Source organism: Streptomyces kurssanovii, assembly GCF_040677245.1.
GTDB lineage: Bacteria > Actinomycetota > Actinomycetes > Streptomycetales > Streptomycetaceae > Streptomyces > Streptomyces kurssanovii.
The window spans coordinates 1-57671 of record NZ_JBFAQK010000046.1; the positions used below are offsets into that span (position 1 = coordinate 1).

Below are 57671 nucleotides of genomic sequence, written 5' to 3' on the forward strand. Positions count from 1 at the left end.
GGTCCCGGGTCCCGGGTCCCGGGTTTCGGGTCCCGGGTCCCGGGTCCCGGGTTTCCGGGTCCCGGGCGTCCGTGGTTGCCGTCCGGGCCCCGGGGTCCGTGGTTGCGGTCCGGGCCCCGGATTCGGGCCAGGGGTTCGCAGTTGGGCTCGCGGTCCGGGTCCGGGCTCGGGTTCGGGTTCGGGTTCGGGTTCGGGTTCGGTCCGGGTTCGGGTGGGCTCAGACGGTGGCGGCCTCCGGGAACGCCTCGTCGGCGAGTGCCCCGAGGTCGGCCGCGGTGAACAGGGTCTCCAGGGCGACCTCGCGCCCGCCGTCGGCGGTGATCCGCGCGGCGATCCGCAGCAGTTGCCTGCTGGTCGCGCCGAGCGCGAACAGGTCCTGGCCCGGCTCGAGTTGCGCGGCGTCCACGCCGGTCTCCGCGGCGACGACCCGGGCGAGCCGCGCGAACGCGGCGTCCGCGCCGGGAGCGGAGGCGTCCCGGGCCGGGACCGAGGCCGCGGGGGCGAGAGGGCCGGGGTCGGGGTCGGGGTCGGCCGGGGTGTCGGCGCCGATGCCCCACAGGGCCCCCATCCGTGCGGACAGCGCGCGCCCGCCCACGGGCTGCGTCTGCGAGACGGCTGCCGCGGGCACGGGTGCCTCGGCGCTGTCCCCCGCCGGTGCCGCCGGTGCCGCCGCGGCGGATGGGCCGGCCGGCTCCTGTCCGGGCGTCGCGGGGGCGGCCGGGACGGGGAGGGGGAAGGTCACGCGGGTCAGGGGCGTCGCGGGGAGGGACGCCTTGGGGGTGGTGAGGGCGGGCCAGGTCACCGGTTCGCCGGCCAGCCATGCCGTGAGCGCCTTCGTCTCCTCCCCCGCCGCTACGGCGCGGTGTTCGACGGCGCCGGCCCCTTCGCTGCGGACGCGGCGGGCGAGGTCGCGCAGCGCGGCGGGGGCCTGGGCGCGGCCGGTGACGACGCCGGCGCGGGCGGGCCGGTCGGTGCGGCCCTCGCGCAGGGCGCGGGCCGCCGCGGCGGTGGTGAGGGCGGGGTCGTTGTCGAAGGCGGTGGCGAGACGGTCGGCGAGGTCGGCCAGGTTGCCGGGGGTGTCCGCGGACAGCGGCAGCGCCAGGGCCGTGTCGCCGCCGGTCCCCGGAGCCGCGGCGGGGGCGGGGGGTTCCTCGACGACGAGGCTGCCGTAGGAGCCGCCGCCGGCGAAGCCGTTGACGAGCGCCCGGCGCGGAGTGTCGGGGGCGGTGCGCCAGCGGTCGGCGCCCGGTGCGGCCAGGGTCACCGCGCCGGGCGTGCGGGCGAGGGCGGGGTTGACGGCGGACGTCAGCCGGGTCGGGTACACGTGGGTGCGGCGGAACTGGGCGATGAGCTTGCCGAGCTGCGCGAACACGGACGCGGCCTCCAGGTGCCCGGTGTTGGGCTTGACCGTGCCGACCGGTACGGGCGCGGGGTCCGGGCCGGGTGCGCCGAGGAGCCGCTGCAGGGCGGTGAACTCGAGCGCGTCGGCGAGGGCGGCGCCGGCCGCGGCGGCCTCCACGTAGCCGATGTCGGCGGGCCCGAGGCCGGCGTCGTCGAGCGCGGCGCGCATGGTCTCCTCCTGCCGCTGCGGGTCGGGGATGCCGAACTGCCGTGTCGTGCCGGAGTGCTGGAGCGCCCCGCCGCGCAGGACGGCGTGCACCGGGTCGCCGTCGGCCAGGGCCTGTTCGAGCGGTTTGAGGAGTACGGCGCCGACGCCTTCGCCGACCTGCCAGCCGCCGGCCCGGTCGGTGAAGGCGCACGAGTCGGCGTCCTTCGCGAGCAGGCCCATCTCGGACAGGACGTCGAGGTGGTCGGGGTGGAGGACCAGGTTGGACGCGGCGGCGAGCGCCGCGTCGCAGCGGCCGCTCGCCACGGCGCGGAACGCGGCCTCGACGGCGGCGAGTCCGGACACGCACCCGGTGTCGAGGACCACGCTCGGTCCGGTCAGGCCGAAGGCGTGGGAGGTGCGGTGGGCGAGTCCGCCGCGGGTGGCGTGGGTGCTGCCGGGGCGCTGTGCGGCGCGGGCGGCGACCCCGTACAGGGCGTGGTCGTGCCACATGGTGCCGACGAACACGCCGACCTGTCCGGCGGCCGCCAGCCGGCCGGGGGTGAGTGCGGCGTCCTCGAGGCAGCGGCGGGCCACCGACAGCAGCAGTCGCTCCTGCGGGTCGATCGCGGCGCCTTCCGCGGTGCTGATGCCGAACTCCTCGGCCTCCACGGACAGGACGTCGTCCAGGTATCCGCCGACATGGGCTCCGGCGTGCCGGGCGTGCGGGTGCAGCGGCGCCCACCGGTCGTGGAGGGCCGGCCCGGTGGCGGTGGCGCCGGCGGCCAGGAGGGTGTCGAGTTCGTCCAGGGTGCGGGCGCCGGGCAGGTCGGCGGCGAAGCCGACGACGGCGACGGCGCGCTGCGCGCCGCCCCCGCGGGCCGCCGGGTGGGCGGCGGGGCCGGTCCCGGTGGCGGGGGCCGGGTCCGCGGCGGGCTGCTCGGCGGTGGCGGGCGCGAGGGCGGCGCGGGCGGCGCGGCTGTGCGGGGTGAGGGCCCCGCCCCACAGGGACAGCAGCAGTTCCTGGTCGGCGTCGAGGGCGAAGTCGCCGCGGACGGCGTCGAAGTCCATCTCCCCCACCGCGCACAGGCCAAGGCCCCGTTCCGGTGCGCCGGTCAGCAGCAGCTGGGCGATGTGCCCGGCCTCGATGGTGGAGAAGCGGGCGGCGTTGCGTTCGCCGTAGGCGGGGGCGATGGCGGCCGGGGTGGAGACGAGGAAGACGCCGAACGCCGACCCTTCCACGAGGGCCCGGTTGTGCAGGACGTGGAGGTCGGTGCCGTAGCGGGCGCCGGGCGCGACGGCGATCAGGGCCCGCTCCGCGGGGTGCAGGTAGTACAGGCCCGGTTCGGCCGCCTCGACGGCGCCGGGGGCGATGTAGACGTACACCTGGACGGGGTAGAACCCGCCGCCCGACGGGTAGCGGCGTTTGGCGCGGCCCTCGAGTTCGCCCCAGGTCACGGTGGACAGCAGGGACAGCAGGTCGTGGGCGGGCAGCGGGCCGTCGGCGAACTCGCGGAAGGAGGAGGCGTCGAACAGGGCGCGGGCCTCCGCGGGGCCGGCGTCCGGCACCGGCAGCCGGCGCATCGTCCCCGGCAGCCGGCGCTCGGCGACGCGGGCGTCCTTGAACGCGGCCTTGGCCTTCGGGTCGAGCGCGATCCGCACATCGGCCGCCCGGCCGGCGGGAACGGCGGCGGAGGCGGCGGGGGCGGGTGTCGTGGGGGCGGCCGGGGTGGCGCAGGCGGCGATGCTGCGGGGGGTGGGGCTCTGGATCAGCACCTCGACGGGGACCTGCGCACCGCCCGACACGGTCTCGATCTCCTGGGCGAGGCGGATCATGGTGAACGAGGTCGCGCCGAGGTCGAACAGGTCGTCGTCCGGGCCGACTTGGTCCACGCCCAGGATGCCGGCGGCCGTGCGCGCGACCGTCTCCGCGGTGACCGGCCCGCCGGCCGCCCCGTCCTTCTGTGCGGGAGCGGGGGCGGGGGCGGGTGCGGGGGCCGTGAGGGCGGTCAGGGCGTTGAGTGTCGGCTTGCTGATGAGCGCCTCGACGGGCAGGGCGGTGCCGGTGAGCCGCTCGATCTCCTGGGCGATGCGGATCATGGTGAAGGAGGTGGCGCCGAGGTCGAACAGGTCGGCGTCGCCGTCGAGTTCCTCGACGCCCAGGACGTCGGCGACGGCGCGGCGCACCTCCGCGTCCACGTCCGGGACCGCAGCCGAGGCCGGTGCCGGCGCCTGTTCCGGTGCGGCTGCGGCTGCGGGTCCGCCTGCGGCGGTGGCTGCGGGCGGGGTGTCGAAGAGGCGGGCGGCGGCCTGCCGGTCCAGTTTGCCGTTGGTCGTCAGCGGCAGCTGGGCCACGAAGCGGTAGCGGCTCGGCACCAGGTAGGCGGGCAGCGTCTCGCCCAGCGCCCGGCGCAGGGCCGAGACGTCCGGTGCGCCCTCCGGGCCGGCCGCCACGCACACGGCTGCCAGGGCCTGTTCGCCGGAGCTCTCGTCGTGGACGGGGAGGACGCGGGCCTCCGCGACGCCGGGCACGTCGGTGAGCGCCGCCTCGATCTCCTCCGGTTCGATGCGCAGCCCGCGCAGCTTGAACTGGTTGTCGATCCGGCCGAGGTAGCGGATCTGCCCGTCCTCGGCGAGCAGTCCGAGGTCGCCGGTGCGGTACAGGCGTGGCGAGGGGTCGTCGTCGGGGAAGGGCGAGGCGATGAAGCGTTCGGCGTTCAGTTCGGGCCGCCGGTGGTAGCCGAGGGCGACCTGCCGGCCGCCGATGACGATCTCCCCGGGGGTGCCGGCGGGCACCGGGCGCAGGTCCTCGTCGAGGAGGTGGATACGGGTGTGGGCGACGGGACGGCCGATCGGGACGGTGGGCTCGTCCCAGTCGGGCCGGCAGGCCCAGTGGGTGACGTCGACGGCCGCCTCGGTGGGCCCGTACAGGTTGTGCAGTTCGGTGCCGGTGCCGAGCACCTCGTAGAAGTGCCGCATGGTGGCGACGGGCAGTGCCTCGCCGCTGGCGAACACGTACCGCAGGGCGGTGCACCGGGCGGCGGCCGGGTGGCGCAGGAACATGCCGAGGACGGACGGGACGAAGTGGGTGACGGTGACCTGCTCGTCGTGCAGCAGCCGGGCCAGGTAGGCGGGATCCGCGTGGCCGCCGGGGCGGGCGACGACGACGGAGGCGCCGGCGATCAGCGGCCAGAAGAACTCCCAGACCGAGACGTCGAATCCGTAGGGGGTCTTCTGGGCGACGCGGTCGGCGGGCCCGAGGGGGAAGCGTTCCTGCATCCACAGCAGGCGGTTGGCGACGCCCTGCTGGGAGTTGCGGCAGCCCTTGGGCTTTCCGGTGGTCCCGGAGGTGTAGATGGTGTAGACGGGGTCGTCGCCGACGACGGTGACGGCGGGCGCGGTGGTGGGCCGGCCGTCCAGGGCGGCCCGGTCGGCCGCCCGGTCGGGGCAGACGACGAGCGCGCCCGCCGCGGTGGGGACCGCGGCGTGCGCCTGGTCGGCGACGACGACGCGGGCGCCGCTGTCGGCGAGGAGGTAGCGCACGCGCTCGGGCGGGTTGGCCGGGTCGACGGGCACGTAGACGGCGCCGGCCCGTACGACGGCGACGAGCGCGGTGACCAGGTCGGGCGAGCGGTCCATGTGCACGGCGACGTGGTCGCCGGGGCGCACGCCGAGGGCGTGCAGGTGGTGGGCCAGGCGGGCGGTGCGCTCGGCAAGTTGCCGGTAGGTGACCGTGCTGCCCTCGTACCGGACGGCGACACGGTCGGCCCGGCCGGCGAGGGCGGACTCGAGGAGGCCGGCGAGGGTCAGGGGGGTGCGGTCGTCGACGGGGCCGACGACGCGCAGGTCGGTGCCGGGTGCGACATGGCCGTCGGCGAGGACGACGGTGTCGGGGCGGACGTGGCGGGACCCGGCGTGCTCGCCGGTGCCGTCCGCGGCGTACGGGGCGGCCTGCCGGCCGGCGCCGGCCTCGGGGGCGGCGTAGGCGTCGGGGTCGACGTAGGCGTCGGCGACCGCGTGCAGGTCCTCGGCCCCGGCCGCCACGGGCGCGGCGGCCGGGGCGGGCGCGGTCGTAGTGGTGGCGGTCGTAGTGGTGGCGGTGGTGAACTGCCGTACGCGGTCGGCGTAGCGGTCGAACATGGCGTCCAGCACGGCGGGTTCCAAGGTGCCGTCGGCGGCGTCCCACTGGCCGGCCAGTTCGTCGCCGACCAGGAGCGGCACATGGTCGAGGGCGACCTGCGCGGTCTGCGACTGGCTGGTGCGCAGGGTGACGCCGCTGGGGTGCAGTGCCGGGTCGATCTCGGGGACGCGGGTGAAGACGACGGGCAGCCGCAGCGCGCCGCCGGAGCGGAACACGCGGGTGCGCAGTTCGCCCAGGCCGGGCCGGACGTCGGAGCGTTCGAGGTCGGCGCGGACGCGGGCCCACAGTGCGCGGGCGCGGTCGGCGAAGTCGTCGGGCAGGGTGTCGTCGACGGTGACCCAGGCGAGCTGGGTGAAGTCGGCGACCATGGCGTCGGCGCCGGGCAGTGAGGCGGGCCGGTCCCAGGAGACGACGGTGACGGTGAAGGGCCCGGCGTCGGCGAAGTGGGCGCGCAGTTCGTCGGTGTAGGCGGTGAGCAGCACCATGTCGGCGGGGACGCCGATGGCGGCGGCGCGTTCGCTCAGGGTCCGCCAGGAGCCGAGCGGGGCCCTGCGGTGGGCGCGGGTGGCGCCGGGTGCGGGGTCGGGCAGCGGCGGGCCGGGCGGCAGGGCGGCGAACTTCTCGCGCCAGGCGGCGCGGGCGGCCAGGTCCTCGGGGCTGCCCGGCCGTGCGGCGAGGGCCCGCAGATGTGGGACGGGGTCGGCGGGGCCGGTGAGGACCGACTCGTCGCCGTCGTGGAGGGCGAACAGCTGCCCGAACAGCAGGGCGAAGCTGCGGGCGTCGGCGATCAGGGCGTCGAGGAGGACGTGCAGCACGGTGGTGCCGTCGGGCAGGGCGCTGGCCTCCAGGGCGTACATGGGGCGGCTGCCGAGCGGGAAGGCGCCGGCGCGCAGCCGTTCCCCGGTGGCGGCGAGCGCGGCGTCGGTGCCGGCCGATCCGGTCAGGTCGTGGCGCCTGATGCGGTACACGTCGTCGGGGTCGTGCGGGGCCACGGTGAGGGTGCCGTCGTCGTGGACGGCGGCGCGCAGCATGGGGTGGTGGGCCACGAGCCGGTTCCAGGCCAGCTCCAGCCGGTCCGTGTCGTGCCGTTCGAGGAGGAATTCCTGGTAGACGCGGGTCTGTGCGCCGCCGTCGAGGCCGCCGATCCGGCCGACGAGGTAGGCGGACTGGACGTCGGTGAGGGGCACCGGCCGGCCGTCGTCGCCGTGCCCGGCCACGGCCGCCGCGGGGGCGGGCGTGGTGGTGAGGGCGGCGGGGGTGGTGAGGGCGGCGGTGCCGTCGTCCGCGAGGCGTTCCAGGAGGCCGCGCAGGGTCTCGAACGCGGCCCGGGTGCGGGCGGTGTCGAGGGCGGTGGGGGCGAAGTCCCAGGACAGCAGCAGGGCGCCGTCGCGTTCTTGGACGCAGCTTTCCAGCTGTACGCCGGAGGTGAGGGTCGCGGAGGCGTCCTGGTCGATCCGGGTCGCCCAGTGGGCCGGGTCGCCGGGTTCCGTGAGGGTGCTGAGGCTGCCGAGGAGGCTGGTGAAGACCATCGGGACGGCAAGGCCCCGGCGGCCCGGCTCGGTCCTCGCGCGTTCGCGCAGGGCGCGGATGCCGCTGACCGCCGCGTGTTCCAGGTCCTGCCACAGCCGGCCGCGGACGAGATCGACGCGCTCTGCGAGCGTTCCGGCCGGTGGTGGTGCCACGAACACGGACGTGGACAGGAACGGGCCCACCACCCGTGCCACGTCCCGGTGCACGGGGCGGCGGTTGTAGGTGGTGAGCACCACCGGCAGCGGGCCGGGCGCATCGCCCTGCACGGCGGCGGTGCACAGGGCCAGCAGCAGGGCGGTGGGGGTGGCCCGTATCTGCTGGGCCGCCTCCTTCACCCGCTGCCAGCGCCCCGGTTCCAGGCGCAGGGCGAGCCTGCTGTGCGCCGGCGCCTGCGGGTCGGCGGCGCCGGCCAGCGGCAGGGGGCGGTCGAAGTCGACGCCGGTGAGCTGTTCGCGCCAGTACTCCAGCGAGGCGGCCGGCACGGGGCGGCCGTGGGCGGCGGTGACGTAGTCGCGGAAGGAGATCCCCGGCGGCGTGGGGGCGGCGGCGCCGGTGTAGCGGGCGTACCACTGCTGAAGGAGCAGCGAGACGCTGGGCCCGTCGGCGATCAGCTCGTCCACGGTGAACAGCACCCGGGAGCGGTGGCCGGGCAGGTGGGCGACGCGGAGCGCGAACAGCGGCCAGCTGTGGGCGTCGAAGCCCTCACGGGCCCGGTGGCGCAGCCGTTCGAGTGCCGTGGCCGCCTGTGCGGGGGCGGTGTCGGTCAGGTCGGTGCGCTCGATGCGGTAGGGGGGCACCTGCGCGAGGACCTGCTGGCGGCCGTCGGGCAGGATCCGGGCGCGCAGCATGTCGGTTGCGGCCACGAGGTCGTTCCAGGCGGCTTCCATGCGGTCGGTGTCGAGGTGTTCGGCCTCGAACTCCAGGTGGATCTGGGTGCCCGCGCCGGTGCCGCCGCCCAGGGTGCGTCCCGCGAGGAAGGATTCCTGGACTTCTGTGAGCGCGAACGGCTCGTACCGGGTGTCGGGGTCGTTCTGCGGCATGGCGGGGCTCCGGTTCCCTCTGCGGTCAGGCCTGGTCGGGGGCGTGAAGGGCGGACAGGTGGGCGAGGAGTTCGTCGACGCTGAACTCGCTGAGCAGCTGGAGCGCGAGTGTGTGGCCGAACCGCTCGGTGATCTCGAAGCGGAGGTTCATCAGGCCCAGGGAGTCCACGCCGAGTTCGACGAGGGTGCGGGCGGGGTCGATGGGGCCCTCCGCCCCGGGGCCGGCGGCGAGTTCACCGACGAGCGCGGCGACGGCGGCCAGGCGCGGGTCGCCGGACACGGCGGCGGCCGGGGACACGTCCGGGGCGGCGGGACGCCCGTCGCCGTCCGCCGCGGACGGGCCGGCCGGGGCCGGGGCCACGTCCGGGACGGGTGCGGGCGCGGGGACGGCCAAGGCGGGCGCGGCGGCCAGGGTGGACGTGCCCAGGACGGGCGTGGGCGCGACGGGGGCGGGCGTCGGAACGGCGACGGCCGTCGGGGTCACGTCCAACGCGGGCGCGGGCAGGGCGGGAGCGGTCGGCGTCGGCGCGGCGGGGGCGGTCGCGGTGGCGGTGGTGGTGCCGGACGGGGGCAGCCAGCGGCGGGTGCGCAGGAACGCGGACGGCGGCAGGGGCACCACGCCCGTCGTCCCGGTGCCGGCGGCGGGGGTCCCGAGGTCGATCTCCCAGCCGGTCACCCACAGTTCGGCGAGCTGCTCCAGGCGTCCTGACCGCCACAGGGTGGCGACGAGCGCGTCGGTCTCCGGCGCCTGGGCGGCCCGGTCGCGGGCGACCGTGCCGGTGCGGACGATCCCCGTGCCGGGGGCGCCGTCCGCGAACCGGGCGAGGGCGGTGGCGAGTTCGGCGGTGCTCGTGGCGACGATCGCGAGCCGGTGTTCGCGGGCGGCGCGGCCGGTGCGCAGGGTGCGGGCGATCGCGGCCAGGCTCGTGGAGCCCGCGGGGCCGGCCAGGTGACCGGCCAGGCGCCGGGCCGTGGCGGTCAGATGCTCGCCGCTCGGGGCGGACAGGAGCACCAGCTGCGGTGCGCCGTCGGCGGCGGCGGCGGACGGGGCGGCCGGCTCGTACTCCTCCACGATCACGTGCGCGTTGACACCGCCCGCGCCGAAGGAGCTGATGCCCGCCCGCCTCGGTAGTTCGCGGCCGGCCGCGTCGCGCAGCCTGGGCCAGGGGCCCGCCTCGTGCTGGAGCGTGAAGCGGGTGTCCTCCAGGCGCAGTTGGGGGTTGACGGGCTGGGCGTGCAGGGTGGGGGCGAGAGTCTTGTGCCGCAGCTGGAGCAGCACTTTGGTCAGGGCGGTGATCCCGGCGGCCGACTCGCCGTGCCCGACGGCGGACTTGACCGAGCCGAGCGAGCACGGCACACCGGCCGCGGCGCCCTGGCCGTAGGTGTCGTTCAGGGCGGTGAGTTCGACGGGGTCGCCGAGTTCGGTGCCGGTGCCGTGGGCCTCGATCACGTTCACGGTCGCCGGGTCGGTGCTCGAGCGCCGCAGCGCCTCGCGCAGCACGCGGGCCTGGGCGCGCGGGCTGGGCGCGGTGAAACCGTTGGTGCGGCCGCCGTGCGCGACGGCGGTGCCGCGGACGAGGGCGTACACGGTGTCACCGTCGGCCAGTGCCCTTGAGAGTCGCTTGAGGACGACGGCCCCGGCGCCCTCGCCGGGCCCGAATCCGGCGCCGCCGGCGCCGAAGCTGCGGCACAGGCCGTCCTCGGCGAGGAACCCGGAGCGGGCCAGCATCCGGAACCGGGAGGGGTGCAGGTAGAGGTTGACGCCGCCGACCAGCGCGGCCTCGCACTCGCCCTGCCGCAGGGCTTCGACGGCCTGGTGCAGGGCGACGAGGGAGGAGGAGCAGGCGGTGTCGACGGGCTGGCTGGGGCCGCGCAGGTCCAGGAGGTAGGACAGCCGGTTGGGCAGCGACCAGTAGTGCCCGGAGGGCATGTCGCGTTCGCCGGCCGCCCACCGCTCGGCGCCCAGCAGCGGATAGTCGGCGCTGGTGATCCCGGCGAAGACGCCGACGCTGCGCGGTTCGCCGTCCGGTGCGGTGAGCGCCTCGAGCCTGGCGCCGGTGAGACCGGCGTCCTCCATCGCCTCCCAGGCGACCTCGAGGAAGAGCCGCTCCTGCGGGTCGGTGAACGCGGCCTCGTGGGCGGACAGGCCGAAGAACGCCGCGTCGAAGGCGTCGACACGGTCGAGGAAGTGGCCCTTGGCGTGGACGCCGCCGCTGTCCGCCCACCGGTCGGTGGGCAGGTCGCCGACGGTGTCCTTGCCGACGAGGAGGTTCTCCCAGAACGCGTCGGGGCCGTCCGCGCCCGGGTAGCGGCCGGCGAGGCCGACGACGGCGAACGCCTCCTGCGCGGCGGCCTGTCCGGCGGGACCGTCCGACGGTTCGCGGGCCGGTTCACGACCGGGCCGGGTGGCCGAGGCCGCCGGGGCGGCGAGGGCCGGAGCGGCGAGGGCGGGGGTGGGCGCGGGGGCGGGGGCGGGCGCGGAGGCGGGGGTGGAGGCGGGGGTGGGGGTGGGCGCGGGCAGGCTGCGGGCCAGGTGGCCGGCCAGCTCGTGCACGTCGCGCACGCCGAACAGCGCGTCCGGGCCGATCGGTGCGATGCGGGCGCTGAGCTTGGAGGCGAGGGTGCGGATCATCACCGAGTCCAGGCCCAGCGCCTCCAGGGAGGTCCGCGGCCCGATCGTCCCCGGTGCGTGGCCCAGGGTCTCGGCGACGGTACGGGTGACCATGTCGACCAGGTCCCCGTCCGGAGCGGCCCCTCCCCCGGGCCCGGCGGCGGGCTCCGGCACGGCGGCCGGCTCGGCCACGGCCGCGGGTGCGGCCGCCGGTTCGGGTGCGGCTTCGGTTGGGGTGGGCAGCAGGTGGAGTTCTGCGAGGTGGCGGTGCCAGGCGTCGGCCCTGCCGTGGAAGAGGGAGACGACCTGGGGGCCCTGCGGGGAGAGCAGCCGTTCGAGGGCGCGGGCGCCGAGGGCGGCCGGCAGCGGCACCATGCCGACGTGTTCCTCGACCACGTGGCGGACCGGTTCGGGGATCGTCATGCCGGGCACGTCCCACAGCGGCCACTGCACGGACAGGGTGCGTCCGTGGCGCTGTCCGGCCGCGACGAGGGCGGCGCGGTGTTCGGCGAAGGCGTCCAGGCGGCCGTTGGCGTAGGCGTAGTCGCTCTGGCCGATGTTGCCGCTGACGGCCGCCACCGAGGAGAACAGGACGAACACGTCCAGCGCCAGGGCGGCGGTGGCCTCGTCGAGGGCTGCGGTGCCGGTGGTCTTGGGGGCCAGGACGGCGGCCACGTCGTCGCTGCTCTTACGCAGCAGGTAGGCGTCGCGTACGACGCCGGCGGCGTGGAAGACGCCGGTCAGGGTGCCCTCGTGGGCGAGGATGTCGCTCACCAGGGCGGCCGCGCCGCCGGGTGCGGTGATGTCCGCCTGCACATAGCGCACGGGGCCGCCGGGGGCGGGGCGGTGGGCCGGGTCGAGGTCCGCGAGGGGGGTGCGGCCGCACACGACGACGCGGGTGCCGGGGTGGGCGGTGAGCCGGGCGGCGAGGTCGCGTCCGATGCCGCCGGCGCCGCCGGTGATCAGGTGGACGCCGCCGGGGCGGAGGCTGAAGCCGTCGCGGGGCAGGGTGGCCGGATGCAGGACGCGGCGTGCCCTGCGGTGGCCGCGCAGATCGGCGAGGTGGCCGAACTCCGGCTCCGGGCAGGCGAGTTCGGCACGTATCAGGGGTACGGCGGCGGGGCCGTCGTCCACGACGAGCAGGGCGCGGCCCATCAGGCGGGGGTTCTCCTGACGCAGGCTCTGGACCAGGGCGCGGGCCGCGTCGGCGCGCAGTTCGTCGGCGGTGACGGCGAGGAGGGTGATGCGCTGGGTGCGGAAGGCGGCCAGCGTCCGGCGTACGGCGTCGAAGGCGGCCGTCTCGTCGCCGGTGAGCCGCAGCACGAGGGCGACGGTGTCGGGTGCGGTGTCCTGCGCGGTGGGCAGGGCGTCCAGGCTGCTCGCGCCGAGCGCGGCGGCGAGGTCGCCGGCCGGGTCGTGGGCGAACAGGGGCAGGGCGGGGGGCTGCCGGTGGGGCAGCGGGGTGTCCTGCCAGCCGGGTGTGTAGAGGACCAGCTCGTCCAGGAGCCGCTCGTCGACGGCCGGCCCGGCGGGCGCAGAGGCGGGCGTCGGGGCGGGCGCCGGGGCGGGGACGGCGTAGTGGCGGTCGGGGGCGAAGGCGTATCCGGGGGCGGGGATCCGGCGGTGGTCGGCGGGCGGGCAGACGCGGGACCAGTCGACCTGCTGGCCGGCCACGTAGCGGCGGGCGTTGTCGTGGCGGGCGTCGTCGCCGTAGTGGCCGGGGCCGGTCGCGGGGTCGATGCGGCGGGGGTCGGGTTCGCCGGCGGCGAGCTTGTCGAGGGAGTCGAGGAGTTCGGCGCGGTCGGCGACCAGCAGCGCCACCCGGTGGGGGTGGTGGTCGCGGGCGCAGGCGAGGGTGTGGGCGAGGTCGGTGAGGGCGGCGTCGGCGCCGGCGGGTGAGCGCAGCCAGCGGGCGAGTTCGGCGGCGCGGTCGGCCGGGGCGGTGGGCCGGCGGCCGGACAGGGGCACGGTCACGGGCCGGTCGGCGGGGGCGGAGGTGGGGCGGTGGGGGGCTTGTTCGACGACGACGTAGGCGTTGGTACCGCTGAAGCCGAAGGAGCTGACGGAGGCGCGGCGGGGCCGTCCGCCCGGTACGGCGGGCAGGGTGCGGCGTTCGGTGGTGACGGTGAAGGGTCCTTCGCCGAAGGGGATGGCCGGGTTGAGGGTGTGGGGGGTGCAGTGCAGGGAGGGCGGGATGTCACCGGTGCGTACGACGCCGATGGCCTTGAGGAGGCCGGCGAGGCCGGCCGCGGCGGAGGTGTGGCCGACGTTGCCCTTGACGGAGCCGATCGGGACGCTGCCCGCGGGGCGGGCGGCGGGAGCGAACACCTTGTTGAGGGCGGTGACTTCGATGGGGTCGCCGAGCGGGGTGCCGGTGCCGTGGGCCTCGACGAAGTCGATGCCGGACGCGTCGAGGCCGAACCGGCCGAGGGTGTCGCCGATGAGGCGGGCCTGGGAGGCGGCGCTGGGGGCGGTGATGCCGTTGGTGCGGCCGTCCTGGTTGAGTCCGCTGGCGCGGACGACGGCGTGGACGGGGTCGCCGTCGGCCAGTGCCCGTGACAGGGGTTTGAGGACGACGACGGCGCAGCCCTCGCCGGGGACGATGCCGTCGGCGGCGGCGGCGAAGGGCCGGCAGCGGCCGGTGGGCGAGAGCATCCCGGCGCGGCTCATGAACACGTGCGGCAGTTCGGTGAGGTAGAGGGTGACGCCGCCGACGAGCATCATGTCCGCGTCGCCGAGCCACAGCGCCTGGCAGGCCTGGTGGAGGGCGACGAGCGAGGACGAGCAGGCCGTGTCGACGGTGACGGCGGGGCCTTTGAGGTCGAGGTGGTAGGCGATGCGGGCGGCGAGGAGGGAGTTGGAGTTGCCCTGCATGACCTGGGCGAGGCGGGCGTGCTCGCTGTGCCGTTCGATGAGGTCCTGGTAGTCGTTCATCATGACGCCGGCGTGCACGCCGCAGCGGGTGCCGGCGAGGTCGGCGGTGCGCTGCCCGGCGTGTTCGAGGGCGCGCCAGGCCTCCTGGAGGAAGAGGCGGGCCTGCGGGTCGGTGAGTTCGGCCTCGCGGGGCGGCATCTTGAAGAACGCGGCGTCGAACCGGTCGGCGCCGTCGACGAACGCCCCCCATTTGGACACCGATTTGCCCTCGGCCTCGGGGCGCGGGTCGTAGTGCTCCTCGATCCGCCACCGCTCGGCGGGCACCTCGGTGACGAGGTCGTCGCCGGCGAGCAGCCGCTGCCAGAACGTGTCGGCGTCCGCGGCTCCGGGGAAGCGGGCGCTGTACCCGATGACGGCGACGGGCTCCGGCGCCCGGCCCCCGGCCGGGCCCGGCCGGGCCTGTCCGCCTGCCGCGGGCCCGGTCCGCGACGGTGCCCCCGCCGGGCCGTCCCCGCGGGGCTCCTCTGCGGCCGCCCGCAGCAACGCGGCCGCACGGTCACCGGGCACCGCCGGCCCGGGACGTGCCGGAGTCCCGGCCCCATCGGGCGCCGGGCCGCTCTCCCCCGCTGCCGCCCGCAGCAACGCGGCGGCGCGGTCACCGGGCACCGCGGGCACGGGACGCGACGGGGCCTCGCCCGCACCGGGCGCCGCAGGTGCGGGACGCGCCGGGTCCCCGGTCGCACCCGACCCGCCGCCGGCCGCAGCCACCGAGCTGCTCTCCCCCGCTGCCGCCCGCAGCAACGCGGCCGCGCGGTCGCGGTCCACGCCGTCGGCCGCAGGTGCGGGACGCGCCGTAGCCTCACCCGCCGCCGGTCCGCCCTGCCCTCCGGCCGCCCGCAGCAACGCGGCCGCACGGTCACGATCCACCGCGTCAGGTGCCGCAGGCGCCGGGCCGCCTCCGCCGGGGTGCCCCTCTCCCGCTGCCGCCCACAGCAGCGCGGCGGCATCGGCCCGGCCCACGGCAACGGGGCGGGCAGGGCCGAAATGTGACGGGGCGTCTGACGAACCGGCCGCTGGGCCGCCATCAGGGTGCCGCTCCCCCGCTGCCGCCCGCAGCAACGCGGCGGCGCGGTCACGGTCCACGCCGCCGGGCGCCGCGGGCGCGGGACGCGACGGGGCCTCGCCCGCACCGGGCGCCGCAGGCGCAGGCGCGGCAGGCGCCGGGGTGGTGGTGGGGTGGAGGAGGGCGGTGGCGGACGCGGTGTCCAGGGTGCCGTTCTTGTATCGGGTCAGGATCTCTTTCGCGTCCATCGGTTCCCTCGGGTCCTCGCGTGGCAGGGGGCGGGCGGTCGTGCGGTCAGCGGCCGGTGTCGCCGTATGCGGCTTCGATGCGGTCGAGCACCTCGGGCAGCCGGAAGCTGGTGCGGTGCAGGTCGGCCTCGCGGGCTATCGCCTCGGTGGTGGCGGCCAGCAGCGGCGCGGCCAGTTCCTGTTTGAGGAGTTCGACCGAGGTGCGCGGCGGCCCGCACACCGACCGGGCCAGCTCCCGTGCGGTGCGGGGGACGTCGGCGTGGGGCACGACGCGGACGGGGGCGCCGCGTTCGCGGAGTTCGGCGCCGCGGTAGTTGCGGGCGGTGTAGAGCATCTCGGTGCCCAGTTCGCGGCCGAAGCGGGCCGGGAAGAGGTGGGTGGCGCCCATGCCGGGGGTGAATCCGTAGCGCATGAAGTTGCCCGCGTACAGGGAGCGTTCGCTGAAGACGGCGAAGTCGGCGTAGAGGGCGAGGACGAGGCCGCCGCCGATGGCGTGGCCCTGGAGGGAGGCGATCACCGGCAGGGGGCAGCGGGCGAAGACGCGGAAGAAGTCGTCGGTGTCGAAGGTGGCGTTGCCGCGGGCGAAGTTGGCCAGTTCGCGCTGGGTGCCGCCGGCGCAGAACAGTTCGGGGCGGCCTTCGATCAGGACGGCGCGGGTCTCGGGGTCGGCGGCGGCGCGTTCGACGCGGTCGACGAGTTGTGCGGTCAGGGCGGGCGAGAAGGTGTTGCGGCCCTCGGCGTCGTCGAGGGTGACGACGGCCACGGGTCCTTCCCTGCTCAGCCGTACGACGGGCGCGGCGGCGCTGGTCGTGGTCATGCGGCACGCTCCGGGGTGGTGACGCGGCCGAGGAGCCGGTGGACGTGGGGGTCGGTGAGGCGGGTGAGGAAGGTGTGTGCGGCGTCGGCGCCGAGGTGTTCGTCGCGGGGGAAGAGCCGTGTCCGCCAGGTCTTGAGCGCGCCGGTGGTGGACCGGTCGACGCGGCTGAGGTGGACCAGGGTGCGGCGCAGTGTGCCTTCGGCGTCGTCGGTGGCCTCGTCGGCCAGGCCGCAGGCGTGGGCGGCGGCCGCGTCCAGGTCCTCGGCGAGCAGGGTCGCGGTGAAGGCGCGCTGCTCGCCGGTGCGGCGGGCCACGAACGGCCATGCCATGGCGGGCACGAGGCCGACCAGGGCCTCGGTGAGCCGGAAGCGGGCGCGGGGGCCGGCGATGACCAGGTCGCAGGCGGCTGCCAGTCCCACGCCGCCGGCGTGGGCGTGGCCGTCGACGAGGGCGACGGTGACGACGGGGGTGGCGGTGAGACGTTCCAGCAGCCGCCAGTACGGGAGTTCGCCGGTGTCGCCGGGGGCGGGCAGGGTGTCGGGCACGCCGCCCGACAGGTCGGTCCCGGCGCAGAAGTCGTCGCCGCTCGCGGACAGGACCAGGACGCGGCAGCCGGTGTCGGCCTCCGCGGCGTCGAGGGCGGCGTGGAGGTTGTCCAGGAGCAGGGGGGTGATGGCGTTGCGGCGTTCGGGTGCGTCGAGGCGGGCGCGGATGACGCCGCGGGCGCGGGTGAGGGTGACGGCGGTCATCGGGTGCCTCCGTCGAGCCACACGTACTCGCGGTGGTAGTCGCGTACCGCGGCGAGCACGAGGCGGCGTCCGCCGGTGAAGCGTTCCTTGGTGATCTGCGGGAAGCGGTCGAGGTCGAAGGTGAAGTCCCGCATGCCGAACTTGAGTTCCGCGGTGGCGGTGAGCAGCGCGTCGTACTCGTCCATGCTCAGCTCGTAGCGGGCGTCGAGTGCTTCGCGGATGCCCATGGCGCGTACGGCGGCCTGGGACCGGGGGGTGATGGTGACGCTGTAGAACTCGGAGGCGCAGCCGGAGCCGTAGGAGAAGACACCGACGCGGTGTTCGCGGTCGATGACCGCGTTGTCGATGGTGGAGGCGAGGGCGAGGTGGACGGTGCCGGCGTAGATGTTGCCGACCTGCTGCGGGTACTGGATCGCCGGGCCGAGGCGGGTGGTGAAGTCGTCCTCGACGGCCTGGGGTGCCAGGCCTTTCTTCAGTTTCCGCAGGGCGGCCCGGTGGGCGCCCTTGACCATGCCGGGGAAGGGGGTGTGCATGGCGAGCAGGTCGAAGGTGTCGAGGAAGTCGGCGCCCTCGACCTTGCGGGCGTAGTCGGTGAAGGAGCCCTTGAGGCAGTCGATGTAGGTGAGCAGGGACAGGTCGGTGTCGCCGGCCTCGGCCTCGGGGTCGGGGCGGCAGGTGTCCATGACCTCGTAGGAGTGGAAGCCGTTGGCGCCGGGGTCGAAGGCGGCGACGACGGGACGGTCGCCGACGAGCATGGCCACCGCGCCGGCGCCCTGGCTGGGTTCGACATAGGTGTGCGGGACGGGGCGGGCCACGTCGCTGCTGATGACCAGGGCCTTGGTGCCTTCGAAGGGGCTGGCGGCGACGGTGGCGGCGGCCATCTGCAGGGCGGCGGTGCCGCTGTAGCAGGCCTGTTTGGTTTCGAACAGGCGGCAGCTGCGGGGCAGTCCGAGGTGGTCGTGGACGTAGGTGGCCAGTGACTTGCCGAAGTCGACGCCCGACTCGGTGCCGACGATGAGCAGTTCGATGGCGTCGCGTTCGCTGTCGGTGAGGGCGTCGATGATGGGTTTGGCGGCGTTGACGGCGAAGGACACGGCGTCCTCGCAGTGCAGTGCGACGCTCTTGCGGGCCATCATCAGGTTGCCGATCCGGCTGTCGTCGAGGCCGCGGGCCGCGAACAGGGTCGGCACGTCGATGTAGGTCTCACCGCAGTAGGCGTTGATGGCTTCGATGCCGACCTGCTTCATGTCTTCTCCGTAACTACAGGTTCTGGTTGTTTCAGGGCCGGGGGGCGGGGAGGCGGATCACCACGGAGGCGTTGATGCCGCCGAAGGCGAAGCTGTTGCTGAGCGCGGTGCGCAGCGGCAGGTGTTCGGCGGTGCGGCCGGCCAGCGGCACGGCGGTGTCGGGCTGTTCCAGGTTCACGTTGGGGTGGACGGTGCCCGCCCGCAGTTGCGCGACGGTGGCGGCGGCCTCGATCAGGCCGGCCGCCGACAGGCAGTGGCCGGTGAGCGGTTTGGTGGAGTTGACGCGCAGCGAGGCGCGGGGGCCGAACACCGCGGTGAGGGAGGCCGCTTCCGTGGTGTCGCCCAGGACGGAGCCGGTGCCGTGCGCGTTGACGTAGTCGATGTCGGCGGGCTCGAGGCCGGCGGTGGCCAGGGCCGCGCGCATCGCGGCGGCCTGGCCGTCGGCGTCGGGTTCGGTGCCGCGCCGGGCGTCCAGGCGCTGGCCGTGCCCGGTGATCTCGGCCAGGACCGGGGCGCCGCGGCGGCGGGCGGCGTGCGGGTGCTCCAGGACGAGCGCGGCGGCGCCCTCGCCGCGGACGAAGCCCTGGCGGGCGGCGTCGAAGGGCCGGCACATCCGGGCGGGTTCGTCACGGAAGTGCTCGTGGGCCATCGCGCCGGTGCGGCGCAGCGCCTCGGTCTCCACGGGGGACAGTTCGGCGGCCGGGGCGACGACCAGGACGCGTTCGGCCCAGCCGGCGGCGACGGTGCGGGCGGCCTGGATCAGGGCGAGGGTGCCGCTGGCCGACGCGCCGCCCAGCGCCCAGCCCTCGCCGCGGATGCCGGTGAGCTCGCTGACCGCGCCGACCGTGTCCACGTCGAGGTGGGTCAGCGCGTAGGAGGCGCGCAGCCGGCCGGGCGCCCGGTCGTGGCCCAGGACGGTTGCCGCCTGGTGGGCGAGGGCGAGGTTGCTGCCGGCGACGATCAGCGCGGTGCCGTCGGCGAGTTGCTCCCCGGTCAGCCGCGCGTCGCGCACGGCGCGCAGCGCGACGCAGGCGGCGGTGCGGGCGGGCAGCGCGGCCCGGCCGGCGACCTTGCGCAGCCGGGCCGCGGTGGCGTCCTCGCCCGGCAGGTGCCGCTCGGCCCAGGCGGCCAGGTCGAAGCCGTCGAGGGCGGCGACGGGCAGGGCGCCGGTGTCCTCGCCGCCGAGGGTCACCGCGCTGCGGCCGGCGAGCAGGGCGGCGGTGAAGCCGTCCATGTCCTCGGCGAGCGGGGTGAGGACCGCGGCGGCGGTGACGGCCACGGGGCCGGGCAGCGCGCTCACGCGTGGGTGCTCAGGTGCGAGCGGAAGACGGCGACCAGCGAGCGCAGGTCCTCGGCCCGGGTGAGGGCCGCGCCCGGCACGGTGATGCCGAGCTCGTCCTGGGCCGCGATCACCACGTCCATGCGGTCGATGGAGTTGGCGCCCAGGTCGCGCATGCTGTGGTCGAGGGTGATGTCGATGCCGGCCGTCTCGGGCAGTACGTCGACGATCTGGGCGCGGATGACGGCGAAGATCTCTTCCTCTGTCATGGTCTCGGTTCGTCCTCTCAGGTGTGCTGGGGCAGCAGGGCGAGGGCCTGCTCGACGGTGAGCCGGTTGTCGCGTACGGCGGCCAGCAGCGCGTCGAGGTCGGCCGCGCTCACGCTGCCGGCCGGGACGGCGCCGGCCGTCTGCGTGGTGGTGCGGGAGGTGATGTGGGCGGCGAGGGCGGCCAGGCTCGGGTGGTCGTAGAGGACGCCGGCCTTCTCGTCGAGGCCGTAGGCGTTGTTGAGGAACGCGACGAACTCGACGCCGAGGATCGAGTCCAGGCCCAGGCTGTTGAACGTGGCGTCGGTGTCGATGTCCCACACGTCGCAGTACAGGGTCTGGGCCAGCTGCTCACGCAGGGTCTCCAGGACGGCCGCCGTCCGCTCCCCCGCCGGGGCCGGCGCCGCCGGGGCAGCCGCAGCGGGGGTGGCCGCGTGGGGTGCCGGGGCCGGGGCGGGGGGTGGTGTGCCGCCCAGCGTCGCGGCGACATGGCGGGCGAACGCGGCGGGCGTCGGGTGGTCGTACAGCTCGGTGGCCTTGATGTCGGTGGCGTACTTGGCGTTGACCAGGGCGATGAACTCGACGCTGAGGATCGAGTCGACGCCGAGCATCTGGAAGCTCTGCTCCGGGTCGAGATCGGCGGGCTCCATGTAGAGCACCCCGGCGAGCACGTCGCCGACCTCCTCGGCGACCCGGTCCGCCGTCGCCGGGTCGACCGCGACAGCGACAGCGACCGGGGCCGGTGCCGGGGCAGCGGGTGCGGCGGGGGCCGAGGGCGCCGGGGCCGGGACGGGGGCCGGGGTGGGCGCCGTGCCCAGCGGCCGGAGGGAGATCTTGCGGTCACGGGTCATGGGTGGAATCTCCTGTGGGTCGGGCCGGTCGGTCGCGGGCAGCGGCACGGGGCCCGGCGCCGCCGGCGGGGACGCCGGGGCCGGGCGGGACACGAGGGCGAGGGCGGGGGCCGGACGGATCGCGGGCTCCGGTGCACGGCCCGGCGCGGGCGCGGTCACCGGTGCCGGTGCGGGCGCGGTCGCCGGTCCACGGCGCGGCACAGGCGCGGCGTCCGGTGCCGGTGCCGGTGCGGTCACCGGGGCCGGTGCGGGTGCGGTTGCCGGTGCGGGCGCGGTCGCCGGTCCACGGCGCGGCACAGGCGCGGTCGCGGTCACCGGTGCCGGTGTGGTCGTCGGTGCCGGTGCGGTCACGGGTGCGGGGTCCGGTGTGTGGGGGCGGCCGAAGTCGCGCAAGTGGGGGCGGGAGAGGGCCGGTTCGCCCGTGACGGTGCCCAGGCCCTTGTGGTGCAGGTGCTCGATCTGCAGGTCGTACCAGCAGCGGATGCGTTCGAAGGGGTAGTGCGGCAGCGGGACACGGCGGGCGCCGGGCCCGGCGCCGCTGACCGTGGCCCGGTCGATGCGGCCCCCGTCGAGCCACACCCGTACCGGGTCGTCCGCGGCGGCCTCGGTGCGCCGCCAGGGGCGGGGCCGGCCCGCGGCGAGGGCTTCGAGGGAGGCGAGCAGCGCGTCGAGGGAGTCGGCGGCGAGGGCGGCCCGGCGTTCCAGGGCGGGACGTCCGACGGCGTAGGTGTGGGCGATGTCGGCCAGGCGCGGCTCCCGGCCGGAGGCGCGGGCCCCGGTGAGGTGGCTGTGCAGACGGCGTGCGGTGTCGGCCAGGGCCTGGTCGGTGCGGGCGGACAGGAACACCACGACCTGCTGCGGCCCGCTCGGCGGGCGGGGCGCGGTGGGGGGCGGGGACTCGACGACGATGTGCGCGTTGGCGCCGCCGGCGCCGAAGGAGCTGATGCCCGCCCGCAGCGGGCGCGGTGACCCGTCGCGGGTGTGCCACGGTGCGGTGCTCTGCTGCACGGTGAAGGGGACCCGGCCGAAGTCGATCTCGGGGTTGGCGGGGGTGGCGTGCAGGGAGGGCACCAGGGTGCGGTGCCGCATCTGCAGCAGGACCTTCGCCAGCGCCACCGCGCCGGCCGCCGACTCCAGGTGGCCGACGTTCGACTTCACGGACCCGATCGGCAGGTCGCCGGGGCCCTTGACGCCGTCGCGGGCGAACGCGGAGACCAGGCCGCGGATCTCGATGGGGTCGCCGAGCGCGGTGCCGGTGCCGTGCGCCTCGACGTAGTCGAGATCGCCGGCCGAAAGGCCCGCGTCGCGCAGCGCCTTGGTGACCAGGTCGGCCTGGGCGCGCGGGTTGGGCACGGTGTAGCCGTTGGTGCGGCCGCCGTGGTTGGCGGCGGTGCCGCGGATGACGGCGTGGATGTGGTCGCCGTCGCGCAGCGCGTCGCCGAGCGGTTTGAGCACGAACGCGCCGACGCCCTCGCCGGGGACGTAGCCGTCGCCGCCCGCGCCGAAGCTGCGGCAGCGTCCGTCACCGGCGGCGAACCGGCCCTGGCCGAGCATGAAGTACTTGTTGGGGTGGATCAGGACGTTGACGCCGCCGGCGACGGCGACCTTCGAACTGCCGGCGCGCAGCGACTCCACCGCGAGGTGGATCGCGGTGAGCGCGGAGGAGCAGGCGGTGTCGACGGCCGTGCTGGGGCCCTGGAAGTCGAAGAAGTACGAGACACGGTTGGCGATGGACCAGTAGGCGCTGTTGGCCAGGACCGGGTTGCCGCGCAGCCGCTCCTCCGCCTCGTGCAGCTGGTACTCGCCGTACATGGCGCCGACGAACACGCCGACGTCCTTGCGGTGCACGGGGTCGCCGGTGTTCACGAGGGTGTCGGGGGTGTATCCGGCATCGTCCAGCGCGGCCCAGCAGGCCTCCAGGAAGAGCCGGGCCTGCGGGTCGACGGTGCCGGCCTCGCGGGGCGAGATGCTGAACAGCGGTGCGTCGAAGTTCTCCACGCCCTGAAGGAAGCCGCCCCACTTGGTGTAGGTGCGGTCCACGCGTGAGCGGTCGGGGTCGTACAGGGCCTCGGCGTCCCACCGTTCGCGCGGCACCTCGGTGATGCTGTCGCGTCCGGCGAGGAGGTTGGCCCACAGTTCGTCCAGGCCCTCCGCCTCGGGGAAACGTCCGGCGACGCCGATGATCGCGACGGCCCGCGGGTCGATGTCCCCGCCCTCGCCGGGCGGTTCGGCCCGTCCGGTGGCCGGTGAGGGGGGCGCGGGTGTGGTGTCCAGCGGGGCGGTGGAGGAGGCGGGCGGCTCCGCTGCCGGCGGCGGGCCGGCGGGCGAGGTGCCCGTTCCGGTACCGGCGGCTGCGGCTGCGGCGGCGGTGGTGGTGGTTTCGGCGGCGGTGGTACCCGTGGTGCCGGTGAGTTCGGCGCACCGCTCGGGGAACTCCTCCAGGAGGTGTTCGGTGAGTTCGGCGACCGAACGGCACTCGAAGAGCAGTGTCTTGGAGAGCCGGCCGAAGTCCTTCTCCAGCAGTTCGACGACGCGGATGGCGAGCAGCGAGTCGATGCCGAGGTCGTCGAAGGGCCTGTCGGAGCTCACGTCGGCGACGGGCGTACGGGTGGCCTCGGCGACGGCGGCCCGCAGCCGGTCCTCCAGCGCGCCCGCGCCTGCGGCCACGTCAGCCACGGGTACGGCCTGTTCGGCGGACGGGGAGGCCGGGACGGCCGGGGCTGTCTGGGGCGGGGCGGCCGGGGTCGGTCCCGCCGGTGCCTGGGCGGTCGGGGCCGGTGCGGGCCCGGGGCCGGTCAGGAGCGGGAAGGAGGTGCGCAGTCGGGGCAGGTCCCCGTACAGGACGACGGGCGCGGGTGCGGGGGTCTGGTCCTTGGGGGCGCCGAGGAGGGACTCGAGGACGGCCAGGCCCACGTCGGCCGGCATCGGGCGCATGCCGAACGCGCCGAGGATCTGTTCGGCGTCGCCGCCGGTGCGCATGGAGCCGTCGGTCCAGTAGGGCCAGGCGATGGAGAGTGAACGTCCCTGCCGGGTGCCGGAGGTGACGCGGCGGGCGCGGCGGGTGAGCAGTTCGTCGGCGGCGGCGTTGGCGAAGGCGTAGTCGGCCTGGCCGGGGCTGCCGAGGGCGCCGGAGACGGACGAGTAGACGACGAAGCAGTCCAGCGGCCAGTGGGCGGTGGCCTCGTCCAGTACGGCGGCCGAGGTGAGTTTGGCGGCGATCACGGCGTCGGCGTCGGCGCTGTCCTTGCGCAGGACGAAGGAGTCGCGCAGTGTGCCGGCGCAGTGCAGGACGCCGTGGACGGTGCCCTCGTCGTGCAGACGGTCGGCGAGGGCGCGCACGGCCGCCGGGTCGGTGCTGTCGAGCCGGTGGTAGGTCACCGATCCGCCGGTGCGGGCCGCGCGCCGGGACAGGCGGTCGATCTCGGCGGCGCGTTCGCCCTCGGCCGGGGAGCGGCCGGTCACGACGATGTGCGCGGCGTAGGTGTCGGCGAGGTGGCCGGCCAGCAGCGCGGCCAGGGCTCCCATGCCGTTGATCCAGTAGCGGCCGCCGTGGCGGAACGCCGGGCCGGCGGGCGCCGGGACGGCCAGCGGGCGCAGCACCGGCTCGGTGAGGGCGCCCTCGTGGCCGGCGTTCAGCCGGTGTGCGGCGGGCGGGTGTGCTGCCGCTGCCCGCACGGCGCGGGTCAGGGCGGCGGGGGTGGTGCCGGGGTCGAGGGCGAGGGCGGTGAGGTGGAAGCGCGGGTTCTCGCCGGCGAGTGAACGGCCCAGGGCGGCCAGGCCGCTGCCGGTGACGGCGGTCGCGTCGTCGAAGGCGCCCGCGGGGTGGGGGACGACGATCCGGGCGCCGCGCCTGGCGAGCGGGCCCAGCAGGGCGCGCAGCAGGGCCAGCACGCGCAGCGCGTCGGATCCCGGGCCGGGGGTGGTGGCGGGCAGCGGCCAGACGATGACCGGCACGCCGCCGTCGGGCAGGCGGGCGGCGAGGTCGGCGCCGGTGGTTGCCGCGGCGCCGGTGTCGGGCGGGTCGGGCAGGCGCAGGTCGGCGCCCTCCAGGGGGGCCTCGCCGATGACGACGAGCGGGCCTCCCCATCCGGCCGCCCCGGTGGTGGCCGTGTCGGTGCCGGGGGCGGTGAAGGGCACGTCGGCGGGCGTGAACAGGTGCACCCCGGACGGCAGTCGGGCGACGTCCGGCACCGAAGCCCCGGCGGAAGCGACGGCCCCGGCGGAAGCGACGGCCCCGGCGGACCCGGCGGACCCGGCGGACCCGGCGGATGCGACGGCCGCGCCAGGCCCGGCGGACCCGGTGGGTGCGGGTCCGGTGGGGCGCAGGGCGAGTCCGGTGAGGGTGAGGGCCGGTGTCCCGTCCGGTGCGCTGACCGTCACGTCGTACTTGCGGACCTGGCGGCCGCCGCCGGCCAGGCGGCGCGGGCGTACCCGCACCCAGACCTCGTCGGGCAGCGGGCCGTGGACGCTCAGCGCGTCGACGGCGAACGGGATGAACGTCTGCCCGCCCAGGTCCTCGCGCAGCACGCAGCCGATCACGGTCTGCAGGGCGCCGTCGAGGACGTACGGCGACAGGATCTGCCCGTCGGCGTCGGCGGAGGCGGTCGCGGTCGCGGTCGCGGTCGCGGTCGCGGTCGCGGTCGCGGCGATCCTGGCGAGGGCGCCGCCGGGGCCGTGCCGCAGTTCGCGCAGCACCTGGAAGGCGGGGCCGTAGCGGACGCCGTTGTCATCGAAGTAGCGGTACAGCTCGGCCGGTTCGGCGCTGTCGGGGTAGGCGGCGGAGTCGGCGGCCGCATCGAGCGGTGCGGGCGGCGCGGCGGGGGTGGTGACGACGCGGGCCTGGGTGTGGGTGTGGTCGGAGACGATCCGCAGGGTGTCGCCGTCGGCGACGGTGCGCAGGGTCACCGGGGCGGTGACCTCCACCGGGCGGTGGAAGGCGATGTCGGCCAGTCCGGTGGCCTCGGGGGTGCTGCGGCGGGCGGCCCTGAGGGCGAGGTCGAGCTGGGCGGCGGCGGGCAGCACGGGCCGGCCGGCCACCACGTGGTCGGCGGCCACCGGTTCGTCGGGCCGTACGGTGCGCGTCGGTCCGTCGTCGCCGGGGCGGGGCCAGCGGGTGCGGGCGAAGGGGTAGCCGGGCAGCCGGACGCGGCGGGCGGTGCGGCTCTGCGGTCCGGCGTCGGGCAGCGGCCCCTGGCCGGCGAGCCAGGGGTGCAGGTCCGTCGGCGCCTCGTCGGCGGCGAGGTCCCCGCCGTCGGCCAGGGCGCGGAGTTTGGCGGCGAGTTCGCCGGGGGTCGCGGCGGACAGGGCGCAGCGCACGCGCCGGTGGCTGCGGCCGGTGCGCAGGGTGTGCACGACGTCGGCGAGCGGCAGCCGGCCGGCCGGGCCGGCCAGCGCGCCGGCCCAGGTGCGCAGCGCGGTCTCGGTGTGGGCGGACAGCGGGGCCCAGCGCACCGGGCCGTCACCGGCGTCCTGCCCGTCCTGCCCGGTGTGTCCGGTGGTGTGCTCTTCGGACTGCCCTGTGGGCGGGGCCTGTTCGAGGACGGCGTGGGCGTTGGTGCCGCCGATGCCGAAGGAGCTGACGGCGGCGCGGCGCGGCCCGTCGGGCACCGGCCAGCCGTCGGCGGTGGCGTCCTGGGAGGCGATGCGCAGGCCGCCCGTGCCGCCGAGGGCGCGGTTGGGTGCGGTGAAGGGGACCTGGCAGGGCACGGTGGCGTGTTCGAGGGCCAGGACGGCCTTGATGACGCCGGCGACGCCGGCGGCGGTGTTGAGGTGGCCGAGGACGGACTTGACCGAGCCGACGGCCGCCGGGTGCGGGCGGTCGCCGCCGTAGACCCGTTCCAGGGCGGCGAATTCGATCGGGTCGCCCATCGGGGTGCCGGTGCCGTGGGTCTCCAGGCAGCCCACCGAGTGCGGGTCGACGCCCGCGACGGCCAGCGCCTCGCGGATCACCGCCTCCTGCCCCTCGGGTGAGGGTGCGTGGTAGTCCATCTTGCGGGCGCCGTCGTTGCCGACGGCGCTGCCGCGCAGCACGGCGCGCACCGGGTCGCCGTCGCGCAGAGCGTCGGCGAGGCGGCGCAGGACGAGCGCGCCGCCGCCGTTGCCGAACACGGTGCCGTCGGCGCTGTCGTCGAAGGGCCGGCACTCGCCGCTCGGCGAGAGGATCATGCCGGGGGCGGCGAGGTAGCCGGCCTGCGGGAAGTGCAGCGACGCGCCGGCCACCACCGCGAGGTCGCACTCCTCCGCGAGGAGGCCCTCGGCGGCCAGGTGCAGGCCGACCAGGGTGCTGGAGCAGGCGGACTGCACGCTCATGCTCGGTCCGGTCAGGCCGAGTTTGTAGGAGATGCGGCCGGCCGCGAAGTCCTTGTCGGTGGAGGAGAAACGCATCATCCCGGCGGCGTCGAGTTCGGTGATCCGCACCGGGGGGTGGACGGGCTGGCCGACGGAGACGTACACGCCGGTGCGCAGCCCGGTGGCGTCGGGGGCGAACCCGGCGTCCTCCAGGGCGTGCCAGGCGACCTCCAGCAGCAGCCGCTGCTGGGGGTCGAGCCATTCGGCGTGCTGGGCGCTGTAGCCGAAGAACTCGGCGTCGAAGGCGTCGGCGTCCTCCAGGACGGCCCCGGCCGGCACGAACGCCTCGTGCCGCACGGTCCGCGGGTCGTGGCCGAGGGCGATCAGCTCGTCGTCGCTGTAGCGGCGGATACCGGTGCGCTGCTGCTCGAGCAGGTCCCACAGCCGTTCGACGGAGGTGGCGGGCCCGAACCGGCAGGCCATGCCGACGACGGCGACGGCGTTCGGGTCGTGCCCGAGGTCGGGGCCGCTGGGCGGTGTGGTCATCGTTCGTCTCCGAGTCGAAACGCGCGCCGCAGCTCACGGCGGGAGGGGCGGGCGGGCACCGGGGCGGTTCCCGGCCGGTCGGCGGGGGCCGGGCCCGTGTCGCCGCCCAGGCGGGCGGTGAGCAGGCCGACGAGGTCGTCGAGGGTGGGCCGGGCGAACAGGTCGGCCAGTTCGAGCGCGGCGCCGGGATAGGCGTCGTCGAGGCGGGCGAAGAGCCGCCCCAGCAGCAGGGAGTTGCCGCCCAGGTCGAAGAACCTCCGGTCGCCCGGTACGTCGTCGAGTTCGAGGAGCTCCCGCCACAGGGCGCCGACACGCTCCGCGATCGCCGCCCGCCCGACGGGCACGGACGCCGAACCGGGCGCGGGCGCGGGCGCGGTATCGGCCGGGGCCGGCGCGGATACGGATGCGGGTGCGGCGTCGGCCGGGGCGGACGCAGTTGTGGTCACGGGCGCGGGTGCGGCGTCGGCCGGCGCGGGTGTGGTGGGGTCGGCGAGGCGTGCCGCCGCCTGCCGGTCGACCTTGCGGTTGGGCGTGAGCGGGAGGTGTTCCGCGGCGACGAGTCGGTCGGGCAGCATCCACGGCGGCAGCGCCGCGGAGGCGTACTCGCGCAGCGCGCCGAGATCGGGCAGGGCGGTGCCGGCGCGCGGTACGGCGACGGCCAGCAGCCGGGCGGAGGGGCCCTCGCCCTGCACGGCGACGACGACGCGGGCGAGCGCCGGGTGGCCGCCCAGCACGGTCTCGATCTCGCCCAGTTCCATGCGGTGGCCGCGGACCTTGACCTGGCTGTCGGCCCGGCCCAGGAAGGTCAGCCGGCCCTCCGCGTCGCGGCGTACGAGATCGCCGGTGCGGAACCAGCGGCCGCCGGCCTCGGGCCGCAGCGGGTGGCCGGTGAACCGTTCGGCCGTCAGCTGCGGCCGCTGCCAGTAGCCGCGGGCCACGCCGGGGCCGCCGATCCACAGTTCGCCGCTCTCGCCCACCGCCGCCTCGCGGGTCGCGGCGGTGTCGGTGACGAGCAGGTCCGTGGCGCCGATCGGCTCGCCCAGGTGGACGGGGCCGCCGGCCGTGACCGGTGCGATGGTGGACCAGATGGTCGCTTCGGTGGGGCCGTAGACGTTCCACAGGCTGCCGGTGCGTTCGGCGAGCGCGGCGGCGAGGTTGGGCGGCAGGGCCTCCCCGCCGCACAGTGCGGTCAGTTCACGCCGGCCGCTCCAGCCGCCGTCCACGAGCAGCTGCCAGCCGGCCGGGGTGGCCTGCATGGCGGTGACGGCCCGCTGCTCGAGCAGCCGGCCCAGCCGGCGGGCGTCGATGACGTCCGCGCGTTCGGCGATCACGACGGTGCCGCCGGCCAGGAGCGGAAGGAACAGTTCGAGGACGGAGATGTCGAAGCAGAGGGTGGTGACCGCCAGCAGCCGCCCGGGGGCGTCCTCGGTGATGCCGACCGTGCGGCCGATCGCCTCCAGGGTGTGCACGACGTTGGCGTGGGTGACCGGGACGCCCTTGGGCCGTCCGGTGCTGCCCGAGGTGAACATCACGTAGGCGAGGTCGTCCGGCGCGCACACCGCGGCGGCCCGCGCCCGCCCCTGCCCCGCCGGCGTCCCGGCGCCGACGCGAGCGGCGGCGGTGTCGTGGGGGGTGGGGGTGGTGGGGTCGACGATCCGCAGCCGCTGCGGCAGCAGCCAGGTCAGCTCGCGGTCGGCGACGGCCACCTCGCATCCCGCGTCGCCGACGACCAGCTTCAGCCGTTCGCTCGGGTAGGAGTCGTCCAGCGGCACATAGGGGCGGCCGCTCTTGAGGATGCCCAGCAGGACGGCCGGCAGCCGCATGCTGCGGTGCATCAGTACGGCGACGGGGGCGCCGGGCGCGGCCAGTTCGGACACCCGGTGCGCGATGTCGTCGGAGAGCGCGTCGAGTTCGGCGTAGCTGAGGCTGCCGTGCGCGTCCTCGACGGCCGTCGCCTGCCCGCGGCGGCGCACGGTGGCCGCGAAGCGTTGGACGAGGGTCCCGGCCGCGGGGTCGAGCAGCTCCCCCACCGTGGCGGGGCCGTGGGCCAGTTCGGCCGCCGTGCGCCGCAGGTCCTCGACGAAGGCGTCGACCCTCGCGGCGTCCAGGACGGCGGTGCGGTGGTTGGCGAGGATCTCCGTGCCGGCCAGGGTGTCGGTCACCTCCAGGCCGAGGTCGAAGTGCCCGCGCTGCCCGCGCCGGTACACCGGCTCCCAGCCGTCCGGTGTCCGGGCTTCGCCGGTGCGCTGCCAGTTCTGGTAGGCGAGCGTGACGGTGGGCACGGCGTCCTCGCCGCCCGCCGCCCGGCACAGCTCGACCAGGCGCGGGTAGGGCAGCCGGGCGTGCCCGAGCGCGCCGAGCACCTCCTGGTTCAGGTCCTTGAGCCAGTCGGTGACCGGCCGGCCGGGATCGATGTCGATCCGCAGCGGCACGGTGCTGACGAAGCAGCCGACGCTGGTCTCCTCCTCGCGCGCGGTGCGCCCGTAGGTGGGGACGGCGACGAGGAACGAGCGGTGCCCGGTGGCCCGGGACAGCGCCGCGGCGAACGCGGCGAGCAGCGCCGTGAACGGCGGCACTCCGGCGCTCTGCGCGGCCTGCGCGAGGCTCTGCGACAGGGCGGGCGGCATCCGGTACTCGCGGTGGGCTCCCGCGGCGCCGGCCCGTTCGCCGCCGCCGGGGAACAGCACGCCCTTGGCCGCGCCGTCGGCCAGCCGTTGTGTCCAGTACCGCTCGTCCTCCCGGGCGTCGGCCCGGCCGGCCTCGAGCTCGCGGCGCAGCGCGCGGGCGAAGGGGACGGCCGGCGCCGGCGCGGGGGCGCCGTGCGCGGCGGCGGCGTAGAGGGCGGCGAAGTCGTCGCGCAGCAGTTCGGCGGAGCGTCCGTCGACGGCGATGTGATGGGTGGTCAGCTGCAGGACGGGGCCCTGCCCGTCGCCGTCCTGGGGCTCCCACAGGACGGCGCGCAGCAGCGGCCCGGCGGAGGTGTCGAGCCGTCGGTCCGCCTCGTCCCTGACGGCCTGGCCGAGAGCGTCCTCGGCGACGACGCGGGTGACGAGAGCGGCCGGGGCGGCGGGGAGGAAGGCGGGGGCGCCGTCGTGGGGCCGTACGCGGCAGCCGAGCACCGGGTGGCGGCGTACCAGGGCGGCCACGGCGGTGTGCAGGGCCTCGCGGTCGGCGGTGGCGGGCAGCCGCCACGACAGGCTGATGTTGTAGGGGGCGTGGGGCGCGGCGCCCTGGTCGGCGGCCCACATGCCCACCAGCCGGTCGGGCAGCACGGCGGTCTGCTCGTCGCCGGCACCGGGTGCGGTCGCGGGTGCGGATGTTGCCGGGCCGGTCTCCGTGACGGGGGCGGGTGCGGTGGTGGGTGCGGTGGCCGTCACCGGTGCGGCGGGAACGGTGTCCGCAGCGGCGGCGGTGACGGCGGCGGTCAGCTGGGGGCCCATGTCGGCGAGCAGACGGTCGGTCAGTTCCCGCAGGCTGGCGCTGTCGAGGAGGACGGACAGGGGGATGCGGCCCAGGTCGTCCTCGAGCATGCGGCTCAGGCGCATCAGGGAGATGGAGTCGACGCCGTAGTCGGTGAGCGGGGCGTGCGGGTCGATCGTCTCCGGCCGTACGCCGACGGCTTCGGCGACGCGTTCGCTCAGCCAGCGCAGGGCGGCCTGCGCCGGGGCGGTCTCCTGCGCGGGGGCGGCCTGCGCCGGGGCGGTCTCCTGCGCGGGGGCGGTCTCCTGCGCCGTCGTGGTGGCGTGCGCGGCGGCGGGTGCGGGGGCCGGGAGGGGCGCGGGCCCGGCGGCGGTTGCCTCGACGGTGGTGGTGGACAGGGCCCGGTCCCAGACCGTGTGGTCGCCGGCGACGAGGGCGATGTAGGCGGTGTCCGGGGTGGTCGCCGCGGTGAGCCGGGGCCACAGGGCCGCCACCGCGTCGCGGGTGGCGACCGGCTGGAGGCCGTAGGTCTGTTCGAGGTAGCGCAGGGTGTCGGGGGCGGGGGCCGTGCCCGCGTCGGCGAGGACGGGCCAGCCGGCGGTCAGGGTGCGGCCGGGGCGCAGGCCGCGTGCGGTCCACCGGGCGCGCTGGTGGGCGAACTGGTCGAGGAAGCCGTTGGCGAAGGCGTAGTCGCTCTGGCCCTGGTTGCCGACGAGGGAGGCGAGGGAGGAGGCGAGGACGAAGAAGTCCAGCGGGTGGTCGGCGAGGGCGGCGTCGAGATGGAGCGCGCCGAGTATTTTGCTGCGGCACACGGCCTGGACCGCTTCGGGTGTCTTGCCGCGCAGGAACTGGTCGCGCAGTACGCCGGCCGCGTGGACGACGCCGTGCAGGCGGATGCGGCTGTCGGCGAGGTGGGTGGCGAGGTCGGCGACCTGCCGGGGGTCGGTGGCGTCGCAGCGGCGGTAGACGATCCGGTCGTCGCCGGCGGCGGCGCGGCGCAGGGCCTGGAGGGCCGTCCCGTCCGGTTGTTCGGAGCGGCCGATCAGGACGAGCCGTGCGGTGGGGGCCCGGTGCAGGATGTCGGCGGCGATGTGCCGTCCCAGTCCGCCCAGTCCGCCGGTGATCAGGTAGCTGCCGGCCGGGTCGAGGAGGGTGCCGGCGGTGTCGGGGGCCGGCTCGGGTGCGCGGGTGAGGACGGCGGTGCGGCGCAGGCCGGCGGGGCCCAGGCGGGTCCAGTCGCCGTCGTCGGCGGCCGTTTCCGTCAGCAGGGCGGTGTGGGCGGCCTGCGGGTCCGACGCCGCCCAGGCGGCGTCGAGGGTGACCAGGCGCAGGCTGAACCGGCCGGTCTCCCCCGCGGCGGTGCGTATCAGGCTGTGCAGGGCGCGCACGAGGGGGGTGAGGTGGCCGTCGGGGCCGGTGCGGGTCACCAGCAGGATGCGGGCGCCGTCCAGGGCGCGGCTGCGCACGAGGGTGCGCAGCAGGGTGAACAGGGGGGTCAGGGCGGTGGTGGTGAAGTGGTCCCAGGCGGCCGCGGTCTGTTCGAGGCGCAGCGGGGTGGTGCCGAGGCCGGGGTGGTGGGGGTCGGTGAGGTGGGTGAGGTCGATGAGGACGGTGGCCGGTGTGCCGGTGCGGGCGGCGCTCTGTTCGAGCTGCTGCTCGTCGAGGCCGGGGCCCGGTTCGAGCAGGGCGGCGGGCAGGAGGGTGCGGGTGTGGGCGGCGAGGGTGCCGGAGGCGTCGCCGATCAGCCACAGCGGCCCGTCGGCGCCCGCGCGGGTGTCGTCGCCGACGGGCGCGGTGTGCCAGCCCAGGCGGTAGCCGGCCAGCGGCACGGGCGCCGGGTGGGGCGGTGCGGGGGCGGGTTCGGGGCGTGCGGTGGTGGCGGCGGGCGGTGAGACGGTGTCCACGCGGATGCGGAAGCCGTCGATCTCGGCGAGGACTTCGCCGCTGCCGGGGTCGATCAGGCACAGGTCGAAGACGTGGACGCCGGCGGTGTCGTCGCGCCTGACGCGGCGTGTGTGGACGTAGGCGCCGGTGGTGACGGGCTGGTGGACGGTGAGCCGGCCGATGGTCAGGGGGCGCAGCCGGCGGGGTCCGGGTGTCTCGGTGAGCAGCAGGTAGGCGGCGCTCTGGCAGGCGCCGTCGAGGAGGGCGGGGTGCAGCACATGGCGTCCGTCGGTGTCCTCGCCCGGTGGCAGGCGCAGTTCGGCGGTGGTCTCCTCGCCGTGCACGGCGGCCCGCCGGACGGTGCGGTACAGCGGCCCGTAGGTGAAGTGGTGGGTGGTGAAGGCCTGGTAGAAGGCGTCGGTGCCGGTGTCGTGGCCCTCCAGGCGGGCGTCGAGGTCGGCGGGCCGGTAGACGAGGTGGGGGCGCAGGGGGGCGCCTGCGGCGGCGGCGGGCCGGGGCCGGGTGGTGCCCTGGGCGACGACGGTGCCCTCGACGGTGGTGGTGAAGCGGCGCTCGCCGTGGGTGCCGGGTTCTGCGAGGTGGGTGGTGACGGTCATGGGCAGCCCGGTGGCGGGCTGGGGCCAGGCGAGGTCGCAGATCTCGGTGCGGTAGGGGTTCTCGTCGGCGGCGATCAGCGCTTCGTGGACGAGTTCGGGGTGGAACGCGCCGGGCAGCAGCATCTGGTCGTCGACGACGTGGTCGCGTACCCAGCGGGAGGCGCCGCCGAGGCGGGCGGTGACGGTGCGGGCGGCGGGCATCCGGACGGTGTCGGTGAGCGGCATGGGCGAGGGCCGCTCGGCCGCCGGCCGGCCGGCGCCGGGGACGGTGCAGGGGATGCGGGCGAAGGGGGTGGTGGGCAGCGGCACCCGCCGTGCCGGGCCCGCGGGGGCCCGGTAGGTGCCGTGCGTGACCCAGGCCCGTGCGGCACCGCGCCCGCCGTCGCCGTCGCCGTCGTAGTCGTCCGCGTGGCCGTCGGTGTCGGGGGCGGGCCGGTCGGCGGTGGTGAGGGCGGGGTGGGGGGTGTCCTCGGCCAGGGCGCGCAGCGCGGCGCGCAGTTCGGCGTGGTCGTGGGCGGTGACGGCGGCGCGGTGGGGGCCCAGGTCGCGGCCGGTGGCCAGGGTGTGGGCGATGTCGGCGAGCGTGGCGGTGGCGGCGTCGACGGTGTCGGCGAGGCGGCGGGCGACGGTGCGCAGCCGGTCGGCGTCCGGCGCGGCGAGCGGCACCAGCACGGGTGCGGGTGCGGGTGCGGGGGTGTCGGCGGGCCGGGTCGGTGTCCGGTACTCCTCCAGCACGGCGTGGGCGCCTGCGCCGCCGGCGCCGAAGGAGCTGACGGCGCAGCGGCGCGGCTGTTCGCCGTTCCAGGGTTCGGTGGCCCGCTGGATGTGCAGGGGGGCGTTGTCCAGGTCGAGTTTCGGGTTGAGCTGTTCGGCGTTGAGGGTGGGCACGAAGCGGTGGTGGCGCAGTTGGAGGATCGCCTTGGTCAGTCCGGCGATGCCGGCGGCGGCCTCGGTGTGGCCGATGTTCGACTTGACGGAGCCGATGCGCAGCGGTTCCCGGGCGGTCCGGGTCTCTCCGAAGGCCAGGGCCAGGGCGCGCAGTTCGACGGGGTCGCCGAGTTCGGTGCCGGTGCCGTGGGCCTCGAGGTAGCCGATGCCGGCCGGGTCGAGGCCGGCGTCCTTGAGGGTGGCGTCGATGAGGGCGGCCTGGGCGCGCGGGTTGGGGACGGTGTAGCCGCCGGTGCCGCCGCCGTGGTTGAGGCCGGTGCCGCGGATGACGGCGTGGATGGTGTCGCCGTCCGCTTCGGCGCGGTCCAGGCGTTTGAGGACGACCGCGCCGGCGCCTTCGCCGGGCACGAAGCCGTCGCCGCCGGCGCCGAAGCTGCGGGTGCGGTCGCCGCGGGAGGGCATGCCGAGCGCGCACAGGCCGGTGAACCGGTCGGGGTGCAGGTAGAGGTTGACTCCCCCGGCCAGGGCGAGGTCGGCCTCGCCGTCGCGCAGGGCGCGGCAGGCCAGGTGCAGCGCGGTCAGCGAGGACGAGCACATGGTGTCGACGCTCAGGCTCGGGCCGCTGAGGTCGAAGGCGTGGGAGACACGGTTGGCGACGGAGGCGGCGGCGGTGACCGCGTACTCGGGGTTGTCGGCGCCGGCGGTGCGGGCGTCGTGCTGGGCCAGCAGGTGGCTGTTGGCGGTGACCCCGGCGAACACGCCCACCCGGGGCCCGCCGTGATGGCCGGTCAGGGTGGGGCGGGCGTAGCCGGCGTGTTCGAACGCCTCGCGGGCCACTTCCAGGAACAGCCGCTCCTGCGGGTCCATCAGGGCCGCGTCCCGGGGGGTGATCCGGAACAGGGCCGCGTCGAAGGTGTCGATGTCGTCGAGGAAGCAGCCGTAGCGGGCGTAGCCGCCGCCGGCGGTGCGGGCGGTACGCCAGTCCCAGCGCTCCGCGGGCACTTCGCGTACGGGGGTGCGGCCCGAACTGAGCAGGTCCCAGAAGGCGTCGAGGTCCTGAGCGCCGGGGTAGCGGCCGGCGAGCCCGACCACGGCGATCGCCGCGCCGGACGCGGGGTCCGGTGTGGTGGCCGGCGGCGCGGAGGGGACGGCGGGGGCGGTGGTGAGCGGGGCGGCGGGCAGGTCGGCGAGGGCGCTGACGCGTGCGGCCGGCGCCTCGGGCGCGATGGCGGCGTTCCCGACGGTCGGGGCGGTGGGTGCGGGGGCGAGGTGGCGGGCCAGGGCGCGGGGGGTGGGGTGTTCGAAGACGAGGGTGGCGGGCACCGGCCGGCCGGGGTACATCTCGCGCAGTCGCTGGGTGAGTTCCTCGTGGAGCAGCGAGTCGACGCCCAGGGCGGAGAAATCGCTGTCCGCGTCGAGCAGGGCGGCGTCCTGGGCGGTGAGTTCGGCGACCAGGGCCATCAGCTGTGCCAGCGTCCGGGCCCGGACGCCGTCCTCGGCCCCGGCGTCCGCGCCCGAGGTGTCGTCCCGCCCGGTGTCGTCCAGCCCGGTGTCGTCGTGCGGGGTGCCGCCGAGGGGGCGGGGGCTGTCGTGGTGGTGCGGGGTGGTGTCCGGGGCGGTGCGGCGGGCGAGCATCCGGGCGAGGTCGTCGACGGTGCGGTGCTCGAACAGGGCGGTCGCGGTCAGCGGGCCGTGGCTGCGGGAGACGGCCTGGACCAGTTCCATGTTGAGGAGCGAGTCGATGCCCAGTTCCTGCCAGGGCAGATAGCCGGGGACGGTGGCCGACGGGTCGCCCAGCAGGTCGCGCACGATCCGGCGCAGCCCGTCGGCGATCTCCTCGGTGCGGTCGGTGCCGGCGGCGGGCGGCCGGCAGGTGAGCAGGGCGACGCAGCCGGGCGCGTCGCGCAGGTGGGCGGTGTCCGTCAGGCTCCAGCCGCGGGCCGTGAGCAGCGAGCGCCAGCGTGGCACGTCCAGCAGCGGGCCGTGGGGCATGCGCCGGTCGGTGTCGACGTAGCGCCACCAGCCGTCGGTGAGGCCGAAGGTGAGGGTGTAGACGGCGGCCGGGGCGACCATCTCGACGAGCAGCAGCCGCCCGCCGGGGGCGAGGAGTTCCTCGATGTGGGCGAGGGTGCGGGACAGGTCGCGGGTGGCGTGCAGCACGTTGCTGGCCACGACCAGGTCGAAGGTGTGCGCGGCGAGCTGCTGGGTGCGGGGGTTCTTCTCGATGTCCAGCAGCCGGGGGGTGATCCGGTCGCCGAAGCGGCGGCGGCCGTGCTGCAGGAAGGCCGGTGACAGGTCCGTGTACACGTACTCGAAGCCGGTGACGCCGCGGGCGTCGAGGGCGTCGAGCGCGGCGGCGGTGGTGCCGCCCACGCCGGCGCCGATCTCCAGGATGCGGGCGGCGGCGGGCACCTGGGCCGCGGCGTCGGCCAGGGCGTGGGCGGCTGCGGTGTTGACGGGGTCGAAGAGCCGGTTGCCGCTGTAGACGGCGCTGACGGTGCCGAGGTCGCCGCCGGGGAACAGGACGGCGGTGGCGGGCACGTCGCCGCGCAGCACCGGGCCGTAGGACTCCAGGGCACGGTCCAGGAGGGTGAGGTGGCCGGCCAGGTCGGGGTGGTCGGCGAGCAGCGCCCGGCGGGTGCGGGCGAGTTCGGCGGGTGCGGGCACCGGCAGGCCGGCGCGGTGGCGGCCGGTGAGGAGGTCCAGGACCGCGGCCAGCAGCAGCCGGTGCTCGGGGACGGCCGCCAGCAGCTGGGCGGCGCTGTGCACGGTGGTGGCGGGGTCGGCGGCCAGCGCCGGGGTGAGGCCCAGTTCGCTCATCCGGTGGGCGAGCGCACCGCCGGCGTAGTCCTCGAGCCGGTGGGCCGCGTCGTCGGCGGCCGCCGCCGCGGTGGCCTCGGTGGCCGCGGTGGCCGCGGTGGGTGCGGGGGCGGCGGGGGGTGCGGTGAGCGGGCGCAGCGGTTGCGGGTCGCCGGCGACGGCGACGATCTGAGGTCGGTTGCCGGACATGCCCGCTTCCAAGGCGGCCACTCCCCTTTCCGGGTCGAATGCGGTGAGGCCGGGGTACTCGCGCCGGACGTGGGCGCTGTAGCGGCGGGCGAGGCCGGTGTCGCGCCACAGGCCCCAGTCGAAGGCGCGGACGGTCGGCCCGGCGTGGTCGGTGGCGGTGGCGGTGGCGTAGTGGCCGAGGAAGGCGTTGGCGGCGGCGTAGTTGAGGCCGCCGGCGCTGCCGAAGAGGCCGGCGACGGAGGAGAACAGGACGAGCGCGGGGGGCGGTGTGCCCGGGGCGGGTCGGTGTGCGCGCAGGGCGCGGGCGAGGCCGATGACGGCGCTCACCTTGGTCGCCAGGACCTCGTCGAGGTCGTGGGCGGTCAGCTCGTGCAGGGGAGCGGCGCTCACCGAGCCGATGCTGTGCACGATGCCGTCGAGGCGGCCGTGGGCTTCCCGGCAGTCGGCGAGGACGCGTGCGACGTCGTCGTCGCGGGTGATGTCGGCGCTTCGGTAGCGGGCGTGGCCGCCTGCCGCGGTGAGTTCGGCAAGCAGGGCGCGGGTGTCCTCGCCGGCCGGTGAGCGGCCGACGAGGAGCAGGCGGGCCCCGTAGTGGGCGGCCAGGTGGCGGGCGACGGCGGCGCCGATGCCGCCGGTGCCGCCGAACAGGACGTAGCTGCCGCCGTGGACGAACCCTTCGCTCCGCCCGGTGGGCGGGGCTTGTTCGGTGTACACCTGGCGCAGGCGCCGGCCGCCGCGCAGGGCGGTCAGGGCGACGGTGTCGGCGCACGGTTCGCGCAGTGCCGCGGCCAGGTCGCCGGGTGCGGGTGCGGTGTCCAGGTCGACGGCCGCGCAGGTGAGGTGTCCGGCTTCGCGCGGCAGGGTGCGCAGGGCTCCCAGGAGGGCGCCCTGCAGGGCGGCGCCCGGCTGCGGGGCGCCGAAGAGGGGTGCGGTGAGGCCGGTGGTGATCAGGGTGATGCGTGCCGGGCTGTCGCCGCGGGCCAGGATCTGGCCCACCGTCAGCAGTGTTTCGAGCCAGCCGCGCAGGGTCTGGGCGCCGGTGCTGTCCTCGCTCCAGGAGGAGCCGTCGACGAGCAGCGCGATGTGCGGCGGCTGCCCCCTGTCGAGGCGGTGCAGGGCGCGGGTGAAGGTGTCCGGGTCGAGCCGTCCGCCGCTCGTCGCCAGCCGCACGGCCCCGGCGGGGTCGGTGAGGTCGGCGAGGTGGGTGCTGGTGTCGTCGTGGACGATCAGGAGCGGGCCGCCGGGGCCGTCGTGCGGCGCGGTCGGCGGCTCGGGCATCCACTCGGGGGCGAGGAGCCGTATCCCGGGCCCGGCGTTCGCGTCGGATGCGGGCGGCACCGGGAGGGGCGCGGCGGCGGCAGGCGGTGCGGGGGTGTCCCATTCGGGTACCAGGACGCGCAGGGAGGCGACGGCGTCGGCGACGGCCCGGGCGTGGGCGTCGTCGGGGGCGTCGTCGAAAAGTTCGCTGCCGTCCGGTGTGGTGTCGCGAACTGCGGCCGCCTGTTTGGATGTGCCCGCCACCGCCTCGCCGGCGGGGTGGTGCCCGGGGGCGGGTGCGGCGGGGTGCAGGCGCAGTCCGGTGACCCGCAGGACGGGGGTGCCGTCGGGGTCGGTGGCCTGCAGGTCCAGGACCGCGTGGGTGGGGCCGGTGGAGATCCGGTGGACGGTGAGCTGCGCGGTGGGCGGGATGCGGCCGTTCCATTCGATGTGGTCGGCGGCGGCCGCCACGCGGGGTCCTTCGCCGTCCAGCAGGGCGCACGAGGCCTGCAGTGCGGCGTCCAGCCAGGCCACGCGGCGGGTGCGCGGGTCCGTGTCGCCGGGGGCGGTGATCCGGGCGGTGACGCGGGCGCCGGTGCGGCGCACGTCGTGCAGCAGCCGGTAGACGGGGCCCACTTCGACGCTGTTGCGGACCAGGACGGCGTCGAGGTCGACGTCCTGGCCGGGCCCGTCGGCGGTCTCGGCGTCGCGGGGGCCTGCGGCGGGGGTGGTGGCGGGGACGGCGGTGGCGCAGATGTGGCCGTCGTGTTCCAGGTGCAGGCGTGTCCCGGTGTCGGCGGGGGTGGTGCGGCGCCTCAGGTGCACTGTGCCGCCGGCCGGTACGGGGACGGGCCGCAGCAGCCGCAGGCGGCTCAGGGCGACGGGTCCGCCGTCGGCGAGGGCGTCGATCAGGGCGGCGCCGGGCACCACGGTGCGGCCGCCGACGCGGTGGCGGGTCAGCGGGTGCCCGTGGTCGAGGGTGTAGCGGGGCGTGCCGGGCCCGTCGTCGGCGGCGGGCTGCGGGGGCACGGCGGCGCCCCGGTCGGGCTGCGGGGCGGGGGTGGGCAGCCAGTAGGACTGCCGCTCGAAGGGGTAGGGCACCAGCGGTACCCGGCGGGGCGGGGTGCCCTGCGGCAGGTGTGCGGCCCAGTCGGCGGTGGTGAGGTCGCCGCCGTCGAGCCAGTCGCACAGCCGGGGGTCGGCGGGCCGGGAGTGGTGGCCGTAGATGGCGAAGCGGTGGGCCTGTTCGGCGAGTTGGTCCAGGGTGGTGACGCTGAACAGGGCCCGGTGGGCGAGGTGGCGGCGGCCGCTCTGCAGGGTCCAGGCCAGGGCGTCGAGCGGGGGTGCGTCGTCGCGGGCGGCAAGGCGCGCGATGCTGTCGGCGAGACGGGCCAGGGCGGTGGGGGTGGCGGCCGACAGCGGCACCGTGTGCGCGACGGTGCCCGTCCCGGGTGCCGGGGCGGGGCGGGTGGCCGGCGGTGCTTCCTCCAGGACGACGTGGGCGTTGCTGCCGCCGAACCCGAACGCGCTGACCGCCGCCCGCCGTGGTGCCCCGCCGGGTTCCTCGGGCCAGGGCACGGCGTGTTCGGCGACGGCGAGCGGGGTGTCCTCGAGGGCGATGTGCGGGTTGAGGCGGGTGAAGCCGGGGGTGGCGGGGATGAGGTGGTGGCGCAGCACCTGGACGGCCTTGACGAGTCCGGCGAGTCCCGAAGCGCCTTCGAGGTGGCCGATGTTGGCCTTGGCCGAGCCGACCCACAGGCGGCCGCCGGGTCCGGCGGCGTGCCGGGGCATGCCCTGCGGGTCGTTTGCCAGGACCTCGCGTACGGCGTCGAGTTCGATCGGGTCGCCCAGCGGGGTGCCGGTGCCGTGCGCCTCGAGGAAGCCGAGGTCGGCGGCGTCGAGGCCGGCCGCCTCGAGCGCGCCGCGGATCAGGGCGCTCTGGGCCTTGGGGCTGGGGGCGGTGAGCGAGGCGGCCCGCCCGCCGTGGTTGACGGCGCCGGCGCGGACGACGGCCAGGACCGGGTCGCCGTCGGCGACGGCGCGGCGCAGCGATTTCAGCACCACCCAGCCTGCGCCCTCTCCCCGGACGAAGCCGTCGGCGCCCTGGTCGAAGACTTTGCTGGTGCCCTGCGGGGAGAGCATGCCGGCGGTGCGGTAGGCGCGGGCGTTGAAGCCGTTGCTGATCAGGTTCGCGGCGCCGGCCAGGGCGATCTCGCAGGTGCCGGCGCGGATCGCGGCCTCGGCGAGGCTGAGCGCGGTCAGGGCGCCGGAGCAGGCGGTGTCGAGGGTGATGCTGGGGCCGGTGAAGTCGTAGAGGTGGGAGACGCGGTTGGCGAGGAAGGCCGGGAAGGTGCCGGTGGTGGCGTAGCCGTCGGCGGCCACCTCGTGCTGGACCAGCTGCTCGCGGTAGTCGTAGCTGCAGGCGGCGGCGTAGACGCCGACGCCGGTCCCGGCGAGGGTGTCGGGGCTGAGGCCGGCGTGTTCGAGGGCGTGCCAGCTCAGTTCGAGCAGGGCCCGCTGCTGGGGGTCCATGGAGGCGGCCTGGCGCGGTGTCATGTCGAAGAACGCGGCGTCGAAGAGGTCGGTCCCCTCCAGCAGCGCGGCCCGCAGCCCTTCGGGCACCGCTCCGGCGAGGCGGCCGGGCGGCACGTCGTCGATCCGGCATTCGCCGGCGGCGAGCAGCGACCAGAACGCGTCGACGTCGTCGGCGCCGGGCACGCGTACGGCCATCCCGATGACGGCCACGTCGTCGCCGCCCGCCGGCCCGTCCGCCGCGGCGTCCGCCGGACGGTGCACCACCGCCGCCGGGGCGTTCACGGCGGCGGCCGGCGCGGGGGCGGATGCGGGGGTGGTGGGGGCCGGTACGGCGGCCGGGTCCGACGCGTCGGCCGGTGCGGCATCCGGTACGGGGGCGGGTCCCTGTGCGGGGGCGGGGGTGGTGGGGGCCGGGAGCGCGGCGGCCAGGGCGCGCACGGTGGGGTGGCGCCAGACGGCGGTGGCGGGCAGGTCGGTGCCGAAGGCGGTGCGTATGTCGCGGACCAGGCGCAGGGCGCGCGCGGAGTCCAGGCCCTGTTCGCCCAGGGGCCGTTCGGCGTCGACGGGGTGCCCGAGGATGTCGGAGGCGAGGGCGGTGAGCCGGTCGGTGACCTCCGCCCGGTCGGGTGCCGGCCGTGGCGGGGCGGCCGGGGCGTCCGGCAGCTGCGCCGGGCCGGCGGCCCGGCGGATCGCCTCGTTGAGGGCGTCGAGGTAGGCGGCCGCGTCGCTTCCGTTGAGCACGGTGTGGTCGAAGGCGAGGACCACGCGCCGCACCGGGGTGGTGCCGGTGTCCTCGACGGCGCCGAGGAACAAGGTGGCCACGGCGGGCGGCACGACGACCGGCACGGCCAGGGTGGCGCCGGTCCCGCCGAGGTGGGACAGGATCAGGGTGACGCGCGAGTCGGCGCGGGAGGCGCCGGTGAGGGCGTCCTCGACGGCCTGCGCGTAGCGCTGGTCGAACGTGGCGGCGTCCAGCGTGTCGGCGCCGCGCACCACGGCGGTGGTCAGGTCGCCGTCGTCGGTGGCGCAGGCGATGCCCAGGTCGACGTGGTCGTGGACGCGCAGCCGCCTCTCGTCCAGGCGGCGTGAGCGCAGGGCCGGGGCGGCGGCCGCGGTGCGCGCGGCGATGTGGGCGAAGGCCTGGAAGACGGTGGCGAACCCGGTGCCCTGGTGCGCGCGCCGGGCCCGCTCCAGGACGTCCTCGGCGACGACGCCGGCCACGGCGGCGGGCACCACCGCGTCCCGCGAGGCCCGCAGGGCCCGGTTCAACTCGCGCTGCCGCGAAGACTGTTCGACGTCCGTGAACCCGCCCCCGGCCGGGCCCGCGGCCGCGGCCGCGGTCTCCTCCGCGTCCGCCGAGGACGCGGTGTCCGGGGCGGCCGGTCCCGCGGCCTCCCCCGCGTCCACCGGGGTCGCGGCAGGCGCGGTGTTCGGGGCGGGTGCTGTTGCCGGGGCGGTCGCGGCGAGGTGGCGTTCGAGGTCGGCGGGCATGAGGCTGGTGCCGGCGGCGGGGATGGAGGGCAGGGTGGCCTCGTCGATCCCCAGGCGGCGGGCGTGGGCGCGGGTGCGGGGAGGTATGCGGCGGGTGCCGGCGATGTGGGGGCGGCCGGGGGCGCCGTGCACGGACGCTCCCGCGGCGGGCTCGGCCGCCGGTCCGGGGCCGGCGGTGCCCGTTCCCGCGGCGGCCGCGGCCGCCGGTGCGGGTGCGGACTGCGCTGCGGGTGCGGGGGTGATGCGGGCGACGGGGGCGCCGATCGCGACGGTGTCGCCTTCGGCGACGAGCCAGGTCTCGAGGGTGCCGGCGGTCGGGGACTCGATCTCGACGGCCGCCTTGTCGTGTTCCATCTCGTAGACGACCTCGTCCTTGGCGACCGTGTCGCCGGGCTGCTTGAGGAGCCGGACGATGCGCACCTCGACGATCCCCTCGCCCAGGCGCGGGACGGACAGCACGGACTGGCTGGTCATCTGCGTTTCCTTCGTCATGCCTCAGGCGAGAGTGGATCGGACGGCCGCGACCACGTCGTGCGCGGTGGGCAGGACCGCGCGTTCGAGGTCGGGGTGGAAGGGGACGTGCACGTCGTCGCGGGTCACCAGGCGCGGTGGGGCGAGCAGGGAGTAGAAGTCGTCGTCGGCGCAGAGCAGTTCGCTGATCAGGCCGGCGCCGTAGCTGCTGGTGCGGTTGTCCTCCTGGACGACGACGAGGCGTCCGGTGCTGCGCAGGGAGTCGGCGACGGCGGCGCGGTCGAGGGGGACGAGCCAGCGCAGGTCCAGGACGTCGGCGGTGATGCCGTCGGCGGCGAGGGTGTCGGCGGCCTCGGTGGCCAGTTCGGTGCCGTTGCCCCAGGTGGCGATGGTGACGTCGGTGCCGGTGCGCAGGGTGCGGGCACCGTGGGCGGGTGCGGGGCGGGCGGCGGGTTCGTGGCGGCGGCGCATGAGGTGTTTGGGCAGCAGGATCAGGGTGGGGTCGTCGGCGGTGAAGGATTCGAGGAAGGCGGCCTCGGTGTCCTCGGGGGTGGAGGGGACGACGACGCGCAGTCCGGGCAGGTGGGTGAAGAGGCTTTCGTTGCTCTGGCTGTGCCAGATGCCGCCGCCGGGCAGGTAGCCGCCCCAGGGGGCGTAGATGACGACGGGGCACTGCCAGGCGGAGGCGGTGCGCCAGCGCAGGGTGGTCAGCTGGGCGGCGATCTGGTTCCAGGCGGGTCCGGCGAAGTCGACGAACTGCAGTTCCACGACGGGCCGCATGCCGGCGGCGGCCAGTCCGACGGCGGCGCCGACGATGGTGGCCTCCGCGAGGGGGGCGTTGGTCATGCGGGGTCCGGCGGCCGGGCCGAGGCCTTTGGTGAAGCCGAACACGCCGCCCTTGGGGTCGTCGATGTCCTCGCCGAACAGGACGAGTTCGCGGTGGCGGGCCAGTCCGGTGGCGAGCGCCCGGTTGACGGCGGCGACCATCGTCCCGCCGCACGGCGCGACGCTCACCTCCTGCCCCGCACCCGCATCCGGGCCGGGGCCGGTGGCGGGGCGGGGGGCGTAGAGGTGGTCGGTGATGTGCCCGGGGTCGGCGATGGGTTCGGTGGCGACGCGGTCGTAGATGTCCTCGACGTCGCGGGCGAGGCGGGCGCGGATGTCCTGGAGCCGGCCGTCCTCGAGGGCGCCTTCCGCCGTGAGGCGGTCGGCGAAGAGGTCGATGGGGTCGCGCAGGGCGGCGAGGTCGGCGGCGCTGCGGTAGACGCGGTGGTCGTCGGAGGAGGTGTGGGACTCCAGCCGGTCCAGGCGGCACCACAGGACGGTGGGGCCTTCGCCGGCGCGGGCGGCGGCCAGGGCGGCGGCGGAGGCGGTGTGGACGGCGTCGGGGTCGGCGCCGTCGACGACGGTGGTGCGGGCGGGCGGCAGCAGTCCGAGCGCGTGGGGCGACATGGTGTCGGTGGGGGTGGAGATGCCGTAGCCGTTGTCGGCGACGAGGAAGACGACGGGCAGCGCCCGTTCGACGGCGAAGGCGAGCGCTTCGAAGAATTCGCCCTGCCGGGTGGAGGCGTCGCCGATGGAGCAGACGACGGCCTGGTCGGTGCCTCTGAGCCGGGCGGCCCAGGCGGCGCCGACGGCCGGGAGGCACTGGCTTCCGGTGGGGCTGGCGATGGAGAACACGTTTCCGGGCCGGTGGCCGAAATGGGCGCTCATATTACGGCCGGCGGAGTGGGACTTCTCCTTGGCCATGAGGTCGCGGGCCTGTGCTTCCGCGTCCATTCCGCGGGCCAGCATCAATGCCCGGTCGCGGTAGTGGGGGAATATCAGGTCGTCGGGTTCCAGGAGTTCGCACAGGGCGGCGAGTGCCTCGTGGCCGGCGGAGGAAATGTGGAACCAGGCCTCGCCCTGGCGCAGCACGATGCCCGATCTGCGGTCGCATTCCCGGGAGAGCAGCATCAGTTCGAGAAATGCGGTCCTCCGCTGTGCGGGTATGCCGGAAGTCCCGTTTTCCTTCGTCGGGTTCGTCACGGACGAATCCTGCCGGTCGGGCCGCGGTGGAAACATCGCCCCCAGGGGCCAATACGGCGGTGGTGAAATGCGGGGGGCGGGGGGTGATTCACCGTCTGCGGCTAGGGAGAAAGGATGAGGTGTCCCTCGCAGGAGCCAGGGCTCGGGGGCGGGGCGCATGTCCGGGGGCCGGCCGTCAGCCGGCCGTGGCGGCGGGCCGGCGCGCGGCGGGCCGTTCGTCCGTGCGGCCGGCGGCCGGGACAGGGGCGGCGGGGGGTGCGGGGGTTTCGGGGCCGGCGGTCAGCAGGGAGCGCTGGAGGCGGCTGAGGTGGGCGGAGGGTTCCAGGCCCAGTTCGGTGACGAGGGTGGTGCGCAGGCGCTGGTAGACGCTCAGTGCCTCGCCGCGGCGGCCGGAGCGGTGCAGGGCGAGCATGAACTGGCCGTGCAGGCTCTCGTGGAGGCGGTGGCGGCCGACCAGGACGGTCAGTTCGGCGAGCAGTTCGCGGTGGCGGCCCAGGCGCAGGTCGGCCTCGATGCGCTGGTCCAGCGCGCACAGGCGGGCCTCTTCGAGGCGCTTGGCCTCCAGGGCGAGGCGGGCTCCGGCGGGTACGTCGGCCAGTGCGGAGCCGGTCCACAGGGACAGGGCGTCGCGGAGCCGTTTCGCGGCGCCGGGGTAGTCGCCGGCGTCCATGGCCCGGTAGCCGGCGCCGGCCCGGCGGTCGAACTCGCGGAAGTCCAGGGTGCCGCCGCCCACGTCCAGGCGGTAGCCGCCGGGGCCGGTGGCCAGGATGTCCTTGGCGGTGCGGCCGGTGGTGCCGTGGCCGAGGGCGCGGGTGATCAGTTCGCGCAGCTGGAGGATGTAGGTCTGCACGGTGGTGCGGGCGCTGCGCGGCGGGGTGTGGCCCCACAGTTCCTCGCTGAGGGCGGACATCGGCACCACCTGGCCCGCGTTGAGCGCCAGCAGGGCGAGGACCTGGCGTGGTTTGGGTGCGGTGGGTGTGACGGTGATGTTGTTCTCGCGCGCCGACAGCGCGCCGAGTATGTCGATGTCCATGGCGTTTCGTCTTCCCCCTGGGCCGTGGCGTGGCCGGGACCGGGTCGCGGTCTCCGGTGCGGCGGGGCCCGGGGCTCTCCGGGTCCGCCACCCCGCCATTAAAAAAACGGCACGGTCGGTTTGTCAATGGCGTAGGGTCGCTGTCGACGGGCCGGCCGTGCCGTGACGCCTGGTCAGGCGGGTGGTGCGGGGGCGTGGTTGCGTACGGCGGTCAGGCAGCCGTCGTTGCAGGTGGGACGGGAGGAGGCGTGGCTCCAGCGGCCGGTCGCGCGGAACAGGGCGGGCACGGTGGCGAGTTGGTAGGAGCCGTGCTCGAGGAGCAGGACGCCGCCGGGGGCCAGCAGCCGGGCGGCGGTGCGTTCCATGGCGCGGATCATGCCGAGGCCCTCCTCGCCGGCCCACAGGGCCAGCGGGGGGTCGTGCTCGAGGACTTCGGGGGCGGAGGTGCGCAGCCCGATGGGGATGTAGGGCGGGTTGGTGACGACGAGGTCGGCGGTGCCGGTCAGTTCGGGGAAGGCGTCGCGGGCGTCGCCCTGCACGATGCGGGCGCCGGTGCCGCGGGCGTTGCGGCGGGCGGCGCGGGCGGCGGCCTGGGAGAGTTCGATGCCGTGGACGCGGGCGGCCGGTACGTGGCGGGCCAGGGTGACGGCCATGGTGCCCGGTCCGGCGCACAGGTCGACGACCAGCGGTGCGGGGGTGCCGCGGCGGACGAGGGCCTCGAGGCGGGCGATGGCGTCCCGGGTGATCTCCTCGGTCTCGGGTTTGGGGACGAAGACGCCGGGGGCCAGGTCGAAGCGGTGGCCCATGAAGTAGGCGTGGCCGACGATGCGTTCGGCGGGTTCGCGGGTCAGACGGCGCCGGACGTAGTGCCAGAACCGGGGCGGCACGGGGCCGGCGAGGCAGCTGTCGAGGTCTCCCGGGGCCACCTGGCAGGCGTGGGCGGCCAGCAGCCGGGTGTCGGCGCGGGCGGCGTCGGCACTGATCCCGGCGCCGGTCAGCTGTCCGGCGGCCTCGTCCAGCGCCTGGGCGAGGGTGGCTTCGGCGGCGGTCACGACACGGCCCCCTGCGCGGGCGCGTGGGCGGACGCAAACGCGGGCGCGGACGCGGACTCGGGGGCGGACGCGGGGGCGGGGGCGGGGGTGCCGCCGGTAGCGATCCACTCGTCCTCGAGGCGGCAGGTCTCGGTGATGATCGTGTCGTACAGGGTGCGCAGGAAGGCGGGGTCGATGCCGTGGTCGGCGGCGTAGCGGGCGGCGTGGGCGTGGACCTCCGCGATCCGGTGGGGCTGCATCATCGGCACCTGGTGGAGGCGTTTGTACTCGCCGATGCGCAGGCAGATGTCCAGGCGCGTGCGGACCGCGTCGAGCAGGGCGGCGTCCGCGGCGTCCAGGCGGGCGCGCAGCGTGGTCAGGGTGTCGGTGCCGGGCCCGGTGGCGGGCGGGGCGGCGGGGATGGCGGGCGGGGTCATGGGTTTTCCTCCGTACCGGGGGATCGGGTGAGCGGATGAGGGGTGGTTCGGTGTTCGAGCGGTGTGTGGTGGTGGGCGGGGCCGGTGCGGTGGGCCGGATGTTCAGCCACTGGCTGGTGCGTTCGCGGGTGGCGGTGGTCTGGCTGGACCTGGAGGAGGCCGTGGCCGGGGCCGGTGCGGTGGACGGGGTGCGGGTGGTGGCCGGTGATGTGCGGCGGCCGGGGCCGGAGGCGGTCGCGGTGCTGGCGGCGGCGGACGTGGTGGTGCTGGCGGTGCCGGAGCCGGTGGCGTGGGAGGCGGTGGGGGTGCTGGCGCGGGTGATGCGGCCCGGTGCGGTGCTCGCGGACACCCTGTCGGTCAAGAGCCGGATCGCGGGGCGGCTGCGCCAGGCGGCGCCCGGTCTGCAGGCGGTGGGGCTGAACCCGATGTTCGCCCCCTCGCTGGGACTTCCCGGGCGGCCGGTGGCGGCGGCGGTGGTCACCGACGGGCCCGGGGTGCGTGCCCTGGTCGAGCTGGTGGCCCAGTGGGGGGCGCGGGTGGTGGAGATGCCCGCGGAGCAGCACGACGCGCTGACCGCCCTGCAGCAGGCCGCCACGCATGCCGCGGTGCTGGCCTTCGGGCTGGGGCTGGGTGAGCTGTCGGCGGACGTGGGGGCGCTGCGTGACAGTGCCCCGCCGCCGCATCTGGCGATGCTGGCGCTGCTGGCCCGGATCGCCGGCGGGACGCCGGAGGTGTATTTCGACATCCAGGCCGCCAACCCCGGTGCGCCGGCCGCGCGGCAGGCGCTGGGCCGCGGCCTGGTGCGGCTGGGGCAGGCCGTCGAGGCGGGCGACGAGGAGACGTTCGCCGCCCTGTTCGCCGAACTGCGCGGGGTGCTGGGCGAGCACGGTGCGCCGCTGGAGCAGTTGTGCGCGCGGATGTTCACCGCGCTGCGCTGAACGGCGCCCGCCGCCGCACACCGCCGCCCGGCCCGCCGCCGGGCCGCTCCCCCGCCCCGCCGCCCGGCCCGCCCGGCCCGCCAAGCGCGTCGTCGGGTGCGTCGCTGTGCGGGGCGGTGTGCGGGGGCGGGCCCGGGGGCCGGGGGCGGGGCGGGGCGGGGGGCGGGTCACCGCAGGCTGCCGGCCAGCAGTTCGCGGTCCGGGGCGGCGGTGGCGGTGGCGGCGTGTGCCTGGCGCAGGGCGGCGAGGGTGGTCTGCGCCTTGAGGAGCATTTCGCGGACCTCGTCGTCGGGGTCGGACAGGGCGACGACGGCGCCGCCCACGCCGATGGTGGCGGCGTCCTCGGTGGCGACGATGGTGCGGATGACGATGCTGAGGTCGGCGGCGCCGCTGAGGGCGAAGTAGCCCAGCGCGCCCGAGTACACGCCGCGCGGGCCTTTTTCGAGCCGGTCGATGAACTGCATGGTGCGGACCTTGGGCGCGCCGGTCATCGACCCGCCGGGGAAGGCGGCCCGCACCGCGTGGGGGCGGGAGACGTCCGGCGCCAGCCGGCCGCGGACGGTGCTGACGAGCTGGTGGACGGTGGCGTAGGTCTCCACCTCGAACAGGCCCGGTACGTGGACGGAGCCGATGTCGCAGACCTGGCCGAGGTCGTTGCGGACCAGGTCGACGATCATCAGGTTCTCGCTGCGGTCCTTCTCGGCCGCGGCCAGGGCCGTCTTGACGGCGGCGTCCGCCGCGGGGCCGGCGCCGCGGGGGCGGGTGCCCTTGATGGGTTTGGACTCCGCCCAGCCGTCGGCGCCGATGCGCAGGAACCGTTCGGGTGAGGAGCTGAGCACGGTGGCCCGGGGGAACTGCAGGTAGGCGGCGTAGGGGGCGGGGCTTGCGGTGCGCAGGGCGCGGTAGGCGGTGAGCGGGTCGATCCGGCCGGGTACCCGGAGCATGTTCGTCAGGCACACCTCGTAGGTTTCGCCGTCGGTGATGAGGCGGCGGCATTCCTCGACCAGTTCCCGGTAGCGGGGCAGGCTGTGGCGGTAGTGGACGTCCAGGGTGGGCAGCCGGTGTTCGGGCAGCGGGGTGAAGGGCGGGCTGGGGGCGGTGGCGGCGAGCGTGCGGGCGGCGTCGGTGAGCCAGCGTTCGGCGGCCGGCGCGGTCGCGGGGCGGCGGGTGCTGCTGAGCGCCAGGAGCCAGGCGCGGCCCTGTTCGTGGTCGAGGGCGAGCATCCGGTCGGCGAACATGAACGCGCCGTCGGGCAGTTCGCCGCGGTGGGCGTCCTCGCCGCCGCTGTCGGCCTTGGTCTCGTAGCCGAGGTAGCCGACGTAGCCGAGGTTGAACTCGAAGGGCAGGCCGGTGGCGGGCAGGGCGCGGGCGGCCAGTTCGTGTTCCAGGTGCTCGAAGAGGGTGCCGGGCCGGCGGCTCTCGCCTCCGGAGCTGTCCGTGACGTGTACGGCCTGCTCGGCGACGTCGTAGGTGATCTGTTCGCCGAGCGGTCCGGCGGGGGCGCCGAGGAAGGTGAAGCGGGACAGGCCCGGCTCGACGCGGCTGCTGTCGAGCCAGAACCGGGCGGGGGCGTCGGCGAACAGGGCGGTGAACGCGGCGTCCGCGTCGGGGACGTGGACGGCCTCGCGCACATGCAGCCGGTACTCCCCCGCCTGCGCCTGCGCCTGCGCCTGCGGTGCGGGTGCGGGGGTCGGGGGGATGCGTTCGGTGTGCGGGGGTCGGTGGCCGGCGGCGCGCAGGGACAGGTCGCGGAAGTTGGCGAGCATCCGGTGGCCGTGTTCGCTGCTGATCGACTCGGGGTGGAACTGCACGCCGAAGCGGGGCCGGTGGCGGTGGGCGACGGCCATCAGCTGTCCGTCCGGGGTGTGGGCGGTGGCGCGCAGTTCGGCGGGCAGCTGCCGGACGGTCAGTGAGTGGTAGCGGACCACGGTCAGCGGGGAGGGGATGTTCGCGAACAGGCCCTGTCCGTCGTGGCGGATGTCGCTGGTGCGGCCGTGAAAGGGTTCGGGTGCGTGGACGACGGCGGCGCCGGCGAGCAGGCACAGGGCCTGGTGGCCCAGGCACACCCCGAGCAGCGGCAGGTCCCATTCGGTGATCGCCCGGCGGCTGAGGCCGAGGTCGGTGTCGGTGGCGGGGTGGCCGGGGCCGGGTGAGACGACGACGTTGTCGAAGTCGCCCGGCGCCAGGGCCTGCCAGGTGCGGGTGTCGTCGTTGCGGACGACGAGCGGAGCGGCGCCGTTCACCTCGGCCAGCATCTGGAAGAGGTTGTAGGTGAACGAGTCGTAGTTGTCGATCAGCAGGGTTCGCACGGTGCGCACCAGGTGGCCCCCTTATCTGTGTCAGCCGCGCCGTACGGTCAGCGGCAGGTTCTTGACGCCGAACAGTCCGTCGCGGTGGTAGCGCAGGGCTGCGCCGTCGGTGGGCGTGAAGTCGGGGAAGCGGTCGAAGAGGGCTTCCAGGGCGATGCGGCCCTCCAGGCGGGCGAGCGGGGCGCCCAGGCAGTAGTGGATGCCGTGGCCGAAGGCGATCTGGCGGCCTTCGCGGGCGAGGTCGAGGCGCTGGGGGTCGGTGAAGACGTGTTCGTCGTGGTTGGCGGACAGCAGGGAGGGCACGACCATGCGCCCGGCGGGGATCTTCACGCCGGCGAGGGTGGTGTCCTGGGTGGTGACGCGGGCCATGACGGTGATCGGGGGCCGCAGCCGCAGCACTTCCTCGATCAGGGCGGGGATCAGGGACCGGTCGGCGCGGGCGGCGGCCTCGGCGTGCGGGTGGTCCTTCAGGCACAGCACGGTGTTGCCCAGCAGCATGGAGGTGGAGACGTGGCCGGCCATCAGCAGCAGCGCGCCGAACTCGACGATCTGCCGGTCGGTGAGTTGTTCGCCGTCCACGCGGGCGGCGACCAGTGCGGAGATCAGGTCGCTGCCGGGGCGGGCGCGGCGGTCGGTGACGTGGTCCTGGAGGTAGGCGTGCATGTCGCGCATGGGTTGTTTGACGAGGCGTTCGTAGTCCTCGCCGGCGTCGTCGCCGAACTGCATGTCCGCCGGGTCGGCGACCTGCATCTGCAGCATGCGCTCGGACCATGAGCTGAACAGGGTGCGGTCGGAGGGCGGCACGCCGAGGAGTTCGGCGATCACGATCACGGGCAGCGGGTAGGCGAAGTCGGTGATGAGGTCGAACGTGTCGCCGTCGACGGCGTCCAGCAGTTGTGCGGCCAGTTCGGTGACGCGCGGTTCGAGGTCGGCGACGGTGCGGGGGGTGAAGGCCTGGCTGACCAGGCGGCGCAGGGTGCGGTGCATCGGCGGGTCGATGACCGACAGGATCTGTTCGCTCAGTGCCTGCGAGCCGGGCCGCAGCCGGCTGAGCCGGGAGGAGTACAGGCTCGGGTCGGAGGCGACGGTGAGGACGTCCGCGTGCCGGAAGACGTGGAAGGCGCCGTACTCGTCCTCGTGGACGGGGTGGTGGCGGCGCATGTCGCGCAGCCAGGCGAGCAGGTCACGGCCTCCGTCGTCAGTGGTGGGCCGGGGGGTGGGGGGCATCGTCTCTCCTCGCGAGGGCGTCGTCGGTGCCCCGGCCCGGCCGGGCATGGGGGCCGGCGGGAGGAAGGGCCGGGCCGGCCGGGCGGGGGTCTTCACAAAAAAGGGGCGGGGTCAGCGGGCCGGGGCGGCCAGGGGCTGGAGGGCGTAGGGGTCCAGGGCGTCGCCGGGGTGGTGTTCGATGCCCACCCGGAGGCCCAGGTCCAGTTCGGCGGCGGCCTCGAGGAACACTTCCATCGCCAGGGCGTCCTCGAAGGCGAAGCCGGTCGAGTCGAAGACGCTGAGCGTGTCCTGCCGGCCGGCGGCGGCCGTCGGGTCGGCGCACAGCCGGGCCAGCTGCGGGCCGAGCCGGTCGGCGTGAAGGCGCTGGCACTCGCCCTCGCGCAGTGCCTGCTCGGGGTGGTCGGCGGTGACGAACGCCCGCTCGAGCAGGCCGAGCGGCAGTTCCGTCTTGCCGACGAGGTCCGCGCCGACGGCGTTGATGTGCAGGTGCTCCTGGACCTGCGTGTCGGGCAGGACCGGGCCCTGGCCGACGGCCACCGAGGTGGCGGTGGTGATGACGTCGGCCTCGGCGGCGATCCGGCCGGGCTCGGCGATCTCGACGGCGACGCCGGTGAACGCGGCCCGGCGGGCGAAGCTTTCCCGGTGCGCCGCATCGGTGTCCCACACCAGGGCCCGCTGCAGGGGCAGGACCAGGGACAGGGCGTGCAGTTGGGTGACGGCCTGGGCGCCGGTGCCGATCAGGCCCAGGGTGCGGCTGTCGGGGCGGGCCAGCAGGCGGGAGGCGACGGCGGAGGCGGCGCCGGTGCGCAGGGCGGTGAGCAGCACGCCGTCCATCAGGGCGGTCAGCGCGCCGGTGGTGTCGTCGTAGCGGGCGACGGTGCCCAGGATGGTCGGCAGGCCGAAGCGGGCGGGGTTGGCGGGGCTGTAGCCGACGGTCTTGAGGGTGATGTGGTCGCCGGGTTCGCGGTGCGGCATCCATTCCCAGATGCCGGGCACCGGTTCGCTGCGTTCCAGCCCGCCGCGCAGTGGGGACAGCTGCCGCTCGCCGCGGCCGATCTCGGCCAGTCCGCCGGCGAGGCGGTCGATGATGCGGCGCATCAGGTCGTCGCGGCCGACGGCGGCCACCACCTCGGCGACGTCGCGCCGGCCCAGGACCCAGGTCTCCATCGGGTGCTCCCCTTGATTGTTTCTCGATCGTCCGCGTGTGGTTCCGGTCCGCCGGTCGCCGGCCCGCCGGTTTCGGGCGGTCCGCCGGTCGGGCCCCGTGGGCGGCATCCTGTCCGGCCCGGCTGACGCCGCCCTGATCGGCTCCTGACGGAGCGGCGGGGCGCGGGAGTGGCGCATCAGCGGCGTGTCAACGCCGCTGCCGAGACTGGGCGCGACGCGAGGACGAAGCCGGAAAGGACCAACGATGCTGGACGGATGCGTTCCCTGGCCCGAGGATGTGGCCGCGAAGTACCGGGCGGCCGGCTACTGGCGGGGTGAGCCGCTGGGGGTGCTGCTGGGCCGCTGGGCCGAGCAGTACGGCGAGCGGGAGGCGCTGGTCGGCGCGGACGGCCGCTCGCGTGTCACCTACCGTGCCCTTGACCGGTGGTGCGACCGGCTGGCCGCGGGGTTCGCGGCGCGCGGGATCGGCGCCGGTGAGCGGGTGCTGGTGCAGCTGCCCAACACGCCGGAGTTCGTCGCGGTCTGCTTCGCGCTGTTCCGTCTGGGCGCGCTGCCGGTCTTCGCGCTGCCCGCGCACCGCGCGAGCGAGATCGGGCACCTGCTCGAGCTGTCCGGCGCCGTCGCCCACATCGTGCCGGGCCAGGGCGGCGGCTACGACCATGTCGCCGCCGCCGTCGAGGCCCGTGCCCAGCACCCGTGCCTGGCGCAGGTGTTCGTGGCCGGACAGGCGCCCGCGGTGCTGCCCGAGGGGTTCACCGCGCTGGCCGACGTGGACGGCGAGCCGGTACCGCTGCCCGAGGTGGACGCGTCCGACGTGGCGTTCTTCCTGCTGTCCGGGGGGACGACCGCGCTGCCGAAGCTGATCCCGCGCACCCACGACGACTACGCCTACCAGTGCCGGATCACGGCCGGCATCTGCCGCCTGGACGCGGACAGCGTCTATCTGGCGGTGCTGCCGGCCGAGTTCAACTTCCCCTTCGGCTGCCCGGGCATCCTGGGCACCCTCCACGCCGGGGGGCGGGTGGTGTTCGCGCTGTCCCCGCAGCCCGAGGAGTGCTTCGCGCTGATCGAACGCGAACGTGTCACCTTCACCTCCGTCATCCCCACGATCGTGCATCTGTGGCTGGCGGCCGCCGCCGAGGACCACGGCCGCGACCTGAGCAGCCTGGACCTGCTGCAGGTCGGCAGCGCCAAGCTCCACGAGGAACTCGCCGCCCGGATCGGCCCCGAACTGGGCGTGCGGCTGCAGCAGGTGTTCGGCATGGCCGAGGGGCTGCTGACCTTCACCCGCGACGACGACCCGGCGGACGTGGTGCTGAGGACCCAGGGCCGGCCGGTGTCCGAGGCCGACGAGATACGCGTCGCCGACCCCGACGGGCGGCCGGTGCCCCGCGGCGAGACCGGTGAACTGCTCACCCGCGGCCCCTACACCCTGCGCGGCTACTACCGTGCCCCCGAACACAACGCCCGCGCGTTCACCGAGGACGGCTTCTACCGCAGCGGCGACCTGGTGCGGCTCACGCCGGACGGGCACCTGGTGGTGGAGGGCAGGATCAAGGACGTCGTCATCCGCGGCGGCGACAAGGTCTCCGCGACCGAGGTCGAGGGCCACCTCAGCGCCCACCCCGACGTCCAGCAGGCCGCGGTCGTCGCCATGCCCGACGCGGTGTGGGGCGAGAAGGTCTGCGCCTACATCGTGCCCGCGCCCGGCCGCACCGCGCCGCCGATGGCGGCGCTGCGCCGGCTGCTGCGCGCGAGGGGACTGGCCGACTACAAGCTCCCCGACCGGGTGGAGGTCCTCGACGCGTTCCCGCTGACCGGCCTCAACAAGGTCGACAAGAAGGCCCTGGCCGCCGACATCGCCGCCAAGACCGGCCCCACCACCGGCACCACCGGCGCCACCACCGGGAGCAGCGTGTCCGGCGGCGGTGGTGCGACCGGTGGCGGAGTGTCCGGTGGCGGGGTGTCCGGTGGCGGGCGGGGGGAGGCGGCGTGAGCGGGCCGGGCCCCCAGGGCGGCTACCGGGTGCCGTTCGCGCGGCGCGGTTCGGTGGTGGGCGAGGCGGACCTGGCGGCGCTGGGCGAACTGGTGCGCTCCGGCCGGTCGCTGACGTCGGGCGTGTGGCGGGAGAGGTTCGAGGAACAGTTCGCCCGCCTGACCGGCGCCCGGCACGCCCTCAGCGTCACCAGCGGCACCGTCGCGCTGGAGCTGGCGGTGCGGATGCTGGACCTGGCGCCGGGCGACGAGGTGATCGCCACCCCCCAGACGTTCCAGGCGACCGTGCAGCCGCTGCTCGACCACGACGTGCGGGTGCGGTTCTGCGACATCGACCCCGACACCCTCAACCTCGATCCGGCGGTACTGGAGACGCTGATCACCGACCGCACCCGGGCGATCATGCTCGTCCACTACGGCGGCAACCCGGCCGACATGGACCGCATCATGGCCCTGGCCCGCCGGCGCGGCATCATCGTCGTCGAGGACAGCGCGCACGCGCTGGGCGCCGTGTACCGGGGGCGGCGGCCGGGGGCGCTGGCGGACATCGGCTGCTTCAGTTTCCACTCCACGAAGAACATCACCACCCTCGGCGAGGGCGGCATGATCACCCTGTCGCGCGACGAGTGGGCCCAGCGGGTGGGACGCATCCGCGACAACGAGGCCGACGGCGTGTACGCGGCGCTGCCGGACACCGCCCTGGCGGACGCTCCGGCGCTGCTGCCGTGGATGAAGTTCGCGGACAGTGTGTACCGTCACCGGGCCGTCGGTGTGCGCGGGGCGGGCACGAACGCGACCATGTCGGAGGCGGCCGCGGCGGTGGGCGTGGTCCAACTCGGGTCGCTGGAGCGGTTCGTGGCCCGGCGCCGGCAGATCGCGCGGCGCCTGGACGAGGCCATCGCCCCCATCGCCGGCACCCGGCTGCACCGGGCGGCGTCCGACAGCCTGCACGCCTACCACCTGTACACGTTCTTCCTCACCGGCGGGCGGCAGGTACGCGAGCGGTTCGTGCGCGCCCTGGACCGGCTGGGTGTCGAGGTCCAGCTGCGGTACTTCCCGCTCCATCTGTCGCCGGAGTGGCGGCTGCGCGGCCACGGGCCGGGCGAGTGCCCGACGGCCGAACGCATCTGGTTCGAGGAGCACATGAACCTGCCGTGCCATCCCGGCCTCAGTGACGCGCAGGTCGACCACATGGTCGAGGCGGTCACCCGCGCCCTGCACGAGGCGCACGGCACGGCGGCCCGGGTCGCGGCCGGGCACCTGTGACACGGCCGGACGGTTTTCGTCGACGAGAGAAGAGGGCGGGCGTATGCCGTTCATCGAAGTGAAGATCTACGACCGGCGGCTCGACGAGGAGTCGGAACGTGCCCTGATCGAGCGTCTGACCCAGGCCACGGTCGACGTGTTCGGCGAGGACATCCGCGACCAGACCTGGATCACCCTGACCCCGGTCCCGCCACACCGCTGGGGCCTGGGCGGCGTACCGGGCCAGTGACCGCCGCGGCCCCCGGCCGCGCACCGGCCGGCGGGCTTTCCCCACCGGCCGGTGTCTTTCGCACCGGCCGGCGTCCTCCGTACCCCCGGCCGTCCCCGTGCCCGACGCCGCCTGCCGACCGCCGCCCCCTCCCCCGGGCCGCCGCCCGTTCTCCGCGCCGGCCGCTGCGGCCGTGCCGTGAGGCGTTCTCCCTGCCGGGCGCTGTCGACCCCGTGTGGGCGCTGCTTGCCGGTCGGCGCCGCCGCTTCTCCGTTCCCGCCGCCCGTTCTCCGTGCCGGCCGGCATGGGTCGTGCCGGCCGGCGTCGGCCGTGTGGGGCGTTGCGCAGCGGCACGGCCCCGCCCTGCGGGTCCTGTTGGGGATCCGGGGCTGGGGCCGTGGGTGGAGGGCCGGCGGCTGGGGGTCAGGCGGTGGTGGTGGGTTCGGGGGCGGGTGTGGTGGGCCGGGGGGCGGCCTTGCGGTCGGCGCGGTGGAGCAGCAGTGCGGCGAGCAGGCCGCCGGTGAAGACGGCGGCGGCGCCGATGAGTTGGCTGGTGTTCACCGCGTCGGCGAACGCGTCGTGGACCTGCCGGGCCTGCTGGGGTGTGGTGGCGTCGCGCAGGGCTTCGTCGAGGGAGCCGGTGCCGGTGATGGCGCCGGGGAGTTGGGAGGCGAAGCGGGAGCCGAGGACGGCGCCGAGGATCGCTACTCCCAGTCCGCCGCCGAACTCGGTCAGGGTGCCCTGCACGCCCGCTCCGGCGCCGGCCTTGGCGGGTGGGATGGAGGACATGACGGCGGTGGCCATCGCGGGCATCGCCAGCGCGATGCCCGCGCCCATCAGGAGCAGGCCGGCGAGCATGCCGCCGTAGCCGGCGTCGGGTCCCGATCCGCCGACGGCGACCGCGCTCAGGCCGGCGGCCAGCAGCGTCATGCCCAGGGCGATGCTGCGGGCGGTGCCCAGCGCGGCCAGGAGTTTCGCGCCGACACCGGCGAGGTTGAGGGCGACGATCGTCAGGGCCAGCGGCGCGGTGCGCAGACCGGCCTGCAGGGCGTCGTAGCCGAGGACGAGTTGGAGGTGCTGGGTGAGCAGGAACAGTGAGCCGGCCATGCCGAAGGCGACGAGCAGCCCGCCGGCGACGGCGCCGTTGAAGCGCCGGTCGGTGAAGAAGCCCATGTCGAGCATGGGGTGGGGGGTGTGCAGTTCCCAGCGGACGAACGCGGTGAGCGCGGCCGCGCCGACGGCGGCCGGCAGGAGGACCTGCGGGGCCGTCCAGCCGTGTTCGGGGCCGGAGATGATCGCGTAGACGACGCCGACCATGCCCAGGGTGGACAGCACGGCGCCGAGCAGGTCGGGGCGCCGTCCCT

The 57671-nt window shown here is 76.0% G+C and carries 21 protein-coding genes (1 of these 21 running past the window's edge); 4 read left to right on the forward strand and 17 right to left on the reverse strand.

Features of this window, described 5'->3' with window-relative positions:
• Positions 1–217: 217 nt before the first annotated feature.
• The 13 genes from AB0K36_RS25750 to AB0K36_RS25810 all read right to left on the reverse strand — a co-directional run bounded on the left by AB0K36_RS25750 (position 218) and on the right by AB0K36_RS25810 (position 47197).
• Positions 218–8257 carry a non-ribosomal peptide synthetase gene (locus AB0K36_RS25750; protein WP_364598714.1) on the reverse strand — a complete coding sequence of 2680 codons (8040 nt, stop codon included), beginning with the start codon at positions 8255–8257 and terminating at the stop codon, positions 218–220.
• A gap of 25 nt (positions 8258–8282) precedes the next feature.
• Positions 8283–14669 (reverse strand): SDR family NAD(P)-dependent oxidoreductase, encoded by a 6387-nt coding sequence (locus AB0K36_RS25755; RefSeq protein ID WP_364598717.1) that lies wholly within the window; start codon positions 14667–14669, stop codon positions 8283–8285.
• Positions 14670–15099: 430 nt separating this feature from the next.
• Positions 15100–15870: a polyketide synthase gene (locus tag AB0K36_RS25760; RefSeq protein WP_364598720.1), complete on the reverse strand. Its 771-nt coding sequence runs from the start codon at positions 15868–15870 to the stop codon at positions 15100–15102.
• Complete coding sequence (locus tag AB0K36_RS25765; RefSeq protein ID WP_364598723.1) at positions 15867–16619, reverse strand: enoyl-CoA hydratase/isomerase family protein; 753 nt, start codon at positions 16617–16619, stop codon at positions 15867–15869. The genes AB0K36_RS25760 and AB0K36_RS25765 overlap by 4 nt, the downstream gene beginning before the upstream one ends.
• Entirely contained in the window at positions 16616–17866 is a 1251-nt protein-coding gene (locus AB0K36_RS25770; protein WP_364598726.1) for a hydroxymethylglutaryl-CoA synthase family protein, read from the reverse strand. The genes AB0K36_RS25765 and AB0K36_RS25770 overlap by 4 nt, the downstream gene beginning before the upstream one ends.
• Before the next feature lie 31 nt (positions 17867–17897).
• On the reverse strand, positions 17898–19166 hold the full coding sequence (locus AB0K36_RS25775; protein ID WP_364598729.1) for a beta-ketoacyl synthase N-terminal-like domain-containing protein: 1269 nt from the start codon (positions 19164–19166) through the stop codon (positions 17898–17900).
• Positions 19163–19414 carry an acyl carrier protein gene (locus tag AB0K36_RS25780; RefSeq protein WP_005321585.1) on the reverse strand — a complete coding sequence of 84 codons (252 nt, stop codon included), beginning with the start codon at positions 19412–19414 and terminating at the stop codon, positions 19163–19165. The genes AB0K36_RS25775 and AB0K36_RS25780 overlap by 4 nt, the downstream gene beginning before the upstream one ends.
• A 17-nt stretch (positions 19415–19431) precedes the next feature.
• Entirely contained in the window at positions 19432–27096 is a 7665-nt protein-coding gene (locus tag AB0K36_RS25785; RefSeq protein ID WP_364598732.1) for a beta-ketoacyl synthase N-terminal-like domain-containing protein, read from the reverse strand.
• Positions 27093–42671: a non-ribosomal peptide synthetase gene (locus AB0K36_RS25790; protein WP_364598735.1), complete on the reverse strand. Its 15579-nt coding sequence runs from the start codon at positions 42669–42671 to the stop codon at positions 27093–27095. The genes AB0K36_RS25785 and AB0K36_RS25790 overlap by 4 nt, the downstream gene beginning before the upstream one ends.
• Before the next feature lie 21 nt (positions 42672–42692).
• Complete coding sequence (locus tag AB0K36_RS25795; protein ID WP_364598738.1) at positions 42693–44696, reverse strand: alpha-ketoacid dehydrogenase subunit alpha/beta; 2004 nt, start codon at positions 44694–44696, stop codon at positions 42693–42695.
• 175 nt (positions 44697–44871) lie between these two features.
• Entirely contained in the window at positions 44872–45729 is an 858-nt protein-coding gene (locus AB0K36_RS25800) for an AfsR/SARP family transcriptional regulator (protein ID WP_364598741.1), read from the reverse strand.
• A 173-nt stretch (positions 45730–45902) separates the two neighbouring features.
• Entirely contained in the window at positions 45903–46781 is an 879-nt protein-coding gene (locus AB0K36_RS25805) for a N5-glutamine methyltransferase family protein (RefSeq protein WP_364598744.1), read from the reverse strand.
• The gene (locus tag AB0K36_RS25810) at positions 46778–47197 is read right to left on the reverse strand and encodes a chorismate mutase family protein (RefSeq protein ID WP_364598747.1); all 420 of its coding nucleotides are present in this window, start codon (positions 47195–47197) and stop codon (positions 46778–46780) included. Before AB0K36_RS25810 ends, AB0K36_RS25805 begins: the two co-directional genes overlap by 4 nt.
• A gap of 50 nt (positions 47198–47247) precedes the next feature.
• Here AB0K36_RS25810 and AB0K36_RS25815 point away from each other — a divergent pair, with 50 nt between their 5' ends.
• The gene (locus AB0K36_RS25815) at positions 47248–48135 is read left to right on the forward strand and encodes a prephenate dehydrogenase/arogenate dehydrogenase family protein (RefSeq protein ID WP_364598749.1); all 888 of its coding nucleotides are present in this window, start codon (positions 47248–47250) and stop codon (positions 48133–48135) included.
• 167 nt (positions 48136–48302) lie between these two features.
• Here AB0K36_RS25815 and pabB read toward each other — a convergent pair whose 3' ends face one another.
• The 3 genes from pabB to AB0K36_RS25830 form a co-directional block, all read right to left on the reverse strand.
• Positions 48303–50453: an aminodeoxychorismate synthase component I gene (gene pabB, locus AB0K36_RS25820; RefSeq protein ID WP_364598752.1), complete on the reverse strand. Its 2151-nt coding sequence runs from the start codon at positions 50451–50453 to the stop codon at positions 48303–48305.
• 21 nt (positions 50454–50474) lie between these two features.
• Positions 50475–51671 carry a cytochrome P450 gene (locus tag AB0K36_RS25825; RefSeq protein WP_364598755.1) on the reverse strand — a complete coding sequence of 399 codons (1197 nt, stop codon included), beginning with the start codon at positions 51669–51671 and terminating at the stop codon, positions 50475–50477.
• A gap of 111 nt (positions 51672–51782) precedes the next feature.
• On the reverse strand, positions 51783–52838 hold the full coding sequence (locus AB0K36_RS25830; RefSeq protein ID WP_364598758.1) for an ornithine cyclodeaminase family protein: 1056 nt from the start codon (positions 52836–52838) through the stop codon (positions 51783–51785).
• Between the two features lie 244 nt (positions 52839–53082).
• Between AB0K36_RS25830 and AB0K36_RS25835 the strand changes: the two genes are divergently transcribed.
• The 3 genes from AB0K36_RS25835 to AB0K36_RS25845 are packed head-to-tail and all read left to right on the forward strand — an operon-like array spanning position 53083 to position 56328.
• Complete coding sequence (locus AB0K36_RS25835; protein WP_364598761.1) at positions 53083–54834, forward strand: (2,3-dihydroxybenzoyl)adenylate synthase; 1752 nt, start codon at positions 53083–53085, stop codon at positions 54832–54834.
• Positions 54831–56099 carry a DegT/DnrJ/EryC1/StrS family aminotransferase gene (locus tag AB0K36_RS25840; protein WP_364598764.1) on the forward strand — a complete coding sequence of 423 codons (1269 nt, stop codon included), beginning with the start codon at positions 54831–54833 and terminating at the stop codon, positions 56097–56099. Before AB0K36_RS25835 ends, AB0K36_RS25840 begins: the two co-directional genes overlap by 4 nt.
• 43 nt (positions 56100–56142) lie before the next feature.
• A complete protein-coding gene (locus AB0K36_RS25845; RefSeq protein ID WP_189473773.1) occupies positions 56143–56328 on the forward strand; it encodes a tautomerase family protein in 186 nt (61 codons plus the stop codon).
• Between the two features lie 402 nt (positions 56329–56730).
• Here AB0K36_RS25845 and AB0K36_RS25850 read toward each other — a convergent pair whose 3' ends face one another.
• Positions 56731–57671, reverse strand: the 3' portion of a protein-coding gene (locus AB0K36_RS25850; protein WP_364598768.1) for an MFS transporter. Its footprint extends 598 nt past the window's final position; 941 of the gene's 1539 nt are visible here — the last part of the coding sequence; its start codon lies off the right edge, out of view — the gene reads right to left on this strand; the stop codon is at positions 56731–56733.

Bases quoted from the DNA above. Each gene is read 5' to 3' on its own strand.
- AB0K36_RS25780 (WP_005321585.1), bottom strand. From the start codon at position 19,414: ATGACAGAGGAAGAGATCTTCGCCGTCATCCGCGCCCAGATCGTCGAC.
- AB0K36_RS25790 (WP_364598735.1), bottom strand. From the start codon at position 42,671: ATGACCAGCCAGTCCGTGCTGTCCGTCCCGCGCCTGGGCGAGGGGATC.
- AB0K36_RS25770 (WP_364598726.1), bottom strand. From the start codon at position 17,866: ATGAAGCAGGTCGGCATCGAAGCCATCAACGCCTACTGCGGTGAGACC.
- AB0K36_RS25800 (WP_364598741.1), bottom strand. From the start codon at position 45,729: ATGGACATCGACATACTCGGCGCGCTGTCGGCGCGCGAGAACAACATC.
- AB0K36_RS25750 (WP_364598714.1), bottom strand. From the start codon at position 8,257: ATGCCGCAGAACGACCCCGACACCCGGTACGAGCCGTTCGCGCTCACA.
- AB0K36_RS25825 (WP_364598755.1), bottom strand. From the start codon at position 51,671: ATGCCCCCCACCCCCCGGCCCACCACTGACGACGGAGGCCGTGACCTG.
- AB0K36_RS25785 (WP_364598732.1), bottom strand. From the start codon at position 27,096: ATGACCACACCGCCCAGCGGCCCCGACCTCGGGCACGACCCGAACGCC.
- AB0K36_RS25765 (WP_364598723.1), bottom strand. From the start codon at position 16,619: ATGACCGCCGTCACCCTCACCCGCGCCCGCGGCGTCATCCGCGCCCGC.
- AB0K36_RS25830 (WP_364598758.1), bottom strand. From the start codon at position 52,838: ATGGAGACCTGGGTCCTGGGCCGGCGCGACGTCGCCGAGGTGGTGGCC.
- AB0K36_RS25845 (WP_189473773.1), top strand. From the start codon at position 56,143: ATGCCGTTCATCGAAGTGAAGATCTACGACCGGCGGCTCGACGAGGAG.
- AB0K36_RS25810 (WP_364598747.1), bottom strand. From the start codon at position 47,197: ATGACCCCGCCCGCCATCCCCGCCGCCCCGCCCGCCACCGGGCCCGGC.
- AB0K36_RS25760 (WP_364598720.1), bottom strand. From the start codon at position 15,870: ATGACCACGACCAGCGCCGCCGCGCCCGTCGTACGGCTGAGCAGGGAA.
- AB0K36_RS25835 (WP_364598761.1), top strand. From the start codon at position 53,083: ATGCTGGACGGATGCGTTCCCTGGCCCGAGGATGTGGCCGCGAAGTAC.